At 72.2% G+C, this 56,896-nt stretch carries 57 protein-coding genes, 1 pseudogene and 1 riboswitch (2 of these 59 only partly in view); of the genes and pseudogenes, 26 read left to right on the forward strand and 32 right to left on the reverse strand.

Translation table 11 applies throughout. The features are described 5' to 3' along the window. The 4 genes from ACRAKI_RS01955 to ACRAKI_RS01970 all read right to left on the reverse strand — a co-directional run. Positions 1-60, reverse strand: partial view of a sensor histidine kinase gene (locus tag ACRAKI_RS01955; RefSeq protein ID WP_447005331.1) — the 5' portion only. 1,398 nt of this gene lie to the left of the window's left edge; 60 of the gene's 1,458 nt are visible here — the first part of the coding sequence; the start codon lies at positions 58-60; the stop codon falls past the left edge of the window. After that, a complete protein-coding gene (locus tag ACRAKI_RS01960) occupies positions 57-755 on the reverse strand; it encodes a response regulator transcription factor (RefSeq protein WP_447005332.1) in 699 nt (232 codons plus the stop codon). The genes ACRAKI_RS01955 and ACRAKI_RS01960 overlap by 4 nt, the downstream gene beginning before the upstream one ends. 59 nt (positions 756-814) lie before the next feature. Then, entirely contained in the window at positions 815-1,585 is a 771-nt protein-coding gene (locus ACRAKI_RS01965; RefSeq protein WP_447005333.1) for a hypothetical protein, read from the reverse strand. 237 nt (positions 1,586-1,822) lie between these two features. After that, positions 1,823-2,863 carry an ADP-ribosylglycohydrolase family protein gene (locus tag ACRAKI_RS01970; RefSeq protein WP_447005334.1) on the reverse strand — a complete coding sequence of 347 codons (1,041 nt, stop codon included), beginning with the start codon at positions 2,861-2,863 and terminating at the stop codon, positions 1,823-1,825. A gap of 178 nt (positions 2,864-3,041) precedes the next feature. Between ACRAKI_RS01970 and ACRAKI_RS01975 the strand changes: the two genes are divergently transcribed. Continuing rightward, a complete protein-coding gene (locus ACRAKI_RS01975; RefSeq protein ID WP_447005335.1) occupies positions 3,042-5,837 on the forward strand; it encodes a BTAD domain-containing putative transcriptional regulator in 2,796 nt (931 codons plus the stop codon). A gap of 243 nt (positions 5,838-6,080) precedes the next feature. On the opposite strand, the gene ACRAKI_RS01980 is transcribed toward ACRAKI_RS01975, so the two are convergent. From ACRAKI_RS01980 to ACRAKI_RS02010, 7 genes are all read right to left on the reverse strand, one after another. Next, positions 6,081-6,848: an SGNH/GDSL hydrolase family protein gene (locus tag ACRAKI_RS01980; RefSeq protein WP_447005336.1), complete on the reverse strand. Its 768-nt coding sequence runs from the start codon at positions 6,846-6,848 to the stop codon at positions 6,081-6,083. Between the two features lie 318 nt (positions 6,849-7,166). Then, entirely contained in the window at positions 7,167-8,180 is a 1,014-nt protein-coding gene (locus ACRAKI_RS01985) for an N-acetylglucosamine kinase (protein ID WP_447005337.1), read from the reverse strand. Further along, positions 8,177-9,451 carry a 6-phospho-beta-glucosidase gene (locus ACRAKI_RS01990; protein ID WP_447005338.1) on the reverse strand — a complete coding sequence of 425 codons (1,275 nt, stop codon included), beginning with the start codon at positions 9,449-9,451 and terminating at the stop codon, positions 8,177-8,179. The genes ACRAKI_RS01985 and ACRAKI_RS01990 overlap by 4 nt, the downstream gene beginning before the upstream one ends. Beyond that, positions 9,448-10,299 (reverse strand): carbohydrate ABC transporter permease, encoded by an 852-nt coding sequence (locus ACRAKI_RS01995; RefSeq protein WP_447005339.1) that lies wholly within the window; start codon positions 10,297-10,299, stop codon positions 9,448-9,450. The genes ACRAKI_RS01990 and ACRAKI_RS01995 overlap by 4 nt, the downstream gene beginning before the upstream one ends. Continuing rightward, on the reverse strand, positions 10,296-11,279 hold the full coding sequence (locus tag ACRAKI_RS02000) for a carbohydrate ABC transporter permease (protein ID WP_447005340.1): 984 nt from the start codon (positions 11,277-11,279) through the stop codon (positions 10,296-10,298). Before ACRAKI_RS02000 ends, ACRAKI_RS01995 begins: the two co-directional genes overlap by 4 nt. A 2-nt stretch (positions 11,280-11,281) precedes the next feature. Beyond that, entirely contained in the window at positions 11,282-12,607 is a 1,326-nt protein-coding gene (locus ACRAKI_RS02005) for an extracellular solute-binding protein (RefSeq protein WP_447005341.1), read from the reverse strand. 15 nt (positions 12,608-12,622) lie between these two features. Further along, a complete protein-coding gene (locus ACRAKI_RS02010; protein WP_447005342.1) occupies positions 12,623-13,834 on the reverse strand; it encodes an ROK family protein in 1,212 nt (403 codons plus the stop codon). Positions 13,835-13,962: 128 nt separating this feature from the next. On the opposite strand from ACRAKI_RS02010, the gene ACRAKI_RS02015 reads away from it, so the two are divergent. Continuing rightward, positions 13,963-14,610: a DUF3159 domain-containing protein gene (locus tag ACRAKI_RS02015; RefSeq protein WP_447005343.1), complete on the forward strand. Its 648-nt coding sequence runs from the start codon at positions 13,963-13,965 to the stop codon at positions 14,608-14,610. Between the two features lie 41 nt (positions 14,611-14,651). Here ACRAKI_RS02015 and ACRAKI_RS02020 read toward each other — a convergent pair whose 3' ends face one another. Continuing rightward, complete coding sequence (locus ACRAKI_RS02020; RefSeq protein ID WP_447005344.1) at positions 14,652-15,581, reverse strand: N-acetylglucosamine kinase; 930 nt, start codon at positions 15,579-15,581, stop codon at positions 14,652-14,654. A gap of 154 nt (positions 15,582-15,735) precedes the next feature. Further along, entirely contained in the window at positions 15,736-18,981 is a 3,246-nt protein-coding gene (locus tag ACRAKI_RS02025; RefSeq protein ID WP_447005345.1) for a S8 family serine peptidase, read from the reverse strand. A 115-nt stretch (positions 18,982-19,096) separates the two neighbouring features. Between ACRAKI_RS02025 and ACRAKI_RS02030 the strand changes: the two genes are divergently transcribed. From ACRAKI_RS02030 to ACRAKI_RS02040, 3 genes are read left to right on the forward strand one after another with little or no spacing between them, the layout of a single operon-like run. Next, a complete protein-coding gene (locus ACRAKI_RS02030) occupies positions 19,097-19,951 on the forward strand; it encodes a fumarylacetoacetate hydrolase family protein (RefSeq protein WP_447005346.1) in 855 nt (284 codons plus the stop codon). A gap of 32 nt (positions 19,952-19,983) precedes the next feature. After that, on the forward strand, positions 19,984-20,739 hold the full coding sequence (locus ACRAKI_RS02035; RefSeq protein WP_447005347.1) for an SDR family NAD(P)-dependent oxidoreductase: 756 nt from the start codon (positions 19,984-19,986) through the stop codon (positions 20,737-20,739). Between the two features lie 12 nt (positions 20,740-20,751). Next, positions 20,752-21,678, forward strand: a complete 927-nt coding sequence (locus ACRAKI_RS02040) for an aldo/keto reductase (protein WP_447008305.1) — start codon at positions 20,752-20,754, stop codon at positions 21,676-21,678. A gap of 13 nt (positions 21,679-21,691) precedes the next feature. On the opposite strand, the gene ACRAKI_RS02045 is transcribed toward ACRAKI_RS02040, so the two are convergent. Further along, a complete protein-coding gene (locus ACRAKI_RS02045) occupies positions 21,692-22,366 on the reverse strand; it encodes a FadR/GntR family transcriptional regulator (protein ID WP_447005348.1) in 675 nt (224 codons plus the stop codon). A gap of 192 nt (positions 22,367-22,558) precedes the next feature. Between ACRAKI_RS02045 and nagA the strand changes: the two genes are divergently transcribed. Next, positions 22,559-23,758, forward strand: a complete 1,200-nt coding sequence (gene nagA / locus ACRAKI_RS02050; RefSeq protein WP_447005349.1) for an N-acetylglucosamine-6-phosphate deacetylase — start codon at positions 22,559-22,561, stop codon at positions 23,756-23,758. A 74-nt stretch (positions 23,759-23,832) separates the two neighbouring features. Here the strand turns inward: nagA and ACRAKI_RS02055 are convergent, their stop codons facing one another. The 5 genes from ACRAKI_RS02055 to ACRAKI_RS02075 are packed head-to-tail and all read right to left on the reverse strand — an operon-like array spanning position 23,833 to position 29,422. After that, positions 23,833-24,876 carry an SIS domain-containing protein gene (locus ACRAKI_RS02055; RefSeq protein WP_447005350.1) on the reverse strand — a complete coding sequence of 348 codons (1,044 nt, stop codon included), beginning with the start codon at positions 24,874-24,876 and terminating at the stop codon, positions 23,833-23,835. A gap of 13 nt (positions 24,877-24,889) precedes the next feature. Continuing rightward, entirely contained in the window at positions 24,890-26,320 is a 1,431-nt protein-coding gene (locus ACRAKI_RS02060) for a glycoside hydrolase family 3 protein (protein WP_447005351.1), read from the reverse strand. A gap of 6 nt (positions 26,321-26,326) precedes the next feature. Continuing rightward, on the reverse strand, positions 26,327-27,148 hold the full coding sequence (locus ACRAKI_RS02065) for a carbohydrate ABC transporter permease (RefSeq protein ID WP_447005352.1): 822 nt from the start codon (positions 27,146-27,148) through the stop codon (positions 26,327-26,329). Beyond that, positions 27,145-28,131 (reverse strand): carbohydrate ABC transporter permease, encoded by a 987-nt coding sequence (locus ACRAKI_RS02070; protein WP_447005353.1) that lies wholly within the window; start codon positions 28,129-28,131, stop codon positions 27,145-27,147. Before ACRAKI_RS02070 ends, ACRAKI_RS02065 begins: the two co-directional genes overlap by 4 nt. 7 nt (positions 28,132-28,138) lie before the next feature. Continuing rightward, positions 28,139-29,422 (reverse strand): sugar ABC transporter substrate-binding protein, encoded by a 1,284-nt coding sequence (locus ACRAKI_RS02075; RefSeq protein WP_447005354.1) that lies wholly within the window; start codon positions 29,420-29,422, stop codon positions 28,139-28,141. Positions 29,423-29,660: 238 nt separating this feature from the next. On the opposite strand from ACRAKI_RS02075, the gene ACRAKI_RS02080 reads away from it, so the two are divergent. The 6 genes and pseudogenes from ACRAKI_RS02080 (at position 29,661) to ACRAKI_RS02105 (ending at position 31,987) form a co-directional block, all read left to right on the forward strand. Continuing rightward, the gene (locus ACRAKI_RS02080; protein WP_447005355.1) at positions 29,661-30,419 is read left to right on the forward strand and encodes a GntR family transcriptional regulator; all 759 of its coding nucleotides are present in this window, start codon (positions 29,661-29,663) and stop codon (positions 30,417-30,419) included. Positions 30,420-30,538: 119 nt separating this feature from the next. Continuing rightward, on the forward strand, positions 30,539-30,667 hold the full coding sequence (locus ACRAKI_RS02085) for a hypothetical protein (RefSeq protein ID WP_447005356.1): 129 nt from the start codon (positions 30,539-30,541) through the stop codon (positions 30,665-30,667). 63 nt (positions 30,668-30,730) lie between these two features. Continuing rightward, positions 30,731-31,123: pseudogene (locus ACRAKI_RS02090) on the forward strand (MFS transporter); the annotation flags it as partial. Continuing rightward, positions 31,036-31,266, forward strand: a complete 231-nt coding sequence (locus tag ACRAKI_RS02095; RefSeq protein ID WP_447005357.1) for a hypothetical protein — start codon at positions 31,036-31,038, stop codon at positions 31,264-31,266. The pseudogene ACRAKI_RS02090 and the gene ACRAKI_RS02095, both read left to right, overlap by 88 nt. A gap of 41 nt (positions 31,267-31,307) precedes the next feature. Further along, entirely contained in the window at positions 31,308-31,559 is a 252-nt protein-coding gene (locus ACRAKI_RS02100) for a hypothetical protein (protein ID WP_447005358.1), read from the forward strand. Between the two features lie 17 nt (positions 31,560-31,576). Beyond that, on the forward strand, positions 31,577-31,987 hold the full coding sequence (locus tag ACRAKI_RS02105) for a hypothetical protein (protein ID WP_447005359.1): 411 nt from the start codon (positions 31,577-31,579) through the stop codon (positions 31,985-31,987). 110 nt (positions 31,988-32,097) lie between these two features. On the opposite strand, the gene ACRAKI_RS02110 is transcribed toward ACRAKI_RS02105, so the two are convergent. Beyond that, complete coding sequence (locus ACRAKI_RS02110) at positions 32,098-33,027, reverse strand: threonine ammonia-lyase (protein ID WP_447005360.1); 930 nt, start codon at positions 33,025-33,027, stop codon at positions 32,098-32,100. A gap of 521 nt (positions 33,028-33,548) precedes the next feature. Between ACRAKI_RS02110 and ACRAKI_RS02115 the strand changes: the two genes are divergently transcribed. Beyond that, positions 33,549-34,718, forward strand: a complete 1,170-nt coding sequence (locus ACRAKI_RS02115; RefSeq protein WP_447005361.1) for a S1 family peptidase — start codon at positions 33,549-33,551, stop codon at positions 34,716-34,718. A 98-nt stretch (positions 34,719-34,816) separates the two neighbouring features. On the opposite strand, the gene ACRAKI_RS02120 is transcribed toward ACRAKI_RS02115, so the two are convergent. Beyond that, complete coding sequence (locus ACRAKI_RS02120; protein ID WP_447008306.1) at positions 34,817-35,572, reverse strand: dioxygenase family protein; 756 nt, start codon at positions 35,570-35,572, stop codon at positions 34,817-34,819. Continuing rightward, positions 35,572-36,231: a thiamine phosphate synthase gene (thiE, locus tag ACRAKI_RS02125; protein WP_447005362.1), complete on the reverse strand. Its 660-nt coding sequence runs from the start codon at positions 36,229-36,231 to the stop codon at positions 35,572-35,574. Before thiE ends, ACRAKI_RS02120 begins: the two co-directional genes overlap by 1 nt. Before the next feature lie 44 nt (positions 36,232-36,275). Next, a riboswitch (TPP riboswitch) is annotated at positions 36,276-36,387 on the forward strand. Here thiE and thiO point away from each other — a divergent pair. The 4 genes from thiO (at position 36,388) to ACRAKI_RS02145 (ending at position 38,828) form a co-directional block, all read left to right on the forward strand. Next, entirely contained in the window at positions 36,388-37,380 is a 993-nt protein-coding gene (gene thiO / locus ACRAKI_RS02130; protein ID WP_447008307.1) for a glycine oxidase ThiO, read from the forward strand. Continuing rightward, entirely contained in the window at positions 37,377-37,577 is a 201-nt protein-coding gene (gene thiS / locus ACRAKI_RS02135; protein WP_447005363.1) for a sulfur carrier protein ThiS, read from the forward strand. The genes thiO and thiS overlap by 4 nt, the downstream gene beginning before the upstream one ends. Position 37,578: 1 nt before the next feature. Continuing rightward, positions 37,579-38,334 carry a thiazole synthase gene (thiG, locus tag ACRAKI_RS02140; protein WP_447005364.1) on the forward strand — a complete coding sequence of 252 codons (756 nt, stop codon included), beginning with the start codon at positions 37,579-37,581 and terminating at the stop codon, positions 38,332-38,334. 62 nt (positions 38,335-38,396) lie between these two features. Beyond that, positions 38,397-38,828, forward strand: a complete 432-nt coding sequence (locus ACRAKI_RS02145) for a MarR family winged helix-turn-helix transcriptional regulator (RefSeq protein ID WP_447005365.1) — start codon at positions 38,397-38,399, stop codon at positions 38,826-38,828. Between the two features lie 191 nt (positions 38,829-39,019). On the opposite strand, the gene ACRAKI_RS02150 is transcribed toward ACRAKI_RS02145, so the two are convergent. Genes ACRAKI_RS02150 through thiC form a run of 3 tightly spaced genes read right to left on the reverse strand, consistent with a single transcriptional unit; the run spans position 39,020 to position 42,127 of the window. After that, positions 39,020-39,595, reverse strand: coding sequence for a VanZ family protein (locus tag ACRAKI_RS02150; RefSeq protein WP_447005366.1), 576 nt, complete (start codon positions 39,593-39,595; stop codon positions 39,020-39,022). A 53-nt stretch (positions 39,596-39,648) separates the two neighbouring features. Further along, the gene (gene thiD / locus ACRAKI_RS02155; RefSeq protein ID WP_447005367.1) at positions 39,649-40,464 is read right to left on the reverse strand and encodes a bifunctional hydroxymethylpyrimidine kinase/phosphomethylpyrimidine kinase; all 816 of its coding nucleotides are present in this window, start codon (positions 40,462-40,464) and stop codon (positions 39,649-39,651) included. Positions 40,465-40,477: 13 nt separating this feature from the next. Further along, positions 40,478-42,127, reverse strand: a complete 1,650-nt coding sequence (gene thiC, locus ACRAKI_RS02160; protein WP_447005368.1) for a phosphomethylpyrimidine synthase ThiC — start codon at positions 42,125-42,127, stop codon at positions 40,478-40,480. A gap of 201 nt (positions 42,128-42,328) precedes the next feature. Here thiC and ACRAKI_RS02165 point away from each other — a divergent pair, with 201 nt between their 5' ends. After that, positions 42,329-43,045, forward strand: a complete 717-nt coding sequence (locus ACRAKI_RS02165) for a hypothetical protein (RefSeq protein ID WP_447005369.1) — start codon at positions 42,329-42,331, stop codon at positions 43,043-43,045. A gap of 6 nt (positions 43,046-43,051) precedes the next feature. Here the strand turns inward: ACRAKI_RS02165 and ACRAKI_RS02170 are convergent, their stop codons facing one another. Continuing rightward, a complete protein-coding gene (locus ACRAKI_RS02170) occupies positions 43,052-43,636 on the reverse strand; it encodes a peptide deformylase (protein ID WP_447005370.1) in 585 nt (194 codons plus the stop codon). Between the two features lie 111 nt (positions 43,637-43,747). Here ACRAKI_RS02170 and ACRAKI_RS02175 point away from each other — a divergent pair, with 111 nt between their 5' ends. After that, positions 43,748-44,044, forward strand: coding sequence for a DUF3263 domain-containing protein (locus ACRAKI_RS02175; RefSeq protein ID WP_447005371.1), 297 nt, complete (start codon positions 43,748-43,750; stop codon positions 44,042-44,044). Then, the gene (locus tag ACRAKI_RS02180; RefSeq protein ID WP_447005372.1) at positions 44,041-44,712 is read left to right on the forward strand and encodes a LytR C-terminal domain-containing protein; all 672 of its coding nucleotides are present in this window, start codon (positions 44,041-44,043) and stop codon (positions 44,710-44,712) included. The genes ACRAKI_RS02175 and ACRAKI_RS02180 overlap by 4 nt, the downstream gene beginning before the upstream one ends. Before the next feature lie 148 nt (positions 44,713-44,860). Here the strand turns inward: ACRAKI_RS02180 and ACRAKI_RS02185 are convergent, their stop codons facing one another. From ACRAKI_RS02185 to moeA, 4 genes are all read right to left on the reverse strand, one after another. Further along, the gene (locus ACRAKI_RS02185; protein ID WP_447005373.1) at positions 44,861-47,254 is read right to left on the reverse strand and encodes an AAA family ATPase; all 2,394 of its coding nucleotides are present in this window, start codon (positions 47,252-47,254) and stop codon (positions 44,861-44,863) included. Positions 47,255-47,415: 161 nt separating this feature from the next. Beyond that, complete coding sequence (pssA, locus tag ACRAKI_RS02190; RefSeq protein ID WP_447005374.1) at positions 47,416-48,387, reverse strand: CDP-diacylglycerol--serine O-phosphatidyltransferase; 972 nt, start codon at positions 48,385-48,387, stop codon at positions 47,416-47,418. 4 nt (positions 48,388-48,391) lie between these two features. After that, the gene (locus tag ACRAKI_RS02195) at positions 48,392-49,105 is read right to left on the reverse strand and encodes a phosphatidylserine decarboxylase (RefSeq protein ID WP_447005375.1); all 714 of its coding nucleotides are present in this window, start codon (positions 49,103-49,105) and stop codon (positions 48,392-48,394) included. A 175-nt stretch (positions 49,106-49,280) separates the two neighbouring features. After that, positions 49,281-50,495, reverse strand: coding sequence for a molybdopterin molybdotransferase MoeA (gene moeA / locus ACRAKI_RS02200; RefSeq protein WP_447005376.1), 1,215 nt, complete (start codon positions 50,493-50,495; stop codon positions 49,281-49,283). A 54-nt stretch (positions 50,496-50,549) separates the two neighbouring features. Here moeA and ACRAKI_RS02205 point away from each other — a divergent pair, with 54 nt between their 5' ends. The 6 genes from ACRAKI_RS02205 (at position 50,550) to ACRAKI_RS02230 (ending at position 56,262) form a co-directional block, all read left to right on the forward strand. Then, positions 50,550-51,194 (forward strand): AIM24 family protein, encoded by a 645-nt coding sequence (locus ACRAKI_RS02205; protein ID WP_447008308.1) that lies wholly within the window; start codon positions 50,550-50,552, stop codon positions 51,192-51,194. Between the two features lie 91 nt (positions 51,195-51,285). Further along, entirely contained in the window at positions 51,286-51,492 is a 207-nt protein-coding gene (locus tag ACRAKI_RS02210) for a cold-shock protein (RefSeq protein ID WP_033432301.1), read from the forward strand. 195 nt (positions 51,493-51,687) lie between these two features. Then, complete coding sequence (locus ACRAKI_RS02215; protein WP_447005377.1) at positions 51,688-52,929, forward strand: serine/threonine-protein kinase; 1,242 nt, start codon at positions 51,688-51,690, stop codon at positions 52,927-52,929. A gap of 218 nt (positions 52,930-53,147) precedes the next feature. Further along, positions 53,148-54,770 carry a chaperonin GroEL gene (gene groL, locus ACRAKI_RS02220; protein WP_447005378.1) on the forward strand — a complete coding sequence of 541 codons (1,623 nt, stop codon included), beginning with the start codon at positions 53,148-53,150 and terminating at the stop codon, positions 54,768-54,770. 418 nt (positions 54,771-55,188) lie between these two features. After that, positions 55,189-55,968 (forward strand): phosphodiesterase, encoded by a 780-nt coding sequence (locus tag ACRAKI_RS02225; protein ID WP_447005379.1) that lies wholly within the window; start codon positions 55,189-55,191, stop codon positions 55,966-55,968. A gap of 60 nt (positions 55,969-56,028) precedes the next feature. Further along, positions 56,029-56,262, forward strand: a complete 234-nt coding sequence (locus ACRAKI_RS02230) for a hypothetical protein (RefSeq protein WP_447005380.1) — start codon at positions 56,029-56,031, stop codon at positions 56,260-56,262. On the opposite strand, the gene ACRAKI_RS02235 is transcribed toward ACRAKI_RS02230, so the two are convergent. Continuing rightward, positions 56,252-56,674, reverse strand: a complete 423-nt coding sequence (locus ACRAKI_RS02235) for a carboxypeptidase regulatory-like domain-containing protein (protein WP_447008309.1) — start codon at positions 56,672-56,674, stop codon at positions 56,252-56,254. The genes ACRAKI_RS02230 and ACRAKI_RS02235 overlap by 11 nt on opposite strands. Before the next feature lie 77 nt (positions 56,675-56,751). Further along, positions 56,752-56,896 carry the final stretch of an RNA polymerase sigma factor gene (locus ACRAKI_RS02240; protein ID WP_447005381.1) on the reverse strand. The gene runs 461 nt beyond the window's last position, so the window shows 145 of its 606 coding nt (coding positions 462-606); its start codon lies off the right edge, out of view; its stop codon occupies positions 56,752-56,754.

Genomic DNA, 56,896 nt, shown 5'->3' on the forward strand with positions numbered 1-56,896 from the left:
CGCCAGCGCGAGCGCGCCCAGTCCCAGCGCCAGGCGCGTGCCCAGGCGCAGCCGGCTCACCCCGCCACTCGCCGCAGCACGTACCCCACGCCGCGGACGGTGTGGATCAGCGGCTCGCCGCCGTCGTCCAGCTTGCGGCGCAGGTGCGACACGACCAGCTCCACCACGTTCGACCGGCCGCCGAAGTCGTACTCCCACACGTGGTCGAGGATCTGGGCCTTCGTCAGCACGGCGGGGGACCGGCGCATCAGGTAGCGCAGCAGCTCGTACTCGGTGGGCGTGAGGGTGACGAGCCGGCCGCCGCGCCGCACCTCGCGGGTGTCCTCGTCCAGCACGAGGTCGGACACCTTCAGCACCGACCGCTTCCACGCCGGCCCGCTGGACCGCCGCAGCACGGCTCGCAGCCGGGCCATCAGCTCCTCCACCGAGAACGGCTTCACCAGGTAGTCGTCGCCGCCTCGGGTGAGGCCCGCGACCCGGTCGGCGGTGCCGTCGCGGGCGGTCAGGAACACCACCGGCACCATCGCGCCCGCCGACCGCAACCGGTCCAGCACGGTGAAGCCGTCCACGTCGGGCAGCATCAGGTCGAGCACCACGATGTCGGGGTGGAAGTCGGCCGCCGCCCGCAGCGCGGCCTCACCGCTGCCCGCCGTCACCGCCTGCCAGCCCTCGTACCGCGCGACCGTCGCCACCAGGTCCGCGATGTGCGGCTCGTCGTCCACCACGAGCAGTCGAACGGAGGTGCCCTTGTCCACCCGCCCATGGTGCGGCACCGCCACCCGCCGGGCGACGCCATCCGCCGCCGGCGGCCGGATCAACAGCCAGTCGACAGGTCCACGACAGGAGGCGCACAGCCGACCCGCCGCAGGCGGTCCGCCGACCGGGCGGTCCGCTGGGCTCGCGGGCTGGTGAAGACGGGCGGCGGGCCGGTCCAGTCGCCGAGCGCCGCCAGCGTCCGGAAGCGCATGGCGCGCACCACTTCCCGGAACCTCGGGCCGGGTTCGTCGGGCAGGAGCGGGACGGCTTCGGCCAGGCGTCCCAGGTTGGCCAGCACCGCGCCGCGGTGGGCGACCAGTTCGGCCTCGTCGATCCACCAAGCCCACGGAGGGGCGGAGGGGTCGTCGTCGAGGGCGGCGCGGGACTGGTCCAACGCGCGCAGCGCCGGCGCCGCCAAGCGCATCCGCGAGTAGGCGCGGGCCCGGCGCAACGCGAACATGGCCCGCACCCGCGGCGAACGGGTGGTCGCCTCGCCGACCTCGGCCGAGGAGAGCGCTTCGGCGAACCGCCCGACATGGGTGCGCTGCATCGACATGGTCAACAGGGTCAGCGCCTCGAGATCGCGGTTGCCCGCCGCCCGCGCCAACGCCAGGGCTGCGACGTTGTGCCGGTGCGCCTCGACCTGCCGTTCCTCCTCGAACAGGATCCAGCCCGCCACCTCCAGCAGTTCGGCCAGCGCGTCGACCGCTTCCCGACCGACCGGCGCGTGGCGAACGGCCAGCACCGCCAGGTCGGCGACGTCACGCGCGCCGGGCTCGCCGTCGAGGTCGATCAACAGCCGGGTCACCGCCCGGATCCCGCTCGGCACCAGCCCACCCCCTCGAACGCACTGTTCCCGCACGTCATTGGGCCGAACAGGTGGGCCGCCTGTGACCACTCACACGCGCTCTGCTACGGTTCCGCCCACGGGTTTCCCGCTCCACGGCAGGTCAGCCTGGTTCCGCGCTCGGGGCGTGTCCCACCGCAGACCACGTGGAGAGCCGGCCTCGGTCGCACGCATTCGGGAACGTGCGTGCCGAGGCCGGCTTCCCCGTACTCACCCCGGTCACGAGTACCGGGCGAAGTCGAACTCCTGCCCGGTCACCGAGCGCCCCAGGTCCGCGCCCAGTTGCGTGAGCAGGTCCACCAGTTCCAGCCCGGCCAGCCAATCGCGCGGCAACGCGGCGGTGCCGTGCAGGGCGCCCAGCACGTTCCCGGTCAACGCCGCCGTCGCGTCACTGCCGCCGGAGTGGTTGGCCGCCGCGCGCAACGCGTCCACGAACTGCGCCCGCTTCGGGTACACCAGCACCGTGTGCACGGCGATCGCCAGCGCCTCCGGCCCGGTCCACCCGCTGCCCAGCCGGTCCACCCGCACCGAGTCGAACGCCTGCGCCTTGTGCTCGTCCGCGAACACCACGGCCCGGTTCAGCGTGTTCGCCGTGTACGGGTCGTCCCGCAGCACCCGTCCGATGACCTGGTCCACGGCTTCCCTCATCGGCCGCCCGCGCACCGCGAGCAGGTGGATGAGCAGCGCGAACGCCCCACCGGACACCCAACCGCCCGTGCCGCCGTGGGTGAGCGCGGCGAACCGGCAGCCGAGGTCGTAGGCGATCTCGGCACTCGGCGCGAACCCGGCGGGCGCGGTCCGCGTCACGCCGTTGCAGCCGGACGACTCGTTCTGCGGCTGCTCCGGCGTCGGCGGCGTCTCCGCGGCCAGGGCGCGCAAGCACGTCAGACCGGGCGACCGACTCGAGTACAGCCGCTCGTCGCCGACCAGCCCCACCGCGCCGGGCTCGGGGGCCGCGGCCTGCTGGGTGACCAGCCACCGCCGGTAGCTCCGCCAGACCACCTCGATCGGATCCCACTCGCCGGTCGTCCGCCCGCGCACCCACGCCCGCAGGTAACCGTCCGCGGTGAACAGCGTCAGCTGCGTGTCGTCGGTGACCAGGGCGGGGCGCGGCGGCTCCAGCACGCCTTCAGGCCCGTGGTCGCGCTGGATGTCGGCCCACCCGAGGTACTGGATGGGCGCGCCGAGGGCGTCGCCGAGAGCGCCGCCCAACAGGCAGGCCGCGCCACGGTCGACCACGTTCATCGGCTCGCGCGGCACTGGCCCTCCTGCACTCGCCCCAGGGACTGTCCCGGGGGCCAAAACCCTAGCCCTCGCGGGCCCGTCCGGTGCCGGCAGCACGACTAGTTGACCAAGCAACATCTACCCACAGGTATCCAACGGCGTTCCCGGCGCACCTGATCCAGTGACCGAGCCGCGCACGAGCCGGGGGAGGGGCATGGCTGACCGGAGCAGGAGTGGGCTGGAGTTCGGCGTGCTCGGACCGTTGCAGGTGCTCGCCGACGGCCGGCAGCTCCTCATCGGCCGCAAGGGGATGCGCGGACTGCTCGCGATGCTGGTGCTGGAGGCCAACCGGGTGGTCCCGATCGACGAGATCGTGGACAGCCTGTGGTCGGACGAGCCGCCGGCCACCGCCAGGACGATCGTGCACGGGTACGTGTCGCGCCTGCGCCGGATGCTGGAGGAGGCCGACCCGACCGGCTCGGCCCGGATCCTCACCACACCGCCCGGCTACCAGCTGTCGGTGGACCCGTGGCGGCTCGACTTCCACCGGGCCCGGCAGCTCGTGTCCAGCGCTCGCGGCAAGCCGGCGCCGATCCGGGCGCAGCTGCTGCGCGAATCCCTCGGCCTGTGGCGGGGCCAGGTGCTGGCGGACGTGCCGGGCGACCCGGTCACCACCGACCTGGAGGAGCTCCGCCTGGCAGCGGTCGAGGAGCGCATCGAGGCCGAGCTGGAACTGGGCCGGCACCTGGAGCTGGTGGGGGAGCTGCGCCAGCTGGTGACCGAGTACCCGTTCCGCGAACGCCTCGTCGGCCACATGATGCGCGCGCTCTACCGGTCGGGTCAGCGTGCCGACGCCCTCGACGCCTACCAGCGCTTCCACCGCCGCGTCGTGGACGAGCTGGGCATCGACCCGGGCCCTGGCCTGCGCGTGCTGCACGAGCAGGTGCTGCGCGACGACCCGGCGCTCAGTTCGCCGGGTCTGGTCGAGGCCGCCCCGGCGCCACCTCGCCCCGGCGTCGTCGTCCCCGCGCAGCTGCCCGCCGCCGCCAGCGGGTTCATCGGCCGGGACGAGGAACTGGCCTGGCTGGACCGGCTGTGCGACGTCCGGGACCTGACCGCCACCACGATCGCCGTGGTCAACGGCGCGCCGGGCATCGGCAAGAGCGAGCTGGCCGTCACGTGGGGGCACCGGCGGGCCGAGCAGTTCCCGGACGGGCTGCTGTTCGCGTCCCTGAACGGCTTCGCCCCGGACCGCGACCCGGTGGAACCCGCCGAGGTGCTGGCCCGCTTCCTGCTGGCGCTGGGCGTGCCCGCGGACGGTCTGCCGCACGGCCTGGACGACCGGGTGGGCCTGTACCGGTCGGTGCTGGCCAAGCGCCGGGTGCTGGTCGTGCTGGACGACGCCTGGGACCCCGAGCACGTGCGCCTGCTGCTGCCGCCGGGCGCCGGTTCGGTGGTCCTGGTGACCAGCCGCCGTCGCCTGGAGTCCCTGGTCGTCAGCAACGGCGCCCGGATGCTCACCCTGGACACGCTGTCCGAGGAGGAGTCCGTCCGCCTGGTGGACGAGGTCGTGGGCAAGCCCCTGTCCGAGCAGGAGCCGGTGGCGATCCGCATGCTGGTGGAGCTCTGCGGAAACCTGCCCCTGGCCCTGCGCATCGCCGCCGCCAAACTCGTGTTCAGTCCGGAGTGGACGGTCGCGGACCTGGTGGCGCGGCTCTCCGACGACGACGCCCGGCTGCGCGCCCTGGACCTGGCCGACAGCGGCGTGGGGGTGGGCCGCGCGCTGGCCGTCTCCTACCGCAACCTCCCACCGGAACTGGCCCGGACCTTTCGCGCCGCCGGCCTGGTGCCCGGCCGCTGGGTGAGCCCGCACGCGATCGCCGCCGTCTGCGAGATCGACCTCGGCACCGCGGCGGCCCGACTCGCCGACCTGGCCGACGCGCACCTGGTCGTGGAGCAGTGGCGCGGCGGCTTCGTCCTGCACGACCTGGTCCGCCTGTACGCCCGTGAAGTGGTCGAGGACCGCGAGCACCGCGCGCTGCGCCGCCTGATGTCCCACTACCTGGGCGCCTGCGACCGCGCGAGACGCCTCATCCGACCGGTCTCGGACGGCCTGGACTTCACCCACTCCACGACCGTCCCCAGACCGGCCACGTCGGCGCAGGCCCTGTCCTGGTTCGACAAGGAGTGGCCGAACGTCATCGCCCTGGTGCACGCCGGCGCCGAAGCCGGCCTCCACGAAGAGGTCTGGCGGCTGGTGCGGCTGGTGCACACGTACTGCGTGACCAGGCTCGTCTGCCGCGAGTGGCACGGCATAGCCGAGTCCGGCCTCGCCTCCGCCCGGCTGATCGACGACCGGCGCGGCGAACTCCTCCTGCTGCACGCGATGCACGACGTCAACAACCGCGCGGGCGCCCTGCGCGGCACCCTCGAACACGCCGAAGCGGCACACCGAATAGCCGTGGAGCTGGGCGATCCGCGCTACCTGGTGATGACGTTGGACCAGTTGGCGCTCGCGCTCATGGCCGACGGCAGGCCCGAGGAAGCCCTGGTGCACCACCGCGAAGCCGTCGACCTGGCCCGCCGGGACGGCGACGCGCTCCACGAGGCCACGGTGCTCAACAACCTCGCCCAGGTGGAGCAACGCCTCGGACAGCGCGAAGCCGCGGCCCGCCACCAGTTCCTCGCGATGGAGATCTACCACCGCAACGGCGACGAGCGCGCGTACGCGGTGGCGGTGAACAACCTGGCGGAGCTGTACGCCGAGCTGGGCCTGCTACCGGAAGCCGAGGAGCACGCCCGGCAGGGGGTGGAGCTGGCGCGCGGCGGGTCCATGCAGTTCGAGGAGGCGTTCGGGCGGCAGGTGCTCGGCACCGTGCTGGCTGAACGGGGTGAACGCGTTGCGGCGCAAGCGGAGCTCGCGGAATCGCTTCGGCTGTTCGAACGCCTGGGCTCCACCCGGTCGATGTTGGTCCGAACGGCGCTTGAAGCCTTGACCTCCGGGGTTTAGCCGCTGTTTAGCACCGCGGTGGGCGGTCATGGGACTTTGGACCTGCGCCGATCAGCAGTAGCGGTCAGCGCTGGGTGGCACTTGGCAGGGGGAGCCAGGGGGGAAGGCCACCCGAACCCGCTGGGCCGGCGTTCGGGGGAGAGCGCCGGCCCAGCGGGGTCGTAGGGGATCGCCGCCCCGGGGGCCGTGCTCGCCGCCGTCGGGCGCTGGGTTCGACGGCCACCGCCGATGCCGGTCAACGCCCTACTCGGCGCACACGGGGAGCAGTTCGGGCCGCTTGGGCACCACGCCGTCGCCCATCGACTCACCACGCAGCTGCCGGGCGACCCACGGCATCACGTGCTCCCGCGCCCACTTCAGGTCGTGCCGCCGCTGCGTCATCCAGTCCTCGTCCATCAGCGGGGGCCAGGGCGTGTTCCACTCCTCCTCCACCCGGAACCCCAGCACCTCGGCCGCCCGCAACGCCACCCGCCGGTGTCCCTCGGGCGACAGGTGCAGCCGGTCCGCGCTCCACGCCCGCCGGTCGTGCAGCACGGTCATCGACCACAGGTCGACCACCTTGCAGTGGTAGCGCTCGGCCACCGACCACAGGTGGCTGTTGTAGATGGCGATCTTGCCGCGCAGCGACCGCAGGAACGGCGTGTGCTTCGGGTCGAACCCGGTGAAGATCAGCACCTCCGCGCCCGCCGCCCGCAGGTCGGCCACCGCGATCTCGTACACCTCGGCCAGCGCGTCGGCGTCGCTGCCGGGCACGAGGATGTCGTTGCCGCCGCCGCACAGCGTCACGAGGCGCGGCTTCAGCGACACCGCCAGCGGGATCTGCTCGTCGACGATCTCCTGGAGCATCTTGCCCCGGATCGCCAGGTTCGCGTACCGGAAACCCTCTTGGCGGGCCGAGATCATCGCGGCCAGCCGGTCGGCCCAACCCAGGTAGGTGCCGTTCGGCGCCGGGTCGTCCATGCCTTCGGTGAAGCTGTCCCCCAGTGCTACGAAGCTGTCCAATCCGTCCACAGTCCCTCCCTGCGCGCACGCGGCACCCCCATGACCGCGCACGACAGCATGCAACGCGATGCCGGCCCTACGCCACCGTGGGTTGGCGAGGCTGTTACCAAGGTGTCACTCCACCGTGTGAACGCGCCCGGGAATCACCAGGTCCGCGACAACCGGGTGCGGCGCACATCACGTCGGTCGAGATCACCCGGGAAGGGTCGGGTGCGGGAGGGACCGCCGCCGCGGTCCACCTCCCGCGCACCGGCGTCCCGCGACCGGCCGCCTCCCGGTCGACCGCCGACCCGGAGCGGCCACCGGCCTCCGGACGGCCGACCGCGTTCAGCCGGCCGCGGCCTCGACCGGCATCCCGTAAGCAGCCCGCAGCCGGGCCTCCGCCCCCGCCGACGCCCCCACCGCGTCCAGCCCCAGCAACGCCGCCCCCACCACCGGCGGCACGTCCACCACCCGCACCCGGACCTGGGGCGCGACCGCCCGCAACCCCTCGTCCACGGCGTCCGCCACCAGCCCGCCGGCGCCGGTGACCACCCCGCCCCCGAGCACCACGTCCACCGCCTCCTCCAGCAGCCCCAGCCGCGCCAGCGACACCCGTGCGAGCGACACGACCTCCTCGACGAGCCGGTCCACCACCGCCCGCGCCACCGCGTCCCCGGCCGCCGCCACCTCGAACAGCACCCGGCACAGCGCGTGCGGATCGAAGGCGACCTCCCCGAAGTGCAGCCGCTCCACCACCTCGGCCAACGTCTCGTGGTGCGTCCCGGAGACCGCCGCGCAGTGCGCGATCACGGCGTCCAGCAGCGCCGTCGGCTCACCCCGCCCGTCCTCCGCCCGCACCGCCAGCCACAACGCCTCCGACCCGAGGTGCTCGCCGCCACCCCAGTCACCCGAGATCCGCCCCACCGCCGGGAACCGGTGCGTCCGCCCGTCCGGCGCCACCCCGACGCAGTTGATGCCCGCCCCGCACACCACCGCCACGCCGACCCCGTCCGCCGTCCCGGCGCGCAGCAACGCGACCGTGTCGTTCCCGACCACCGTCGTCCCGGACCACCCGCGCGCCGAGATGGCGTCCCGCAGCGCCTCCTCCTCCCGGGGGTAGTCCGCCCCCGCAAGGTAGGCGGCGGTGTGCACGGCGATCGGCTCGCCGGCAGGCAGCCCGGCCAGGCGCGCAGCCTCCCGCGCCATCCCCTCGAACACCTCCACGCTGCGCGCGAGCCCCACGCCCTGCGGTGACGCCCCCGGCCCGAGCACCCGCGCGAGCACCCGCCCCTCCACGTCGACCAACGCCATGGCCGTCTTGCTGTTGCCGCCGTCGATGGCGAGCACCCGGTCCGTCACACCATCCCCTTCGCCCACGGCAGGAAGTCCGCGTTGCGCGCCACGAGGTCGTCGGCCAACTCCTCGGCCACCGAGAACTGCCCGATCAACGGGTGGGCGAGCAACGCGTCCGCCACCCGGTCACGCCCACCGCGCACCGCCGCGTCCAGCGCCAGGTGCTCGTAGCTCGTCACGTGCGAGATCAGCCCGGAGATCGACGGCGGCACCGGCGGCACGGGCAGCGGCGACGCGCCCCGCGCCGTCACCGACGCGGGCACCTCGATCACCGCGTCGTCGGGCAGGAACGGCAGCGTGCCGTCGTTCCGCACGTTCACCACGTGCTGCTCCACGTCCGCACCCGAACCACCGGTCAACGAGTGCACCAGCTGCACCGCCGCTTCCGAGTAGTAGGCCCCGCCCCGCCGGTCCAACTGCGCGGGCTTCGTCACGACCGACACATCGCCGTACAGGTCGAGCAGCTCCTTCTCCACCCCCGCCACGACCTCCGCGCGCGGCGGCTCGGTCCGCTGTCGACGCACCACCTCGTCGTGCTCGTAGAAGTACTTCAGGTAGTACGACGGCACCATGCCCAGCCGCCGCACCAGCGACGCGGGCAGCCCGATGTGCCCGGCCACCGCGTCACCGTGCCGTTCCAGCAGCTCGGGCAGCCGGTCGACGCCGTCCACGAACACCCCGGTCTCCCAGGTCAGGTGGTTCAGCCCGACGTGCTCCAACCGCACGCGCTCCGGCGCGACCCCCAGCACCCCGGACGTCCAGCGCCGAAACCCGATCGCCACGTTGCACAACCCGACCGCGCGGTGCCCGGCCTGCGACAACGCCCGCGTGACGATCCCGACCGGATTGGTGAAGTTCACGATCCACGCGTCGCCGGCCACCGCGCGCACCCGTTCGGCGATGTCCAGCACCACGGGCACCGTCCGCAGCGCCTTGGCCAGCCCGCCCGCTCCGGTGGTCTCCTGCCCCACGCAGCCGCACGCCAGCGGGAACGTCTCGTCCGACGCGCGAGCCGTCTGCCCGCCCACCCTGAGCTGCAGCAACACCGCCGAAGCGCCGTCGACCCCCCGTTCCAGGTCGGACGTGGTGGTGACCCGCGCCGGGTGCCCGGCGTGCGCCAGCAGCCGCCGCGAGAACGCCCCCACCACCGCCAACCGGGACGCGTCCGGGTCGACCAGCACGATCTCGTCCACCGCGAGGCTCGTCCGCCGCCCGGCGATCCCGTCGATCAACTCCGGCGTGTACGTCGACCCGCCGCCGACAACGGTCAGCTTCACCCTTTGACCCCCGTGAAAGTGATGCCCCGGACGAACGAGCGCTGCGCGAGCACGAACAGCACCACCGCCGGGAGCATGATCAGCAACGTGACGGCCATCGCGAGGTTCCACTGCACGTGGTGCATGCCCTTGAACGACGCCAGGGCCAGCGACAACGTCCACTCGCCCGGCTTCTCGCTCGTGTAGAGCAGCGGGCCGAAGTAGTCGTTCCACGTGTAGAGGAAGCAGAACAGCGCGGTCGCCGCGATACCCGGCCGCGCCATCGGCACCACGATCCGCGCCAACGCCTGGAACTCCGTGCAGCCGTCCACCCGTGCCGCGTCCACATAGGACTGCGGGATGGTCAGGATGAACTGCCGCAGCAGGAAGATGCTGAACGCGTCGAACAGGAAGTACGGCACGATCAACGGCCACAGCGTCCCGGTGAGCCCCAGGCCGGCCCACGTGTCGTACAGCGGCACCGCGACCACCTGCGGCGGCAGCATCATCGCGCCGACCACGAGCAGGAACACCACGTTCCGCCCGCGCCACCGCAGCTTGGCCAACGCGTAGGCCGCGGGGATGGAGGACAGCAACATCCCCGCCGTGGCCAGCCCCGAGTACAGCAGGCTGTTGCCGAGGTACCGGACCAACGGCGCCTGCTCGAACACCTCCAGGAAGTTGTCCCAATGCCATTCCCGGGGCCAGAGGTCCTTGGTGAACGCCTGGCTGTCCGACATGACCGCCGTCAGGAGGACGAACACGATCGGCAGTGCGAACATCAACCCCAGTGCCAGCCCGAGGCTGTGCACCGCGACCCAGTCGAGCACTCCCCGCCAGTCGCGCGGACGCCGTGCCACGGTGGTCATCCGCCCTCCTCCTGGTGCGAAGCCCGGCGCATCCGCTGCACCAACAACGCCGTGGCGGCGAACGAGATCGCGAACAGCACGGTGGCCATGGCCGCCGCGTAACCCATGTCGAAGTACCGGAATCCCTGGGTGTAGAGCCACATGGGAAACGTCAGCGTGGAGTTCTCCGGAAAGCCCAGCACCTTGGTGGACCCGGTCACGTCAGCCGATCCGCTGGCGGCCGACCCGGCCACGACGGCCTGCGTGAACAGCTGCAACGCCAGGATGACGGAGTTCACCACCCCGAACGCCAGCACCGGCGAAATGGTCGGCAGCGTGACGTGCCACCACCGCCGGACCGCTCCCGCGCCGTCCAGCTCGGCCGCCTCGTACTGCTCCTGCGGCACGTCCAGGACCGCCGCCAGAATGATGATCATCAAATCGCCGGACACCCACAGCATCACCGCCGCGATACCCGGCTTCGCCCACACGGGATCGGCGAACCACAGCGGCCCCTCGATCCCGAACCACCCGAGCAACGCGTCCAACGGCCCTTCGTTCGGGCGCATCACCAGGAAGAACACCAATGTCGCGGCCACGGGCGGGGCCAACGACGGCAGGAAGCACAAGGTCCGGACCAGAGCCACGCCCGACTTCAACCGGGCGATCACCGAAGCCACGCCCAAGGCGAACACCACGCGGGCGACGGTCAGCACCACCACGAACCACAGCGTGTTCCGGACGGCGATGTGGAACAGCTCGTCGGAGAACATGTAGGCGTAGTTCTCCCAGCCGACCCACTCCGGCGGGTTGATCAGGTCGTACCGGGTGAACGAGAGCCAGATGGTGGCGATCAGCGGGTACCCGAAGAACAGCGCGAACCCGAGGATCGCCGGCGCCAGGAACGCCAGCACGGTCAGGCGGTGACGGGCGCGCGAGCGGGACCGCCCCTTCGCCGGGGCGGGCCGCACCACGTCCACGCGGTCCAGCGTGGCCGTCATCCCTACTTGCCGCTCTTCGCGACCTGGTCGTCGATCCGCCGGTCGACTTCCGCCAGCCCCGCCATCAGGTCGGGCACCTTGCCCGCCTGCCACGACGTGGCGAAGTCGCCGACGGCCTTGATGTGCGCGTCACCGATCGGCGTCACCGGGTTGCCCTGGAGCTTGCCCGACACCGCCAGGTCGATGAAGGTCCTGAAGTTCTCGTCCACCTCCAGCCGTGGGTCGGCCAGCGCCGCCTTCGTGCTCGGGATGTTCTTGATGCCGTTGGCCAGGTCGACGATCGTTCCGGTGTCGAACGACAGGTGCTTGATCAGCTCCCACGCCGCGCCGGGGTTCTCCGCGCCCTTCGGGATGCCCATGATCGTGCCGGTGGTGAAGCCGATGCCGTACAGGTCCGGCCTGCTCGTCGGGAACGGCGCGGTGCCGAAGCGGAGGTCCGGCGCCTGGTCCTCCAGGAACGCCGTGCGGTACTCGCCGTCCACCATCATGGCGATCTTCCGCTGGTGGAACGCGTGGTCGGTCGAGTACTCCTGGCCGAGCCCGGCGCGGAACCGCTCCAGGTCGTCGTACCCGTAGAAGTCCACGAGTTCCTTCTGGAACCTCAGCATCTCCGCCCACTCCGGCGACGCGAGACCCGACCTGCCGTCCGGCTTCTCCCACTTCGCGCCGAAGTTCGGCGCCCAGATCGGCGGGCGGTTCGCGTAGAAGAGCATGGTCGGCAGGAACCCGGCGACCTCGATCGTGCCGTCCGCCGCCTTCTTGGTGGTGCGCTTGGCGAAGTCGAGCAGTTCGCCCGTCGTCTTCGGCGGCGCGGTGATGCCCGCCTCGGCGAGCATGTCCTTGTTGTAGTACAGCCCGTACACGTCGCTGAGCAGCGGCATCGCGCAGCGGTTGCCCTTGTACTCGGTGTAGGACCGCACCGCGTCCGGGATCTGGCCGAGGTCCACGCCGTCGCGGTCGATGTAGGGCTGGAGCTGCTGGAACGAGCCGCTGGAGCAGAACTGGCCGATGTTGTCGGTGGTGAACGACAGGGCCACGTCCGGCGGGTTGCCGCTGCGGATGCCCGCGGTGATCTTGTCGTCGTCCTGGCTGCCCTCGTGCCTTATGTCCGCGTTGGGGAACTTCTTCGTGAAGCTCTCCAGGGCTTCGGTCACCTCGGCCTGCTCGCGGCCCGAGTAGTTGCTCCAGACGGTCAGGGTGAACGCGTCGTCCTGACCGGGAGCCGCCGCCGGCCCCGCCTGCCCGGCGCCCCCCGAACCCGCCGCGCAGGCGGTGAGGGGCATCGCCGCGGCCACCAACAGCAACGCTGCGCGATGGAGCTTGCGCATGTGCTCTCCTTCATCTCAGCGTGCGGACGCGGCCCCCTGGTGGGGACCGCGGAAGGGTTCGGTCGTGGCGGCGGGCAGACCGAACACCTCTTCCCTGACGACGGACAGCGCGGAGTGCAGCGCGCCGGAGCGCACCGGTTTCCCGGTCACCAGGGCGAGTCGGACGGGGGTGCGCGGCAGCACCAGCCGGCGCAGCTCGGCGGCGACGAGGTCGGCGAGCGTCGTGCCGCCCGCCTGCGCGATGTCGCCGGAGAGCAGCACCAGCCCGGGGTCGAGCACGGTGATCACGTTCGCGGCGCAGGTGGCGATGCGGCGGGCCAGGTCCACCAGGAACTCCCGGCCGGCCGGTCCTTCGCTCAACGCCTTCGCCACGGCGTCCTGACCGGTGCGCGCGGACACGCCGTGCACGCGGGCGAGTCGGGCGATGGCGGGGCTGTCCATCAGGTCGCCGTAACGGCTGCCGGCGCGTCGTGCGCCCGTGTCGGCGTGCGCGTGGTCGGGGACCTGCATGGCGTCGATCTCGCCGGCGCCGCCCGTCGCGCCCCGGATGAGGACGCCGTTGACGACGACGGCCGCGCCGACCGCGTCGGCGGGCCACAGCAGGACGAAGTCCTTCACCCCCTGGGCCCGGCCGGCGATCATCTCTTCGAGGGCGACCAGGTTGACGTCGTTCTCGATCGTGACGGGGGTGGTGAGGAGGGCTTGCAGCTCCTGCGGGATGTTCTTGTTCTCCCAGCCGGGCATGTGCGGCGCGTAGTTGAGGAGACCGGTCGCCGGGTCCACCGCACCCGGACTGCCCACGACCACGTGGTTCAGGGCGTCGGTGGTGAGACCGGCCTGGGTCACCGCCTTCGTGACGGCGCTGTGGAACGCCTCCAGCACGCCGGTCTTCGGCATCGGGGCGCGGTGCTCGGTGAGCGTCGCGCCGGAGACGTCGGCGATGGCGATGTCGACCGCGTCCGGGGTGAGGTCGACGGCGGCGACGTACGCCAGCGCGCCGTTGACCGTCCACAGCTGCGCCCGTGGGCCCCTTCCTCCGCCGCGCAGACCCGTGCGCAGGACCGTGCCCTCTTCTTCCAGGCGGGTGAGGAGCTGGGCGGTCGCCGGTTTGGAGAGGCCGATGAACCCCTCCAGCTCGGCCCTGGTCAGCGCGCCGTGGCGGAGCAGCGCCTCGATGGCGGCGCGGTCGTTGATCTCGCGCAGCAGCCTCGGGCTCCCGGCTCGCATCGCCCCTCCTGTCTGTTAACTTTCCAGACTATTTCCTGCGGTGACGTTAGTGACGGCGCTCACCACGCGTCAATGGCCCGAGACGGGTCTGTTACCTGGGTTAGGCAGGCCTAAGGCACCCTTGGGGTATGACCGACACGCGTCAGGAGTCGCTGGCCGCACTGCTGGGCGGGCGGGGTGGCGCGGTGGACGCCTCGCTGCCGCCGTTGGCCTTCGTGCTCGGGTGGCTGCTCGGCGGGCGATCGATCGAGGTCGGCGCGCTCGCGGCCGTGGCGGGCGGCGTGGTCGTGGGCGCGGTGCGGGTGGTGCGCGGCGGTCGCCCCCGCGCCCTGCTCCTGTCCGTCGCGCTGGTGGTCGTCGCCGCGTACATCGCGCTCCAGACCGGCCGCGCCGAGGACTTCTTCCTGGTGCAGATCTTCCTGAACGCGGCGTCGGCCCTGGTGTGGTCGGCGTCCATCGTCGTCCGCTGGCCGCTCCTGGGCGTGGTGGTCGGCTTCATCACCGGCCAGCGCTTCCGCTGGCGCCAGGACCCCGACCTGCTCCGCGCCTACCGGATCGCCTCCTGGCCGTGGGTGGGCCAGTACGTGCTGCGCGTCGTGGTCTTCGGCGCCCTCTGGCTGGCCGGCGAGGTGATCCTCCTGGGCATCATGCGCGCCGCCCTGACGTGGCCGCTCCAGGTCGCGTGCATCGCCGTGAGCTGGTGGGTCCTGCGCCGAACCCTCCCCGCCGACCACCCCGGCCTGCGCCACCCCCGCACCCGACCCCGTGAGCCGTAGGACTCACGCGGCCTGAACGCAGGACTCGCGCGGAGGGTGGGTCAGGTGGGGCGGGGGGCGGTGTCGCCCAGGACCTTGACGGCGGCGAGCCACGCCGCGCCGGCGGCGCCTTCGGTGGCCACGTGCACGGGCGCCGTGGTGCGGGCCGACAGCTCGCGCTTGAGGCGTGCGCCGAGGGGATGGGCGTTGACCAGGCTGCCGACCAGGACGATCGGGGTCCGGTCGTGGTCCGGTCGCGCGGCCATGGCCAGGTCGGCGAGGACGGTCACGGCCGCGCTGATGATCCGGTCCGCGGATGGGACGGTGGAGCGGGCCGTCACCAGGGGCGCGTAGGTCGCCAGGTGGATGGGCGGGGTGTCGTTGACCGCGGCGATCAGCCGACGCCACTGGTCGCGCCGGGGCATGGCGGGAATCCCGGCGTGGTCGAGCACGGCGGCGGACAGGGCGTCCAGCGCGTCCTGTTCCAGAGCGACCAGGGTCGCCCGCACGGCCTCACGTCCCAGCCAGAACGCCGAACCCTCGTCCCCCAGCAGCCACCCGTGACCCCCGACGGTGGACACCAGCCCGTGGTGCTCGATCCGGGCCGCGATCGACCCCGTCCCGGCCACTAGCACCGTGCCGTCCGGTGACGCGGAACCGGTCGCGAACGCCGCCTCGCAGTCCGTGATCACCCGCATCGGGCACCGCAGCCCGGCACCGGTCCAAGCGGCCTCGAACAGCGCCGCCACCGCCGGGTCGGTCAGCTTGCTCGACCCGGCCATGCCCAGCACGCCCGCCTCGACCTTCGCCGGGTCCAAACCGTCCAGCGCCGCCGTCAACGCCTGGCGGATGTGCGCCGCGGCCCGCTCCGGCGGGTGTGAGTTGGGGTTCGCGCCGCCCGCGACCCCGGCGCCCAGGCGCGCGCCGTCGAGGTCGAGCACCAACGCCCGGGTGCTCGTGCCGCCCGCGTCCAGACCGACCACCAAGCCCATTCGGCTGAGTATGCCCAGCGCCGACCAGGTCCGGCACACCCAACCGGGTAGTGCCGGACCTGGCTCTCCGTGATCAACGACTGGTCGGCGCTGGTCGGCGGTGGTCGACCGCTGAGCAACGGCTGGTCGGTGGTGGTCGACCGCGCGTCGACGGTCAGCGCGGCGCGAGGACCTGCGCCCGGTCACCGGACGCGTTGTGGTGGTGCAGCAGGAGCAGGCTGTCCGCCTTGCCGGAAGCCGACGACCCGGCGTCCCGCAGCACCTCCAGCACCGCCTCCGGCTCCGCCACGAACGTCACCCCACCGGCCAGGGCGAGACCGGGCCGGAGCGGGTCGAACGACATCGGCGCGCCGATCCGGTCCACGAACCCGTCCGTGTTCCCCGGCGCCGGGTACTGCCCCGTCATCCCCACCGTGTACGTGAAGCGCGCGCTGGCGGCCGTCGGATCGATGCCCAACGCCGTCAACGCCACCGGCAGCACCACCACGTCGCTGTCCATCACGTTCGTGTCCACGTCGCCGTACTGCCCGTTCAACGGCTGCTCGTCCACCACCGCGCCGTCCGCCGTGCGCACGGTCCGCGCCAGCCACACGTCCGCCGTCACGCCGCCGAGCTGGTTGGTCGGCTTCACCGCACGCACGATGTAGTCGTGCACGCCGTCACCACCGGTGTCGATGCCGATCCGCGGGCTGTTGGTGTGGCCCAACGTCACCCAGTCGTGCCAGGTGGCGATGCCGAACGCGACCATCCCGCCGGACGACGCCACACCCACGTACCGCAGGTCGCCGCCCTTCGCCGAACCGTTCACCGCGCAGTCCACCCGCACCCCGTCCGCGCAGTCCGGCATCTGCGGGCTGGTGCCCTGCAACTCGAACGCGCTCACCAACGACCGGTACGCCTGGTCGCCCTCACCCTGGTCCACCACCCGACCGCGCAGGACCACCGCGCCGTCACCGCGGTCGACCGCCTCGACGTCCCCGACCGGCTCGGGCGCCGCGTACACCGGCACCCTCAGCGTGAGGTCGTCGGACCGCACGAGCAGCCGCCCGGACGCCTCGGCCAGGAACTGCCGCGCCACGTCCGCCTGTTGCTTCACCACCGTCGGGTCGGCCACCTTGCGCAGCTCGTCCGGCGTGAGGTGGAGCGCCACCCGCACCGTCCTCGACCCGCCGGGCGGCAACACGACCGTCGGCGGCCACACCTCGAACCGCGCGCCGGGCACGGTCGTCGCGGCCTCGTACGAGACCATCGCCGAACGCGCACGGGACGACTTGTTCACCACGTTCACCGTCTTCGCCACCGACATCGGCGCGGCGGCCTGGACCGGCCCGAACGTCACGCCGACCGTCCCCGGGTCGTCCTGCACCATGGCCAGCAGGTCTGCCCCCACGGCGCCGAGCGCGTCCACCCGGCCGGCGCCGACCCGCATCGGGGCCTCGGGCGTGCCGGTGGTGTGGTCGTCGCCATCGGTCACCCGGCCGGCCGCCGTGTTCACGACCGCGGCCTTGACCTCCTCGACCGTCCACTCGGGACGGACCTCGCGGACCAGCGCGGCGATGCCCGCCACGTGCGGCGCGGCCATCGACGTGCCACCCATGCTGACCGCCTCGGCGCCCGCGCCCACCTCGGCGGACAGGATCGTGTCGCCCGGTGCGGCGACGTCCGGCTTGGCGGCCGAGGCACCGCGCGCACCACGTGACGACGACGGCGTCATCGTGTCCGCCAGGGTCGGCGTGACCGTCGGCACGGCGTTGCGCAGCGAACCCAGCATGCGCAGCCGGAGCGTGCCGTCGGCCATCGCGGGCCGCAGGGCAGCGGTCGCGGCGGTGGTGAACTGGAACACCGGGATGCCCGCGTTGCCCGCGATGCCCGCCTTGAAGGTGTTGCTCGTGGCGGTCAGCAGCACGCCTTCAGCGCCCGCAGCCTCCGCGTTGTCGGTCAGCGCGCCCGAGCCGCACTCGCGGGTCGTGTCGTCCTCGTCCCACTCCAGCCACACGAACTTGCCACCGAGGTCCTCGGTGATGGGTGCGCAGCCATCGGTGTTCGCCGGTTCGGACACCGGCACCACGGGCAGCGTCCGGTCCAAGGAGGTGTAGTCGTTGTAGAACTTGCTGTACTGGCCGGAGTGCCGCACGCCGGCCACCTCCACACCGTCCAGCATCGCGGACGCGTCCCGCGTGTTCGCCACGGCCAGCGCCTCGGGCGTGTTCCCGGGGGAGCCGCCGACGTCGTAGAAGTCGCCGCCGTTGCCCGCCGCCGCGACGACCAGCACGCCGTGCTCCACGACCTTGCGCACGAACAGGCTGTCCGGGTCGTCCTGGCCGCCGAAGTCGCTGCCCAGGGACAGGTTCACCACGTCGAGGCGGTCCGCGAAGTCACCGTCGCCGTTCGGGTCGAGGGACCAGTCGAGGGCCGGGCCGACGAGGTCGGTGGACCCGGTGCAGCCGAACACCTTCAACGCGTACAGCGACGCTTTCGGCGCCGTGCCGGGGCCGATCCTCATGCCCGCCACCGCCTCGGGCGTCAACGACCTGTGGTCACCGGTGAACGTCGTGCCGTCGGCGTTCACGCCGTACCCGGCGGCCGAGCCCGCGACGTGCGTGCCGTGTCCGTGGCAGTCCAGCGGGTTGGGGTCGGGGGTGGGGACGGTCCGCTCGGGCACGTCGCCGTCGTAGGCGTCGCCCGCGAAGTCGTGGCCCCCGACGACCTTCGCGGTCGGGGTCCAGGGCGCGGTGCGGTCGACGGCGTCGTAGGCGGCGGTGGTGCCGGGGCCGCCGAAGTCGGCGTGCGTGTAGTCGATGCCGGTGTCCACGATGCCGATGCGCACGCCGTCGCCGTACCGGCCGGTGTCCCGCCAGACCTGCGCGGCACCGGTCAACTCCACCGAACCGGAGTTCTGCACCCGTTTCGGCACGGTCCGCCGCACGGTCTTGACCTCGGGCAACGCCATCAGGTCGCGCAGCTTCGCGGCATCGGCGGTGACCACCACGCCGGGCACCGCGTTGCGCGTCCCGGCGACCCTCCGGGCGCCGGCGTCCTTGTCCCGCAACGCCTGGAGCACCCGGTCGGCCTGCTGGTCGACGTGCCGCCGGGCAGCCCGCGCCGCGGCCACCGGATCCCCCGCGCCGCGAGCCATCTCGTCGCCGTACGCCTTGGCCGCCGGCGTGCCGGTCAGCTCGACGAACGCGGTGACCGGCCCGGTGGCCGCGGCCGGCGTCCCGCCCCGGCCGGGCGCGCCGTGCCCGGCCCGGTTCGGTGGCAGCGGTTGGGCGGTGCGACCGGAAGCGCCGGCGGGGTCGGCGGCGGCCGGGAGAGTCGCAGCCGGTGCCCCGATGGGTAGCGTGACGAGCAGCGCGGCGATCGTGGCGGCGGACGTCCACACCGCACGGTGGAGTTTCATCGCGACCTTTCGTAGCCGGGATTCATCGGAGCGATTACCGGACAACCTCTAGACGGAGCTGCCTGATGGCGCTATACATCCGATCTGTCGACCGGTTTGTGGAGGGGGACCTGCTGTGCAGCTGATGCGTCTGGGACCGTCGGGGTCCGAGCGCCCCGCCGTCCGCGCCGACGACGGCCTCACGTACGACCTGACGCCGCTGACCGACGACGTGACCGGCGCGTTCCTCGCCGACGACGGCATCGCCCGCACCCGGGCCGCGCTCGCCGCGCGAGAACTCCACCCGATCGTGGTCGACGGAGTCCGCGTCGGACCCCCGATCGCGGCTGTCGGCAAGCTCGTCTGCATCGGCCTCAACTACCGCGACCACGCCGAGGAGACCGGCGCACCGGCCCCGTCCGAGCCGGTGGTGTTCCTCAAGACCCCGGACACGATCGTCGGCCCGGACGACGAGGTGCTGGTGCCGCGCCGCTCGGTGAAGACCGACTGGGAGGTCGAGCTGGGCGTGGTGATCGGCCGCACCGCCCGGTACCTGGAGTCCACCGAGGACGCCCTGACCTGCGTCGCCGGGTACGTGCTGTCCCACGACGTGAGCGAGCGGGAGTTCCAGCTCGAACGCGGCGGGCAGTGGGACAAGGGCAAGAACTGCGAGACGTTCAACCCGCTCGGCCCCTTCCTCGTGCCCGCCGACGAGGTTGCCGACCCGCAGGCGCTGGGCCTGCGGCTGTGGGTCAACGGCGTGCCGCGGCAGGACTCGTCCACCAGGAACATGATCTTCCCGGTGGTCGAGCTGGTCCGCTACCTGAGCTGGTTCCTCGTCCTCCGACCGGGGGACGTCATCAACACCGGCACCCCGGCGGGCGTCGCGCTCGGCCAACCGGAGCCGAAGCCGTACCTGCGCGCGGGCGACGTGGCGGAGTTGGAGATCGACGGGCTGGGCCGGCAGCGGCAGACGTTCGGACAGGCGTGACAGCAGTCGGTGCGGACCCATGTGGAGGAGCGGTGAGCGAGTTCGAAGGACTGGTCGCGGTGGTGACCGGCGGGGCGTCGGGCATCGGCCTGGCGACGGCCCGGCTGCTGGCCGCACGGGGCGCGACGGCGGTGGCGCTGGACCTCGACCCCGACATCGCACCACCGGTGCACGGCATCAGGGCGGACGTCACGGACGACGCGTCGGTGCGCGCCGCGATCGCCGAGGTGGTCGAGCGGTTCGGCCGGCTCGACGTGCTGGTCAACAACGCGGGGGTCGGCGCGCAGGGCGGCGTGACCGCGAACCCGGACGACGAGTGGCACCGGGTGCTGGACGTGAACGTGGTCGGCATGGCGCGCGTCGCCCGTGCCGCGTTGCCCCACCTGCGCGAGTCGCCCTCGGCGGCGATCGTGAACACCGGTTCCATCGCGGCGTGGGCCGGCCTGCCGCAGCGCGCGCTGTACTCGGCGAGCAAGGGCGCGGTGCACGCGTTGACGCTCGCGATGGCCGCCGACTACGTGCGCGAGGGCATCCGCGTGAACGCCGTGGCGCCCGGCACCGCCGACACCCCGTGGGTGGGCCGCCTGCTCGACTCCGCGCCGGACCCGGCCGCCGAACGGGCCGCCCTGGAGGCCAGGCAGCCGCACGGCCGGCTGGTCTCGGCGGACGAGGTCGCCGGCGCCATCGCCTACCTCGCCGGCCCGTTGGCCGGTTCCACGACCGGCACCGTCCTCGCGGTGGACGGCGGGATGCACGGGCTGCGGTTGCGCGCCCCTGGCAGCGAGTAGGACGTGATGGGCATGATTCCGTTGTCGAGGTTGGGATTCGGTGGCGGGCCGATCGGCAACCTGTACACCGAGGTGTCCGATGCGGACGCTTTCGGCGCGCTGGAAGCCGCGTGGGACGCAGGGGTCCGGTACTTCGACACCGCGCCGCACTACGGGCTCGGCCTGTCCGAACGGCGCATCGGCGAGTTCCTGGCCGGCAAGCCCCGCGACTCGTTCGTCGTGTCCACGAAGGTCGGTCGGGTGCTGGAGCCCCGCGCCGGCGGCGGTGACGACCGGGCGAACGGGTTCGCCGTGCCCGCCACGCACCGGCGGCGGTGGGACTTCGGCGCCGACGGGGTGCGGCGGTCGTTGGAGTCCTCATTGGACCGTCTGGGCCTGGACCGGGTCGACGTGGTGTACGTGCACGACCCGGACGACCACGCGGACCAGGCCATCGCGGAGGCGGTGCCGGCGTTGGCGGCGCTGCGGTCCGAGGGCGTCGTCCGGGCGATCGGCGTCGGCATGAACCAGTGGGAACTGCCCGCGCGGTTCGTCCGCGAGACCGACGTGGACGTGGTGCTGCTCGCCGGCCGGTACACCGTGCTGGAGCAGACGGGTGCCGAGCTGCCGGCGTTGTGCGCGTCGCGCGGGGTGTCGGTGGTGGCGGCGGGGGTGTTCAACTCGGGGCTGTCGGCGCGGCCCGAGGTGGGCGACACCTACGACTACCGGGCCGCGCCCGCGTCGCTGGTGGAGAAGGCCCGGCGGATCGCCGCGGTGTGCTCGCGGCACGGCGTGACGCTGCCCCACGCGGCCATCGCGTTCCCGTTCCGGCACCCCGCGGTCGTGTCGGTGCTGCTGGGCGTGCGGACGGCGGCCGAGATGCGGGCCAACGCGGAGGTCGCGTCGCAGCCCGTGCCGGACGCGGTGTGGGACGACCTGGGGTCGGCCGGGCTGCTGTGATCGCGGCGGTCGCTCAGGCCAGGTCGGACAGCCACTGCTCCACGCCCGCCACGTGCACCGTGGACCACGAGCGGGCCAGGTCGGGCTGGTGGGCGGCCAGGGCGTCGACGATGGCGCGGTGCTCGGCGACGGTCCGGTCGACCGCGCCGCCCTGCGTGATGCCGCGCCAGATGCGCACCCGGACGGTCGGCCCGGCGAGCGTGTCGAGCAGCTGCGCCAGGTAGGTGTTGCCCGAGCACTGCGCGATGGCGCGGTGGAACTCCAGGTCGTGGTCGACCAGCTCCTCCACCGACCGGGCCGACTCGGCGGAGTCGCACAAGGCGCGCAGCGCGGCGATCTCCTCGGGGGCGACCCGCTGCGCCGCCATCGCCGCGGCGGCCGGTTCGAGGATGCGGCGGACCTGCAGGACCTCCAGCACCGAGTCGTCACCGCGGTGCAGGTCGAGCACGAACGACAGCGCGCCGAGCAGGTCGTCGGCGCGCAGGCTGGACACGTACGTGCCGTCACCCTGCCGCACGTCCAGGACCCGGACCAGCGACAGAGCCTTGACCGCCTCACGCAGGGAGTTCCGCGACAGGCCGAGCCGCTCGGCGAGGTCCGCCTCCCGGGGCAGCCGGTCGCCCGGCTTCAGCTCACCCGAGACGATCATGTCCTTGACGCGCAGGATGGCGTCGTCGGTAACGGCCACGGCGGTCCTCGACTCGTGAGCTAGACCTCGGATGTCTGCCGCCAAGTATGGGTCATGCCGAAACGCCGCGCGGCGGGGCCACCGCTCGGCTAGACATTAACCATACTCCACTCTATTCGGTTATCTTGTAACCACACGTGACGGCTTCCACCGCTTCCGGTCATAATGGTCTGGACCATTTGAGGAGGGACCTTGGACACGGTTGTCGCAGCTCCGCGAGCACTGCTCGGTCGCACCATCACCGGTCCCGTCAGCCTGCGGTTCAGGGCAGGCCGGATCGTGGACGTCGTCGCGGGCTCACCGCCCGACGGCGCCGAGGTGCTGACCGAGGGCCTGCTCACCCCGGGCCTGGTGGACGTGCAGGTCAACGGGGCGGTCGGGGTCGACTTCGCCGAGGTGGACCGCGAGGGGATGGCGGCGGTGGCGCGCGCGCTCCCGCAGACGGGGGTGACCCGCTTCCTGCCGACCCTGATCACCGCGCCGGTGCTGGTCGCGATCCGGCAGGCGCACGCCGTGCTGGCCGCGTCGGCGACCCTGCCGCCCCACCCCGGCGCCAAACCGCTCGGCGTGCACCTGGAAGGGCCGTTCCTGTCGCCCAAGCGGGCCGGCGTGCACGACCCGGCGCTGATGGTGGCCCCCGGACCGGCCGAGATAGACCTGCTCCTCGACGACGAGGTGCTCCGCCGCGCGTTGCGCATGGTGACGTTGGCGCCCGAGCAGCCGGGCGGCCTGGAAGCCGTGCGCAGGCTGGCGGCGGCGGGCGTGCTGGTGGCGGTCGGGCACAGCGACGCCACGGGCGAGCAGACCCGCGCCGCCGCCGACGCGGGCGCCCGCATGGTGACGCACCTGTTCAACGCCCAACGCCCGCTCGGCCACCGCGAACCGGGCGTGCCGGGCGTCGCACTGGTGGACGACCGGTTCACGCTGGGCCTGATCGCCGACCTGGCGCACGTCGGCCCGGACGTCTGCCGGCTCGTGTTCAACGCCGCCGGTCACCGGGTCGCGCTGGTCACGGACGCGGTCGCCGCCGCGGGCATGCCGCCCGGCCGCTACCAGCTCGGCGGCGCGGACGTCCTGCTCACCGAGGACGGCGTGCCGAGGTCGCCGGAGGGCACGATCGCGGGCAGCGCGCTCACGCTGGACCGGGCCGTGCGCAACATCGTGTCGGTGGGCGTGGGCCTGGCGGACGCGCTGGCGTCGGCGACCGTCGTCCCGGCCGACGCGATCGGCGAGCCCACGCTGGGCCGCCTGGAGCCCGGTGCGGTGGCCGACCTGGTCTGGTGGGACGACGACCTCCGGCCGCGCAAGGTGTGGGTCGACGGCGAGGTCGTGTTCGACAGCGCGGCGATGTACGACAACGCGCCCGTCGGCATGGCCGCCGCCGGTCAGTAGCCCGGCGACCCCGGACACGCGAAGAGGCCCGAGCCGGAACGCTCGGGCCTCTTCGCGCAGCTGTGATCTCGGGATCAGCGGGTCCGGGTGATCTTGTTCAGGCCGCGGGGGTTGTCGGGGTCGCCGCCGCGGGCCAGGGCCAGGCCGTGGGCCAGGCGCTGGACCGGGAGGATCTCGAGGATCGGGGCGACCTCCTCCGCGGTCTCGGCGACCGGGATGCGCAGCGCCGCCGGCACCTTGTCCGAAGCCGAGCCGACCGCCAGGACATCGGCCCCACGACCGTGCACGACGTCCAGCACGTCGTGCAGGGCGTCCCCGCCCTTGCCGGAGCTCGTCACGGCCAGCACCGCCGTCTCCGCGTCCACCGCCGCCACCGGCCCGTGCAGCAGGTCCGCCCCGCTGTACGCGCGCGCCGCCAGGTAGGACGTCTCGGCCAGCTTCAGAGCCGCCTCCAGCGCGGTCGGCAGCGAGTACCCGCGCCCGGTCGTCAGCACCCGGTCCACGAACCGGTACCGCCGCACCGCCTCCGCCACCGCGTCCACCGACGAGTCCAGCGTCGACCGCGCCAGGTCGCCCAAGCCCGAGGCGGCCGAGCCGTTCCCGCCGCGGATCGCGTCCACCAGCAGGTACAGGGCCAGCAGCGTCGCCGAGTACGTCTTCGTCGCCGCCACCGCCTGCTCCACGCCCGCCCCGACATCCACCGACAGCTCCGCCGCCGCGTTCAACGGCGACGACGCCGTGTTCGTCACCGCCACCGTCAACGCGCCGCGCGCCCGCGCCGACTCGGTGACCTCCAGCAGGTCCGGCGACCCGCCCGACTGCGACACCGACACCAGGAGCACGTCGCGCAGGTCCGGCTCGGCCCCGTACAGCGTGGTCGTGGACGGCGACACCAGCCCGGCCGGCAGCTCCAGCAGCACCTCGGTCAGGTACTTCGCGTACAGCGCCGCGTGGTCGCTCGACCCGCGCGCCGCCAGCAGCACGAACCGGGGTCTGCGCGCCGCGATCGCCGAGGCGACCGACGCGATCCCGTCCCGCCGCGCCAGCAGCCCGTCGAAGATCCCGGGCTGCTGGTCGATCTCGGCCGCCATGTGCCTGCCGGGCTGGTGGTCGCTCATCGGAATCTCCTGATCAGGTGCTGGCGGCGATGCGCTCGGCCGCGGCGAGCAGGCTCACCCGCGAACCGCCGTGGGTGTCGACGCGGGCGGCAGCGCCCAGGTCGGGTCCCGGCACGCCCGTCTCGACGTGCACTAGGTCTAGACCAATAGTAACCAGCGAGGTCACCAACGAGGTAGCCCACGCATGGCGGTGTGCCTCACGTGTCACCACCACCACGGGCCGGCCGGCGGCCAGCGACGCGATCCCGGCGGCCGACATCTCCGAAGCCGACGTCGACGACACCACCGAAGTGCCCGGCAGCAGCTCCACCAGGTACGGCCCGAGCCCCCACGGCACGTCGCCGACCGCGATGGACGGCTCCACCGCCAGGTCCACCACCACCGGCGGCCCGGACAGCCGCAGCGACCCCCGGACCTCCACCGCGCGACGCGCCGCGACCAGCCCCAGCTCCGGGTCGTGCCCGTCCACCGACGTCGGAGGCGTGCCCAGGGCCGCCGTGCGCCGCGCCGCCTCCTCCAGCCGCGCCAACGGCAGCGCGCCGGACTCCACCGCCGCCACGATGCTGTCGACCAGCCACTGCATCCCGTCGTCGTCCAACGGCTCGCCACCCAGGCACAGCGCGTCCACACCGGCGGCCAGCGCCCGCACGGACCCCTCCGCGAGGTCGCCGCCGACGGCCTTCATGTCCAGCCCGTCGGTGATCACCGCCCCGGTGAACCCCAACTCCTCGCGCAGGACGCGCACGGCCAGCGGGTTCAGCGTCGCGGGCTCCGGACCCCACTCCGGCACCACCAGGTGCCCGGTCATGACCGACCGCACCCCCGCCCGCACCGCATCCCGGAACGGCACGAACTCCACCGCCGTCAACTCCGCCACCGACCGCGGCAGCACCGGCAACGCCGCGTGGGAGTCCACAGTGGACGCGCCATGCCCCGGGAAGTGCTTGGCGCACGCGGCGACCCCGACGGCCTGCATCCCCTCCACGAACGCCGCCACGTGCGCGCCCGCCACCACCGGGTCCGACCCGAACGACCGCACCCCGATCACCGGGTCGTCCAGCGTCAGCACCAGGTCCGCCGACGGCGCCAGGTTCAGGCTCACCCCGCACGCCGCCAGCCGCGACCCGATCGACGCCGCCACCGCCCGGGTCAACCCCAGGTCACCGGCCGCGCCGAGCGCGTGGTTGCCCGGCACCTCCGACCCGTGCCCGGCGTCGAGCCGGGTGACGTCGCCACCCTCCTCGTCGATCCCGATCACGACGTCCGCCCGCGCGTCGCGCAACCGCGCGTTCAGCGCCGTCACCTGCACGTCATCGGTGACGTTGCGCCCGAACAGCACCACGCCGGCGAGCCCGTCCGCCACCCGCTTCAACAGCCAGTCCGGCGCCGTGGTCCCGTGGAACCCCGGCAGCAGGACACCCGACGCGAGCCGGTGCAACGACATGCGGTTCTACCCCTTCACCGCACCGGCGGTGACACCGGTGACCATCTTGCGCTGCACGATCAGGAAGAACACCAGCACCGGCAGCGTGAACAGCGCCGACGCGGCCATCGCGCCACCCCAGTCCGTGCCGAAGTTGGTCTGGAACCCCGACAGCCACACCGGCAGGGTCTCCTTGGACTGGTCGTTGATCAGCGACAGCGCGAACAGGAACTCGTTCCACGCCGTCACGAACGCGAACACCGACGTGGCCACCAGGCCAGGGCCGAGCAGCGGCAACGTCACCCGCCGGAACGCGCCCCACCGGCCACAGCCGTCCACCATCGCCGCTTCCTCCAGCTCCAGCGGGATGCCGTTGACGAACCCGCGCAGCGTCCACGCGCAGAACGGCAGCGTCACCGCGAAGTAGATCAGCGCCAACGACGGCAGCCGGTCCAGCAGGTCCAGGTCCCGCATCATCAGGAACATCGGGATCAGCAGCGCCTCGAACGGCGCCATCTGCGCGACCAGCATCAGCATCACGAAGCCCTTGCGGCCCCGGAACCGCATCCGGGACATCGCCAACGCCGCCAGCAGACCCACCAGGATCGCCGCCAGCACCGCCGCCAGCGACACCATCAGGCTGTTGCCCAGCGCGCTCAGGAACCCGGGCTTGGACCACGCGGTGGCGAAGTTCGAGCCCGTCACCGAGAACGGCACCAGGTCGTAGTCGCTCGACAGCAGGTCCTTGCGCGGCTTCAACGCGGTCGAGACCATCCAGTAGGTCGGGAACGCGAAGAACACCGCCACGACCACCGCGACGACGTTGACAGTCACTTTCTTCGCGGTCACAGCGCACCCTCCTGCGATCGGACCAGCCTGCGCAGGTACTGGAACGTGAGCAGCGCCAGCAGCACCACCATCACCACGGACACCGCGGCGGCCACCCCGAAGTGGCTCTTCGAGATGCCCTCCAGGTACTGGTAGACGGCCAGCGTGGTGCTGCCGCCGTCCGGGCCGCCCTTCTTCATCGCCCAGATCTGGGCGAACACCTTGAAGTCCCACAGCATCGACAGGAACGTCACCATCAGCAGCAGCGGCTTCAGCTCGGGCCACGTCACCGAGCGGAACGTCTGCCACGCCGACGCGCCGTCGATGCCCGCCGCCTCGTACTGGTCCTTCGGGATGCCGATCGCGCCCGCGTAGAGCGAGAACGCCAGGAACGGGATCGCCTGCCACACGATCAGCAGCCCGATCACGGCCAGCGTGGACGTGCCGGTGGAGAACCACGAGTACCCGCCGAACGACTCGAACCCGAGCTTGACCAGCGTCTTGTTCAGGATCCCGTACTGCTGGTCGAAGATCCACTGGTAGACCGTGGTGGCCGCCAGCAGCGGCATCGCCCACGCCAGCAGCATCGCGACCTGGAGCACGATCCGGACGACCGGGCTGATCTGCCGCATCAGCAGCGCGATCAGCAGGCCGGCGACCACCGACGCGGCCACCACGATCGCGGTGAACACCACCGTGCGGATCGCGATCGTCCAGAACCCGGGATCGCCCAGGATCTCCTTGTAGTTGTCGAGACCGGTCCACACGACCTCGCCGCGGGTCAGCTCACGCAGGTTCAGCTTGCGGAAGCTGGTCACCACTACCGAGAGGACGGGCCAACCGATGAGCCAGAGGATGGCCACCACGGCGGGGGCCAGCAGCAGGTAGGGCAGCGTCCGGTCGAAGGCGCTGCCCCGACGGCGCGGCGCGCCGTCCGGTGCGGCACGCCGCGGTGCCGACGGGTTCGTCGGCACCGCGGCGTCGGTCGTGTGCACGGCCGTCATCCGATCGTCATCCGCCCAGGGTCTTCGACAGGGCGGCGTTCGCGTCCGCTGTGGCCGCGTCCAGCGACTTCGCGCCGGTCAGGTACGCGGTCAGCATGTCCTTCAGCGGGTTCTGGCCAGCCTCGACCGCGGCCCACGCCGGCGTGGTCGGGGTGACCTTGCCGTTCGGGGCGGACGCGGCCAGCGCCTTGCCCAGCGGGTTGCTCTCCAGCTTCGACGTGTCGGTCGACGTGCCCGGCACCGAACCGCCCTCGGCCAGCATGTCCTGGTACTTCTTGGAGCTGAGGAGCTTCAGGTACTCCTTGGCCAGGTCGGCGTTCTTGCTGCCGACCGGGATGGCCAGGTTCGAGCCGCCGAGGAACACCGGGGCGGTCTTGCCCGCGGTCTTCGACGGGATCGGGAACGCCGCGGTCTTCTCCTCCAGGTCCGGGTTGGCCTTGACCGCGCCACCCAGCTCCCACGGCAGACCGATCATCATGCCGACCTTGCCGGTGCCGAACACCTCCATCTGCTGCGGCGTGGCCTCGTCCGCGTCCTTCGGGGCCTTGGTGCCGGAGGCGTCCACCAGCGTCTTGTAGAACTCCAGGCCGGCCTTGGCCTGCGGGGTGTCGAGCGCGCCCGCCCAGGCGGAACCCTGCGGCTTGGCCACGTCGCCGCCCTCGTCCCAGATGAACGACAGCAGCACGTACCAGGACTGGCCCGGCAGGTACAGGGGCTGGAACTCGGGGTCGGCCGCGTTGGCCGCCTTGAGCTTCTCGATCGCGGCGATCCACTCGTCACGCGAGGTGGGCGGCGCGGTGATCCCGGCGGCCTCGAACAGGTCCGTCCGGTAGATGACCGTGCGGTTGGCCGCGTAGAACGGCAGGCCGTACTGCTTGTCGTCCCAGGTCAGCGAGTCCTTCAGACCGCTCAGCCACTGGTCGCCGTTGAGGTCGGAGACGTCCGCGCTCAGGTCGAGCAGGGTCTCCTCGGCCGCGAACTTCGCCGTCTGGGTGTTGCCCAGCTCAATGACGTCCGGCGGGTTGTTGCTGGTCAGGGCGGTGGTCAGCTTCTCCTGGATGCCGCCCCACTTCTGGACCTCGTACTTGACGGTGACGCCGGCGTGCGAGTCCTGGAACTCCTTGTTCAGCGCGTCGGTCAGGGTGGCCGGTGCGGAACCGTCCATCAACCACACCGTCAGCGTCTTCGGTTCACCGGAGTTGCTGCTGCCGCTGTCGGTGCTCGTGCCACATCCGGCCACGGCCACCGCGAGTGCGGCGGCACTTACGGCCAGTCCTCTCCAGCCCTTCACGTGTGCGCCCTTTCCCCATGCCCCGATCCCTCGACCGGAACGCTTAAGTGGTGTAGACCAATGCGGCCTAGAGTGTGCCTCGCCACAGGGCATGTCAAGGCCGTTGCTGGACCGTTGCAAAGTCATCGGATCAATTTCCCGGGGCTTGTAGGGGGTTCGGCAGCGCGATCCGACGTGGACAGGGCATCCTGTGTCTGGGAGCGGTGGCAGGTTGGCGGCAAGGGGCGAGGAGGAAGGCATGCTCGAAACGAGCCCTGCGACTGGCGTGGACGCCAGGGCTCGCGCGCAGCGCGAGCCGAAGTACTGGGGACTCAAGCGGCATCTGCTCGACCTCCTGCGCGCGTTGCCGCCAGGATCGCCGATCCCGACGGAGCGTTCGCTGGCGGCGGAGTTCGACGTCTCGCGCACGACGGTGAGGCAAGCGCTTGCCGAACTGACCGTCGAGGGCCGGTTGCTGCGCGTGCAGGGGAAGGGCACGTTCGCCGCGGAACCCAAGGTGGCGCAACGGCTCCAGCTGTCCTCGTACACAGAGGACATGAAGGCGCAGGGGCGGCAGCCGTCGTCGCGGTTGATCGAGGCGTCGGAGATGCCGGCGGAGGCCGAGCTGGCCAGGCTGCTCGGTGTGCGGGCGGGCGCCAAGGTGCTCCGGCTGCACCGGCTGCGGTTGGCCGACGGCGAGCCCATGGCGATCGAGACCACGCACCTGGCACTGGGCCGGTTCCGGGGCCTGCGCCGGTACCTCGCGCCGGGGGCGTCGCTGTACCAGGTGCTGCGCGAGCGGTTCGGGGTCGAGATGGGGCACGCCGAGGAGACTATTGAGACGGCGCTCGCCTCACCCGAGGAAGCCGAGCTGCTCGGCGCCGACATCGGCCTGCCGATGCTGCTGCTGTCGCGGCACTCGTTCGACACGGAGGGCAACCCGGTCGAGTGGGTCCGCTCGGTGTACCGGGGCGACCGCTACAAGTTCGTGGCCACCCTCAACCGCCCCATCGACTGACCCGCCCCATCGACTGACCCGCCGCACCACCAGCCGGACCCACCGACCGGCCCGCCACGACACCGCGCCCGGTGGGCGGCCGGACGACCCGCGGACAGGTCCGCGGGCAGAATGGTGCGGTGGCGGAGACCGTGGAGTGGGGGACGGGGCGCGCGAAAGCCGTCCTGGCCACGACGATCCTCGGCTCCGGCATGGCGATGCTCGACAGCACGATCGTCAACGTCGCCCTGCCCCGCATCGGCGCCTAACTCGGGGCCTCCGTCGCCGGCCTCCAGGGGATCCTCGACGGCTACCTGTTCGCCCTCGCCTCGCTGATCCTGATCGCCGGCTCGCTCGGCGACCGCTACGGCCGCCGTCGCGTCTTCGTCTTCGGCGTCATCCGGTTCGGCTCCGCCTCCCTCCCCTGCGGCCTGGCCCCGACCACGGAACTCCTGGTCGCCGCCCGCGTCCTGCAAGGCATCGGCGGCGCGCTGCTCACCCCCGGCTCGCTGGCCATCCTCCAGTCCGTCTTCGCCAGAGCCGACCGAGGCCGGGCCATCGGCGCCTGGTCCGGGCTGGCCGGCGTCGCCACCGCGATCGGCCCGCTGCTCGGCGGCGTGCTGGTCCAGGCGTGGTCGTGGCGGCTCGCGTTCCTGATCAACCTGCCGTTCGCGGTGGTCTGCGTCCGGCTGGCCCGCCGCTACGTGCCGGAGTCCGCGACGAGTCGCCCACCGGCCACCCCGACGTCCTCGGCTCGGTCGTCGGAGCGCTCGGCCTGGCCGGCGTCACCGGAGCACTGGTCGAGGCGCCGGTCCGGGGCGCCGACGCCCTGGTCGTCACGGCGGCGGTCGTCGGGGTGGCGGGCTGACCTCGTTCGTCCTGCTCCAGGTCCGCGGCCGGGAACCGCTGGTGCCGCCACGGCTGTTCGCCGGCCGGACGTTCGTCCTGTCCAACGCCCTGACGTTCCTCGTCTACGCGGCCCTGGGCGGCGTCATGGTGCTCATGGTCCTGCAACTGCAGGTGTCGCTGCACTACCCGCCGATGGTCGCCGGCCTGGCCGGCATCCCCATCACGCTGCTCCTGCTGGCGCTGTCCGCGAAGTCCGGGAGCCTGGCCCAGAAGTTCGGGCCTCGCACCCACCTCGTCGGAGGCCGATCCTGATCGGGGTCGGCATGGTCATGCTGCGGTCGGTGGTGCCGGGCGTCGGCTACTGGACCGGTGTCCTGCCCGGCCTGCTGGTGTTCGGGTTCGGCCTCGCCGCGGTGGTGGCGCCGGTGACGGCGACCGTGCCGGCCGCCGCCCCGGACCGGTACGCGGGGATCGCCTCCGGGGGCAACAACGCGGTCGCCCGCACCGGCGGCCTGGTCGCGGTGGCCGTCCTCCCCGCGGCAGCGGGCCTGACCGGCGCCCAGTACGCCGATCCGACGGCGATGACCCGGGGCCGGCAGACGGCGCTGCTGGTGTGCGCGGTGGCGTCGGTCGTCGGCGGCCTGCTGGCCCTCGGCGTCGACAACCGCGTCCTCGAAGCCGCCCAGGAGCACCACGACCCCCACAGCTGCCCGGTCGACGGACCACCGGTGCGCACCTGACCCGCACCGGCCCCGAGGCACCCACCCGGAGCACCGGCCCGGAGCACCGGTTCGGAGGCATCGGCTCCCCGGACACCGGCCCGAGGTGCCCGGCACCGGAGGTACCCGAGCTAGAGGTACCGGGCGAACACCTCGGGGTCGACGTTCCCGCCCGACAGCACCGCGACGGTCCGGCCGGAGAAGTGCGACGGCCGGGCCAGGTAGGCGGCGGCGGTCACCGCGCCGCTGGGCTCCACCACCAGCCGCGCCTGCCGGGCCAACCGGCCGACCGCCGCCCCGATCTCCTCGTCCGACACGGTCACGACGTCGTCCACGTACGCCCGCATGTGCGCGAACGTCAGCTCGGACGGCTCCGCCCGCAGCCCGTCCGCGATGGTCCGCGCCCGGTCGTCGGCGGACCACCGGACGAGCGTCCCGGCCCGCAGCGACTCGGCCGCGTCACCCGCCAGCGCGGGCTCCACCCCGACCACCCGGGTCGACGGGCGCAGCGCCTTCACCGCCGTCGCCACCCCGGCGATCAGCCCGCCGCCGCTCACCGGCACCAGCACCGTGTCGACGTCCGGCAGGTCGGCCACCACCTCCAACCCGATGGTGCCCTGACCCGCGATGACGTCGGGGTGGTCGAACGGGGGGATCAGCGTCGCGCCGCGTTCCGCCACCAGCTCGGCGGCCAGCGACTCGCGCCGCGCCATCGGCACCTCGATCACCTCGGCCCCGTGCGACCGGGTCGCGTCGACCTTGACCCGCGGCGTCGTGTCGGGCACGACGACCACGGCGGGCACGCCGAACAGCTTCGCCGCGTACGCGACGGCCTGCGCGTGGTTGCCGCTGGAGTAGGCGACGACACCGCGCGCCCGCACGTCCTCCGGCAGCCGCGCCACCGCGTGGTATGCGCCGCGGATCTTGAACGCGCCGACCGGCTGCAGGCTCTCCGGCTTGAGCCACAGCCCGTCGTCGAACCTCAGCAGCGGCGTGCGGACGGCGGCGGCCCCGATGACGTCGGCGGCGGACCGGATGTCGGCGATGGTGACGAGTTCCATGTCGACGATCCTCACCCCTGCGGCGGCCTGCGCACTACACGGGCGGCAACCGGAATTCCTCCGGCGTCACCCGCACGGGGCAAGAACATTCACACGTACGGGGCGTTGCAAGCCCATTCCCTTACTTCTGGCAAAACCGCCCGAATCGGTGATCGACTCACTACCTTGAGTGAGAGTTAACTGTCAAACGCTACAGAGCGCAGTCAATCCGGCGTGGGCTGTGACACACTTCGCCCTCAGATGGCCTGAACCGTAATAGGTAACAGGGTCATAAAGTCGCTCGAACGGGCGAGTACTGGTCGGTAGAAGACCGGGGAGGAGGGCACATGCGGAAGCCGCGAGCCCTGTCCTTGCCGTGCGTGACCACGCCACCGGAGACCCGGGCGACGATCCGGACGAGGAGTTGTGGGGTGGGGCGACCCCTGCCGCCGCCCCACCACCCGTCCCCCTAGAGCCCCCGAGAGCGGTCCCTGCAACCAGGCTCTCGGGTTCCCTGCACCCGAAGATGAGGGAGACGCCTAATGAACCGCACGAGTGCGGCCCGCCTTGCCACGGCCGTCCTGCTGGCCGCCGGCACGGCTACAGCTCTCAGCGTACCGGCCCAAGCGGAACCCGCCGCCCCCTATGCGGGAACCGCGGCGGACACGGAGAGCTACCCGGCCGAGTTGCTCCAGGCGGTGGAACGCGACCTGGGCCTGAACGCCGATCAGGCCCGCGTCCGTCTGGCGAACGACGCCAGGTCGGGTGACGTCGAGAACAAGGCGCGCGGCGTCCTCGGCGATGCCTTCGCCGGCGCGTGGATCGACTCGGCGACCGGGAAGATGACCGTCGGTGTCACCGACGCGGCGAAGGCCGACGCGGCGCGCGCCGCCGGGGCCGACGTCAAGGTCTTCCCCCACTCGCACCGCAAGCTCACCGCCACGAAGGCCGCGCTGGACACCCTGTCCGCGCCGGCGTCCATCACCGGCTGGCGGGTCGACGACGCGTCCAACACGGTCGTGGTCGAGGTCAACCGCAACACCCGCGACGCGGCGGCCGACAGCTTCCTGGCCACCGCCTCGGCGCTGAGCCCGGCGGTCCGCGTGGTGGAGGTCGCGGAGTCCCCGACGACCCTGTACGACACCCGCGGCGGTGACGCGTACTACATGGGCGGCGGACGCTGCTCGGTCGGCTTCTCGGTCACCGCGGGCGGCTACGTGACGGCGGGCCACTGCGGCCGCGTCGGCACCGCCACCCAGGGCTACAACCGGGTCACCTCCGGCTCGTTCGCGGGCTCGTCGTTCCCCGGCAACGACTACGCCTGGGTGCGCACGAACTCCAGCTGGACCTCGCGTCCGTGGGTCAACCGCTACAACGGCACCAACGTCGTGGTGAAGGGCTCCTCGGAGGCCGCCGTCGGCGCGTCGATCTGCCGCTCCGGCTCCACCACGGGCTGGCGCTGCGGCACGGTCCAGGCCAAGAACCAGACGGTCAACTACGGCTCGTCCGGCATCGTGTACGGCCTGACGCGGACCACCGCGTGCGCCGAGCCCGGTGACTCGGGCGGCTCGTGGGTGGCGGGCACCGGCTTCGGCCAGGCCCAGGGCGTGACCTCCGGCGGTTCCGGCAACTGCTCGTCCGGCGGCACGACCTTCTTCCAGCCCGTCAACGAGATCCTGAGCGCGTACGGCCTGCGCCTCGTGACCGGCTGACGACCGGAGTGGGACGCGCGGCCGTCCTCAGCGGACCGCGCACCGCGTGAAGAACACCCCCTGGGCACCCAGCCCGGGGGGTGTTCCTCCGCACGGGGTCAGGCGAACTGCACGGACCGCTTGGACAGCCCGTACCAGAAGCCCTCGACGGTGGTCGTCGCCTCCTGCGCCCCGCTCGCGCCCAGCGACACGAACAGCGGCGCGAAGTGCTCGGTGCGCGGGTGCGCGATCCCGGCGGCGGGCGCCTTGCGCTGGAAGTCGAGCAGCGCGTCCACGTCGCCGGCGGCCAGCGCCCGACCCGCCCAGTCGTCGAACTCGGCGGACCACGACGGCGGCTGGTAGCCCGGCCCGACCGACATGTCCACGCAGCTCAGGTTGTGCGTCATGAACCCGCTGCCGACGATCAGCACGCCCTGGTCGCGCAGCGGGGCGAGCTTCCGCCCGACGTCGAACAGGTCACGCGGGTCGAGGCTGGGCATGGACATCTGGAGCACAGGGACGTCCGCCTCGGGGAACATCTCCTTCAGCGGCACGTAAGCGCCGTGGTCCAGGCCGCGCCGCTCGTCGTGCGCCACCGGCCGGTCGAGCAGCCGGGTGACGTCCGCCGCCAGCTCCGGCGCGCCCGGCGCCTCGTAGGTGACCTCGTAGTACCGCTGGGGGAAGCCCCGGAAGTCGTACGTCAGCGGCACGGTGGTGGTCGCGCCGAGGGTCAGCGGGTCGTTCTCCCAGTGCGCGGAGACGACCAGGATCGACTCCGGGCGCGGCAGCGTCGCGGACCAGGACGCCAGCTCGCCGGTCCACCGTTCGTCGTCGGCCAGCGGGGGCGCCCCGTGGCCCAGGTACAGCACAGGCATCACACGGACGACTGTACGCCTTCTAGTTGAACTTTCAACCATGCTGCGGCGGCGCGGGGGTCCGCCGCCTCCGTGACGGCGCGCACCACGACCACCCGGTCCGCGCCCGCCGCCAGCACCTCCGGCAGCCGCTCCCGGTCGATGCCGCCGATCGCGAACCACGGCCGGTCCGTCGTGCCGGCGGTCGCCCGCACCAGGTCCAGCCCCGGCGCCGGACGTCCCGGCTTCGTCGGCGTCGGCCAGCACGGACCCGTGCAGAAGTAGTCCACGCCCGGCTCCACCGCCGCCGCCCGCGCCTGGTCCACGTCGTGCGTCGACCGGCCGATCACCACGCCGTCACCGACGATCCGGCGGGCGACCGACACCGGCAGGTCGTCCTGCCCCAGGTGCAGCACGTCGGCGTCCACGGCGAGCGCCACGTCCGCCCGGTCGTTCACCGCGAGCAGCGCACCGTGCCGCGCGCACGCCTCGGCGAGCACCTCCAGCGCGGCGATCTCCTGCTTCGCTTCAAGGCCCTTGTCGCGCAACTGCACGATGTCCACACCGCCCGCGAGCGCCGCGTCCGCGAACTCCGCGAGGTCCGGGCGGGCGGGCGTGCAGAGGTAGAGCCGCGCGTCGGCGAGCCGCCGCCTGATCTGCGTTCCGTCGAGTCCTGGCACGGGCCGCACGGTAACCGCCCGGCCGATTCGTGCGCTACGGTGGAGACGGTCCGCACGGGAGCCTGGAACACACCGGGCTGAGAGGGAGCGTGGTTCGCTCCGACCGTCGAACCTGATCCGGGTCATGCCGGCGCAGGGAGCGTGAGTGCCTTGGCAATGCGAGTGACCGTCCTCGGCGGTGGCGTCATCGGCCTGTCCACGGCCTGGTACGCGGCGCGCGCCGGGTTCCGCGTCGAGGTCGTCGACCGTGAATCGCCGCACGGCGGCTCGTGGGTCGCGGGCGGGATGCTCGCCCCCGTCACCGAAGCCTGGCCCGGTGACGAGCACGTGCTGGCGCTCGGCGTCGAATCCCTGGGGCTGTGGCCCGAGTACGCCCGCGAGCTGGGCGTGGAGCTGAGCCCGGTCGGGACGCTCGCGGTGGCCGTCGACCGGGCCGACGCCGAGGTGCTGGACCAGCTGTGCGCCTACCTGGCCCGGATGGGGCGGTCCGCGACCCGGCTCACCGGACGAGAGCTGCGCGCGCTGGAACCCGGCCTCGGGCCGGTCCGAAGTGGACTGTCCGTGCCGGGGGACCTGGCCGTGGACAACCGCGTCCTGCTGCGCGCGCTGCGCGAGGCGTGCGCCGCGAGCGGCGTGGCGTTCGTCGCGGAGCCCGCCGCGGAGACCGGTGTGACGGTCATCGCGGCCGGCGCGTGGAGCCGTGACCTGCACCCGTCGCTGCGCGACGTGATCCGGCCCGTGAAGGGCGAGATCCTGCGACTCGCGGCCAGACCCGGCGCCCTCCCGCCACCCCGCCACACCATCCGCGCCCACGTGTCCGGCCGACCCGTCTACCTCGTGCCGCGCGAAGGCGGGTTCGTGCTCGGCGCCACCCAGTACGAAGCCGGGTTCGACGGCGACGTCACCGTGGGCGGCGTGCGGGACCTGCTGCGCGACGCCGAGGTCGTGTGGCCCGGGATCGCCGAGTACGCCCTGGTCGAGGCCGTCGCCGGGTTCCGCGCCGGCAGCCCCGACAACGCGCCGGTCATCGACTGGCTCGAACCCGGTGTGCTGGCCGCCACCGGCCACCACCGCAACGGTCTGCTGCTCGCACCCGTCACCGCGCGACGGGTGCTCGCCCTGCTCCGCGAAGGAGGAAACAACCGGTGAAGGCGAAGGTCAACGGGCTGGAACGGGAACTGGCCGACGGGTCGACCGTCGCCGCCGTCCTCGTGCTGCTCGACGCGCCGCCCAACGGGGTCGCGGTCGCGGTCGACGGCGAAGTCGTGCCCCGCACGGCCTGGAAGACGACCGTGGTGCCGGACGGCGCCGCGATCGAGGTGCTGACCGCTGTGCAAGGAGGCTGACGTGGACGACCCCCTGGTGATCGCCGGACGCGAGTTCGGCTCACGCCTCGTGATGGGCACCGGCGGCGCCGCCAACCTGTCCGTGCTGGAACGCGCGCTCATCGCGTCCGGCACGGAACTGACCACCGTCGCGATGCGCAGGCTCGACGCGTCCGGCGGCGGCGTGCTCGACCTCCTCGGCCGGCTGGGCATCGCCGCGCTGCCCAACACCGCCGGCTGCCGCACCGCCGCCGAAGCCGTCCTCACCGCCCGGCTCGCCCAGGAAGCCCTGGAGACGAACTGGGTGAAGCTGGAGGTCATCGCCGACGACCAGACCCTGCTGCCCGACCCCGTGGAGCTGTTGGACGCGGCCGGGAAACTGGTCGACGACGGGTTCGTCGTGCTGCCCTACACGTCCGACGACCCCGTTCTCGCGCTGCGCCTGGAACAGCTCGGCTGCGCCGCCGTGATGCCCCTCGGCTCGCCCATCGGCACCGGCCTCGGCATCCGCAACCCCCACAACATCGAGCTCATCGTGTCCCGCGCGTCCGTGCCGGTGATCCTCGACGCGGGCGTCGGCACGGCCTCGGACGCGGCGCTGGCGATGGAACTGGGCTGCTCGGCCGTGCTGCTGGCGACCGCCGTGACGCGGGCGCAGGACCCGGAGCGGATGGCGGCGGCCATGCGCGCGGGCGTGGAAGCCGGCCGGCTCGCGCGGTTGGCGGGGCGCATCCCCAAGAGGTTCTGGGCCCACGCGTCGAGTCCGGCAGTGGAGTGATTGCCAGGCACGGCATGATGGACGCTTCGTCAGCTGTGTCCGTCTGCCCGAGGAGGAGTGCCGTGACGGCCGACCAGGTCGAGGACGCCACCGCCCGGCTGTACCTCGCGATCGGCAGGCTATCCCGGCTGCTGCGCCGCACCGGATCACCCGGGCTGGGTCCCGGGGCGGTGTCCGCGCTGGCCACTCTGGCGCGGTGCGGGCCGATGCGGCTGGGTGACCTCGCCGCCAAGGAAGGCGTCGCACCGCCGACCCTGTCCCGCATCGTGGCCGCCCTGGTCGAATCCGGTTACGTGCGCCGCGAACCCGACCCGCAAGACGGCCGCGCCTGGTTGGCCACACCCACCCCGGAGGGCGTGACCATGGTGTCCGGCGTCAGGTCGGCACGGGTCCGCGAGTTGCAGCGCCGCATCCAGGAACTCTCACCCGACCACCGCGATGCCCTGGTCAACGCGTTGCCGGCGTTGGAGGAACTGGTCGGCGAGGTCAGCTGACCTGCCCCACCCTGCCGCCCCACCCGTCCTGCCCACCCGGCCGTCTCTCCCGCCCCTGCCCTGCCTGCTGCGCTGCCTGCCCGGCTCGCCGACCGCCGACCATCGACCGCCGGGAATTGTCGGACCCCTCTGGGAGAATGAAGATCAGGGGTCCCTTGGGCGGGGACGCCTGCGAAGCACTCGCCGGGTGGTCAGGCCCGGCGTGACAGGTCCGGCGCGCGGCCACCCCGACCGGCCGGCCGGGCAACGGCCGTGACCAGCCACGCCACCAGCGCCGCGACCAGCCACGCCACCAGCGCCGCGACCAGCGCGCCGATCGTGTTGTTGGAGAAGTCCTGCGCCTCGCACACCCCGATCCCGGTCGCCGCCTGCGTCAGCTCCACCGCGCCGCTGACCAGCCCCGACACCGAGAGCACCGCGAACGGCCGCCGGCACGCCACCGTGGCGAAGAACGCGAAGGGCACCAGCATCACCACGTTCAGCCGCTCCCACGACCCGGCGAGCGAGAACCCGACGTTCCCGACGCACCTCCCGACCGGGTCGGTGGTGACGAGCGTGAACGACCCGCCCGTCCGGGCCAGCGTGACCGCCAACGCCAACGCCAGCCCGCACCCCGCCAGCACGGCCGGGATCGCGGGCCACCGGCGCCACCGCGCGACCGCGAACCCGGCCGCGCCCAGCACCAGCGAGCCCGCGACCAGCGTCACGACGGCCACCGGTTGACCCAACACCGCCTCGGCGACGTCCGCGTCCTGTCCTGCGCCCATGACCGACCCTGCGCTCATGACCGACAGGACGCGCCAGCCGCACCCCGGTGCGCCTAGGGCCGGTGTTCTCCTTCCAACCTCCACAACGGCGACACAGGACCCACACCACTGCCCAACGGGTACGCGGCGGCCACCGAGCGGACGATGAAGTCCTTGCCGAACCGCACGGCCGCCGGCACGTCCACACCCCGCGCCAGCTGCGACGTGATCGCCGAAGCCAACGTGTCACCGCTGCCGTGCGTGTGCTTCACGTCGTACCGCGGCCCCAGCAGCTCGATGAACTCCGAACCGTCGTACAGCACGTCCAGGCACTCCGGGTCGCCCCACAGGTGCCCGCCCTTCACCAGCACCCACCGCGGCCCCATGGCGTGCAACGCCTCCGCGGCCTTCCGCTGGTCGGCCCGGCTCCGCACGTCCAGACCCGTGAGCAGCCGCACCTCGTCCAGGTTCGGCGTCACCAACGTCGCACGCGGGAACAGCAGCGACCGCAACGCGTCCAGCGCGTCGTCCGCCAACAGCTGGTTGCCGTGCATCGACGCCGCCACCGGGTCTACCACGAACGGCCCGACGCGGACCCGGTCCAGCGCCCCCGCGACCGCCTCGATGATCGCCGCCGACGCCAGCATCCCCGTCTTCGCCGCGTCCACCCCGATGTCCGCGGCCACCGACTCGATCTGCGCCGCGACCACCTCCGGCGGGATCTCGGTGTACCCGGTGACGCCCAGCGAGTTCTGCACGGTCACCGCCGTGACGGCCGTCATCCCGTGCACACCGCACGCGAACAACGTCCGCAAGTCAGCCTGGAGGCCCGCACCACCGCCGGAATCAGACCCGGCGATGGTGAGGACCTTCGGTGGAGCGACAGCCATCAGCCGACCCCGCTCAATCCACTACCGGCAGGTAGACCTTGTTGCCGTGGTCGGCGAACTCGTGCGACTTCTCCGACATGCCCGCCTCGATCGCCTCCACAGTGGACAGACCGTGCTCCTCCGCGTACCGCCGCACGTCCTGGGTGATCTTCATCGAGCAGAACTTCGGCCCGCACATCGAGCAGAAGTGCGCCGTCTTCGCCGGCGACGCGGGCAGCGTCTCGTCGTGGAACGACCGCGCCGTGTCCGGGTCCAGCGACAGGTTGAACTGGTCCTCCCACCGGAACTCGAACCGCGCCTTCGACAGCGCGTCGTCCCACTCCTGCACCCCCGGGTGGCCCTTGGCCAGGTCCGCGCTGTGCGCCGCGATCTTGTACGTGATCACGCCGGTCTTCACGTCGTCCCGGTTCGGCAGCCCCAGGTGCTCCTTCGGCGTCACGTAGCACAGCATCGCCGTGCCCAGCCAGCCGATCTGCGCCGCACCGATCGCCGACGTGATGTGGTCGTAGCCCGGCGCGATGTCCGTCGCCAGCGGCCCGAGGGTGTAGAACGGCGCCTCGCCGCACCACTCCTCCTCCAACCGCACGTTCTCCGCGATCTTGTGCATCGGCACGTGACCCGGACCCTCGATCATCACCTGCACGTCGTGCGCCCGCGCGATGTGCGTCAACTCGCCCAGCGTCCGCAACTCGGCGAACTGCGCCTCGTCGTTGGCGTCCGCGATCGACCCCGGCCGCAGCCCGTCACCCAGCGAGAACGTCACGTCGTACTCGCGCAGGATCCCGCACAGCTCCTCGAAGTGCGTGTACAGGAAGCTCTCCTTGTGGTGCGCCAGGCACCACGCCGCCATGATCGACCCGCCGCGCGACACGATCCCCGTCACCCGGCGCGCCGTCAGCGGCACGTACCGCAGCAACACGCCCGCGTGCACCGTCATGTAGTCGACGCCCTGCTCGGCCTGCTCGATCACCGTGTCGCGGTACACCTCCCACGACAGCTTCGCCGGATCGCCGTCCACCTTCTCCAGCGCCTGGTAGATCGGCACCGTCCCGATCGGCACCGGCGAGTTCCGCATGATCCACTCACGCGTCTCGTGGATCCGCTTCCCGGTGGACAGGTCCATGATCGTGTCGGCGCCCCACCGGGCCGCCCACACCATCTTCTCCACCTCCTCCTCGATCGAGGAGGTCACGGCCGAGTTGCCGATGTTGGCGTTGATCTTCACCAGGAACTTCTTGCCGATGATCATCGGCTCGGCCTCGGGGTGGTTCCGGTTGAGCGGGATGACCGCCCGACCGATCGCCACCTCGTCCCGCACGACCTCGGGGCTCATGCCCTCGCGCGCCGCGATGAACCGCATCTCCGGCGTGATGACCCCGGCCTTCGCGTACGCCAGCTGGGTCACCGCCCCGTTGACCGGCTCCCTCTCCGCGACCCACCCCGCGCGCAACGCGGGAAGTCCACTGTGGACGTCGATGGTGACGTCGTCGTCGGTATACGGACCGGAAGTGTCGTACAGATCGACATGATCACCATTGGTCAGCTCCACCCTCCGGAAGGGCACCCGCACGTCCTCGTCCACCACTCGGTGAACCTTGTGCGAGCCGGAGATCGGCCCGGTGGTGACACTGGGCTTGACCGAACGGTCGTCAAGTGCCGTCACGACATTCCTCCCTACGCCGGCATTACCCGGTCAGGTTCAGGCGGTCGGCGGCACCGGAGCCCCTGGCTCCAGCCACCCTCTCAGCCCGCTGTGGCGCGAGCTCCCGCGTGTGTTGAGTTATCGGCCTGACCATGCCACGGCTCGGTCCCGATGCCAAGCCGCGGATGCCAACGCCGCCCGAATACGCGTACCTTTCACCGCGTGGCTGATCACCAGCCGTTCCCGCCCGGCGCGCGGCGCGTGGCCCGCCCCGCCGCCGTCTCGCCATGCCCGTCGTGCGGCGACCTCGCCGGCCGCGGCTACCCCGGATGCCGGTTCTGCGCCGAACTCGTGGACCAGTACTGGCTGCTCGACTGGCAGGAGCTGCTCGCCGCCGAACAGCTCGCCGAAGGCGGCTCGGGGGAGCGCGAACTGGCCGAACTCGTGCTCGCCGACGAGGTCGGCCGGCACCCGTGGACGTGCACCGACTGGGCCATGACCCTCGTCGTCTGCTCCCAGTGCGGCGGCGAACTCGGCACCGGACCCGTCGACTGCGTCCGGTGCGCCATGGCCGAAGGCCTGCGCTGGTCCTGGGACCACGCCGCTTACCCGAGGTCCATCACCGCCGGCGAGCACGCGTTGCGCGCCGCCCGCGCCGCCCTGCGCGCACCGCACCGGGCACGGGCCGCGACCGTCGGCGCGTGGCGGCTGCTCCTGCCGTTCCTGCTGGTGGGGTACCTGCCGACGGTCGGCCAGGTGCAGCGCATCCGGGCCGCCGTCCTCGCCGGGGCGTACGCCGACCTCGCCGGCTGCACCACGCACGTCGACCTGGCGTCGTTCCCCGAACTGCCGTGGCGGCGACCCGAAGCCCCGACCCGGGTCGACCACCAGCCGGACGCCGCCGCGTTCCGGCACCCCGAACCCGCCGACCAGGCCTAGCCGCCGCTACTCGTCCTCGTCGTCCGCGAACGGGTCGGGCGACGTCGCCGGGTCCCAGGACAGGCCGGGCACACCCCAGCCGTTCGCCTTGACCATCTTCCGGGCGGCCCGCTTGTGCCGCCCCACCAGCCGGTCCAGGTAGAGGAACCCGTCCAGGTGATCCGTCTCGTGCTGAAGGCACCGCGCCAGGAACCCCGTGCCCTCGACCTCGACGGGCTTGCCGTCACCGTCGAACCCCGTCACCTTCGCCCACTGCGCCCGACCCGTCGGGTACGTCTCGCCCGGCGCCGACAGGCACCCCTCGAAATCGTCGTCCGGATCCGGCATCCCCAACGGCACGTCCGACGTCTCCAACACCGGGTTCACCACCACACCCCGGTGTCGCACACCCTCGTCGTCCGGGCAGTCGTAGACGAACAACCGCAGGTCGACCCCGATCTGGTTGGCCGCCAGGCCCACGCCGTGCGCCGCCGCCATCGTCTCGAACATGTCGTCGACCAAGGAGCGCAACGCCTCGTCGAACGCCTCGACCGGGCGGGTCGGGTGGTGGAGCACGGGATCTCCGGCGATCCGGATCGGGTGAACTGCCATGACGCCCAGCCTATCGGCGCGCCTCATCGGACGCGCCGACCGATGAGCCGACCCTCGCGAAGATCACGTGATGTAATGGCACCCACGCACGGGACACGGCTGAGGAGCCAGATGGACGCCGCAGAGGCACTGGCGCCGGCGGAGGGGCCGGCCGACGGTTTGAACGACCGGGAGCGCGAGATCCTGGCCTTCGAACGCCAGTGGTGGAAGTACGCGGGTGCGAAGGAACAGGCCGTCAAGGAGCTGTTCGACATGTCCCCCACGCGGTACTACCAGCTGCTCAACGCGTTGATCGAGAAGGAAGAGGCGTTGGCCGCCGATCCGATGTTGATCAAGAGACTGCGCAGGTCCCGTTCCGGCAGGCAACGCGCCCGCGCGGCCAAGCGGCTGGGCGTCGAGCGCCGATGACCAAACCCGAACAGTCGACAGGGCCCGCCCACCCGGCGCGCGCCGCGGGCTACGCACTGCTCGGCGTCGCCGCCATCGCCCTGGTGATCGGCGTGGCCAGCCTGTTCGTCGGCGGCCCTGACGACGACACCCCCGCCGCCCAGCCCACCCCACCGTCCGCCACCTCCGGCACGCCCGGCACGCCCGGCACCTCGGACACGCCCGGCACCTCCGAGACCCCGGGGACATCCGACACGCCCGGCGCCTCCGACACGGCGTCCCCGACCAGCGAGCCGACGACGCCCGCGCCCTCGGACGAGCCCCCGACCGTCGACCCCACCACCGGAGCCGCGGACACCCCGCCGCCACCGCCCGTCGCCACGATCCCCAAGCCCCCGGTGCGCGTGTACAACAACAGCACCACCCAGGGCCTGGCCGCCCGCGCGACCGGCGACGTGGAACGAGCCGGCTGGCAGGTCGCCGAAAAGGGCAACTACTCGTCCGGGAACATCCCCACCACCACGGTCTACTACCGCCCCGGCACCAACGAGGAATCGTCGGCCCGTGAACTGGCCACCCTCCTCAAGGCCGAGGTCAAACCCCGCTTCGACGGCATCCAAGCCGCCCAGCCCGGCATCATCGTGATCGTGACCAACGACTACAAGGGCCCAGGCTCCAAGGTCTCCTAACCCCAGCCCGCCCACGCACCGCGAGCCCTCCACTCGCGCACCGCGAGTCGTCCACTCGCGCACCGCGAGCCGTCCGCTCCGGCACCCCGAACCTGCCGTGCGCCGACGCCTGCCCGCCGACGCCCGTCCACCCTCACCCGTCCGCGACTTACCGTTCGCGTGACTTGGCGTAGGCGGCCAGTTCGGCGAGCTGCGCCGGGTCCAACGAGGGCCGAACCGCCGCACGCGCCGAAGCGAGGTGAGCACCCGTCACCTCCGCCGCCGCCAACGACTCCCGCATCGCGGTCAACGCGGCCTCCCGGATCAACCCCGCGCAGTCCGCCGCCGAGTAGCCGTCCAACTCCTCCGCCAACGCGTCGAGGTCCACGTCCGACGCCAACGGCGTGTTCCGGGCCGAAGCACGCAGGATCTCGGCCCGCGCCTCGGCGTCCGGCGGCGGCACGTACACCAGCCGCTCCAACCGGCCGGGCCGCAGCAGCGCCGGGTCCACCAGGTCCGGCCGGTTCGTCGCGCCCAGCACGATGACGTCCCGCAGCGGTTCCACCCCGTCCAGCTCGGTCAGCAGCGCGGCCACCACCCGATCGGACACACCGGAGTCGGACGACTGGCCGCGCCGGGGCGCCAACGCGTCCACCTCGTCCAGGAACACCAACGCCGGCGCCGCCTCGGCAGCCCGCCGGAACAACTCGCGAACCGCCCGCTCCGACTCGCCGACGAACTTGTCCATCAGCTCGGCGCCCTTCACCGACAGCACGTTCAGCCGTCCGGTCCCGGCCAGCGCCCGCACCAGGAACGTCTTGCCGCATCCCGGCGGCCCGTACAGCAAGAGGCCGCGCGGCGGCGCGACACCGAGGCGGGCGAAGGAATCGGGGTACTGCAACGGCCACAGCGCGGCTTCCGTCAACGCCTGCTTGACCTCGACCATGTCGCCGACGTCGTCCAGCGTCAACCCACCGGTCCGCAACGTGTCGGAAGTCGACATAGAGATAGGTCGAACCGTCTCCAACGCCCCCAACAGGTCCGACTGCGCGACCCGCGGCTCGTCCACGTCCCGCTGCCGCATGGCCGCCCGCACCGCGGCCTCCCGCCGCAACGCCACCAGGTCCGCCGCAACGAACCCAGGAGTCCGATCCGCCACCACACCCAGGTCCACATCGGACTCGACGGGCACGTCGCGCAGCAGCATCCGCAGCAACTCGGTCCGAACGGACCCGTCCGGCAACGGCAGGACCAGCTCGCGGTCCACCAGCTCGGGCACCCGGAGCCGGGGGTCGATGGCCTCCGGGTGGGCGCTGGTGACGACGAGCGCGACCCCGTCGGGACGCCGGTGCAGGGCGTCCAGCACCACCGTCGCCACCGGCGGAGGCGTGGACGCGGGCAACAACGCCTCCACGTCCGTCAGCAGCAACACCGCCGGCGACTGCGCCGAAGCCAGCGCGTCCGCCACCCGCTGAGCTGCTGCGTTGGCCTCCAGCACGGCGACGCTGGGCGCCGCGACCTCCACGACGGTCGCCCCGGCTCCGTGCGCGACAGCCCGCACGAACGTCGCCTTGCCGACCCCTTCGGGTCCACTCACCAACGCCGCCAACCGGGGCGTGGCCCCGAGCCGCGCCAGGAGTTCGGGGTGGCTGAACGTCAGATCGAGCCACTCGGCGAGCCGCTTGGCCGCCTCCTGCTGCCCGACAAGATCGGCAACCGGCACAGTCGGCACAACAGGCGCCGCAGCCTCAACCGCCGCAGCCCCGCCCACGCCGGCCGCCCCGAACCCGGATCCCGCCGAAGAACCCGCCGACCCGGAACCCATCGCCGACCCGACCCCCACCGAGCCCGCGCCCACCGAGCCCGCGCCCACCGAGCCCGCGCCCACCGGGCCCGCGCCGGCCAGACCAGAACCAGAACCCACACCCGAACCAGCCGCAGCGCCCGAGCCGGCCCCCGCACCCGAACCGGCCCCGGCCACGACAGCAGGCACGTCACCGGTCCGCGCACCATCCCGCCAGCCGACAACCGTCGACGGCTGCACGGCCACCGGCCCACCAGCGGGGTCGGCGGACGTGATGGTCAGCAGCTCGTTGGTCCACGTCATGCCGATGGCATTCGACAGCTTGCGCCGCGTGGCGCTCACGTCCGCACCAGGCGGCGGGGCCAGGTCCTGCGGCAGTAGGGAGACCGCGTCGCCGACCGTCAGCACCTTGCCGGTCAACGCCATGCGCAGCGTCTCGGGCGTGAGCGACGTGCTCGCCAACCGAGACCCGGCCACCGTCACGGTCCGGGCGGCGGCGACGTCCACCGGCGCGACCACGATCTCCGCGCCTTCGACCACGCCCAGGTTCGACAGGGTCACGTCGTCCACGAACACCACCCCTGGCGGGCCGTCGCCGGTGGTCGCGGCGGCGAGGGCGGCGCTCACCCGCGCTCCGGTCAGGCGCACCGCGTCCCACGCGCGCAGCCCGAGGGCGTCCAGTACCTCCGGGTGGAGGCGGACCACGCCCCGGCGGGTGTCGATGGCCGAGGGGGAGAGGCGGGCCGTCAGGGTGATCACGGGGTCGAGCGTAGTTGGGTCTGCGGTTGGTCGCGGCCTCGTTGTTTCAACCGACGTTCGAGAGCGAGAATAACGACGTTTCCGTTGAAGGTGCCGTGATGATCACCCGTCAGTGTTCGTCAACAGGACAGGAAACAGCAGGTCAGGCACAGTTCAAGCGGTCACGGGCGATCGTGCCGGCGGAGGCCGATCTGGCGCCATCCGCGACGCTTGCCCGGGCTCGACTGGCCGTTCGTCTCCGCCGCCACCTGAGTGGGATCGGCCACCCGGCGAGGCCGCCGCACGGCACGGATCGCCGCACCGGCCACCCGACCCCGCAACGGCTGCCGCAACCCCAACCGCCGCGCCGCCACCCCGTGCGCCCGCTTGATCGCCCGCCGGTCCGCCGCCGCCACCGACCACGCCTCCGGGTGCTTCGCCAGCCACCGGTACCGCCGCACCGAGTACGGCAGGTGCCCCAGGTACACCAGCATCGCCGCGATCAACGCCACCAGCGGGAACGTGATCACCGCCGCTGCCAGCAACCCGACCAGCACCAGCAACGGCGCCGCGTACCTCGGCGGCACCTTGATGGTCTTCACGGACAGCGTCGGGATCCGGCTCACCAGCAGCAGCGCGATCGCGACCGTCCACACCGCCACCGCGACCGGCTCCGACCACCACCCGGCCCGGTCCACCTGCTCGTCCACGATCAGCGGCAGCAGCAGCAGCAGCCCGCCCGCCGGCGCCGGCACGCCCACGAAGAACTCCTTCGCGAACGGCGGCTGCTCGACCTCCAGCAACGTGTTGAACCGCGCCAACCGCAGCACCATGCACACCGCGAAGATCAACGCGACGACCCAGCCCTCGCGGCCCGGGTCGTACTTCCACACGTAGATCACCAGCGCGGGCGCGACCCCGAACGAGATCGCGTCCGCCAGCGAGTCCAGCTCCGCGCCCATCTTGCTGGTCGCGTCGAGCATCCGGGCGATCCGCCCGTCCAACCCGTCGAACACCGCCGCCGCCGCGATCGAACCGATCGCCGCCCCGTACATCCCGCTGATCGCGAAGTGCACGGACGACAACCCGGCGCACATCGCCAGCACCGTGATGGCGTTCGGCAGCAGCCTGATACCCGGCCCGCTCGGAGCCATCCGCTCAGCCCTCCGAAGGAAGCTCGGCGAGCACGGTCTCGCCACCGATGGTGCGCTGCCCGGCCTCGACCAGCACCCTGCTGCCTGCCGGCACGTACAGGTCGACCCGCGAGCCGAACCTGATCAGGCCGTACGTCTGCCCGACCGCCACCTTGTCGCCCTCGGCGACCTCGCACACGATCCGCCGCGCCACCAGACCGGCGATCTGCACGACCACCACGTCCTGTCCGGACGGCGTGCTCAGCCACACCGTGTTGCGCTCGTTGTCCTCGCTCGCCTTGTCCAGGTCCGCGGACAGGAACTTGCCCGGTCGGTACGACACCTGCCGGATCAGGCCGGGCACGGGCACGCGCTGCACGTGCACGTCGAACACCGACAGGAACACGCTGATCCTGGTCATCGGCGCGGAACCCAGGCCAAGCTCGGCGGGCGGCGCGGCCTCGACCACGTGCGACACCGTGCCGTCGGCGGGCGCCACGGCGACACCCGGTCGGGTGGGCGTGGTGCGTTGGGGTTCGCGGAAGAACCACGCGACCCAGGCGGTCAGCAACGCCCCCGCGACACCGAAGCGCCGGGAGAACCGGCGCAGCAGCAGTGTCGCGACGGCTGCGCCCGCCACGAAGGGACGGCCCGCGGGGTGCATCGGGGGAACGATGCCCCGGGCGAGCTCTACGAAGTGGGAGACGGCACCACTGTTCTTGTCGCGATCGGAGGTCATGGCTCTTCCGTGTCAGGGCGGTGCTTCCGGCCCGCCACACGCTACGCGGCTCCGCCGGCCCCCGGCCCGCCCGCCCGTGCGTCCCCCGACGAACGCACGGACCGACCGGACCGGGGAACACCACGAGTGTAATCCGGGTCACATCAATGATCAACGTCGGACGGTCAACCCGAAACTACTCTCCGTGCAGGAGGCGCACCGCGACCTCGGTGCCCGCGGTCAGCTCCGTGACGTCCTCCGGCACCTCGATCAGGCAGTTGCTGATCGCCAACGCCGACAGCAGGTGCGACCCCGGCCCGCCGACCGGCGTCACCACCTGTCCCGACTCCGAATCGTAAGCGCCGCGCCGGAACTGCGTGCGCCCCGCAGGCGACGTGACCGGCGCGCTCAACCGCGCGACCGCGGTCGGCCGTTCCGCCCGGGAGAACCCCATCGCGGCGCGCAGCGCCGGCCGGATGAACACCTCGAACGACACCTGCGCGCTCACCGGGTTCCCGGGCAGCGTCGCCACCGCCACACCCTCGTAGCGCCCCGCGCCCTGCGGCCCGCCCGGCTGCATCGCGACCCTCGTGAACTCCACGCCCCGCCCGGTGAACGCGTCCTTCACCACCTCGTACGCCCCCGCGCTCACCCCGCCGGACGTGAGGAGCAGGTCCACCGACGCCAGCCGCGGCCCGATCGCCGCGTGGAACTCGTCCACGTCGTCCGGCACGAACCGCAGCAGCTCCGCCTCACCGCCCGCCTCGCGCACCGCCGCCGCCAGCATCACGCCGTTCGACTCGTAGATCTGCCCCGGCGCCAACGGCACACCCGGCCCCACCAGCTCCGACCCGGTCGACAGCACCAGCACCCGAGGCCGGCGGCGGACCGCCAGCGCGCCGAACCCCAGTGCCGCCGCCAACCCCAGCTGCGCCGGACCCAGCATCGTGCCCGCGCGCAGCACCGTCGTGCCCACCGCGACGTCGTCCGCCATCCGCCGCACGTTCGCCCCGACCGCCACCCCGCGGTCGACCCGCACCACCGACGTGCCGCCGTCCGTCCACTCCACCTGCACCACGGCGTCCGCACCGGCCGGCATCGGCGCGCCCGTCATGATCCGGTGCGCGGCGCCCGGCTCCAGCGGCGCCGACGACGTCCGCCCGGCCGGGATGTCGTCCGTCACCGGCAGCTCCACCGGTGGTGACGCCACGTCCGCCGCGCGCACCGCGTACCCGTCCATCGCCGAGTTGTCGAACGGCGGCAGCGGCACCGACGCCACCACGTCGGCGGCCAGCACCAGGCCGAGGCAGTCCCCGACCGGCCGCTCCACCACCGGCATCGGTCCCAGCAGCCCGGCGACGCGGGCCTTGTGATCAGCGACTCGGGTCAGCGTGTTGGACACGTGCACCATCCTGCCCGCCCCGTGGCAGACTGCTCGAACCGGCTGATCACGACAGGGGGAGAGTTGCAGGTCAGGACCCGCCACACCCCTGTGTTCGGGGTGGCAAGGCTCGTGCTCGCGCCCGCCGAGCCGGTGCTCGTCGAGCGGTCGTCCGTGCTGGCGACCAGCTACGGCGTCGGCATCGAGGTCAAGGCCAAGGCTCCCGGTCTCACCGCCGCCCTGTGCACCGCGAGCGCCGAAGGCGGCTGGGTGGACGTCGCGCCGCCCCTGCCCGGCGACCTGCACGTGCTGGAACTCGACGGCACCACCGGCTGGTGCGTCTCCCGCAACGGCTGGCTCGCGTCCGGCGCGACCGTCCGCCTGGACCCGTCCGCACCGCCCGTGCGGGCGCTGCACGGCGGCGACAACGGCTTCCTCACCTACGCGTTCGGCACCGGGACCGTCGTCCTCAGCTGCTACGGCACCCTCGACGTGGTCACGCTCGAACCCGGTGAACTGGTCACGCTCGACAGCGGCCACGTCGTCGCTTTCGCCGATACCGTCCAGTGTCGGCTTCGCGCGGTTTCTCCCGGCGCGCCCCAATCCGTGCGGAACGGTGAAGGACTCGTTCTCGACTTCGCCGGCCCCGGTCTCGTGCTCACCCGGACCCGCAGCCCGCGCGGACTCGTCAGTTGGTTGCGGGACAACGGATTCAGCGCCCGCCCGTAAAGCCGTCATGACTCCATAAGGAGGTATCGGCGAACCCCCTCGTGCCTCTAGCGTGGCGGTTTGCTCAGGGTATTTCTCAAAGGAGGACGTCTTGGCTGTCGGCACGGTCAAGTGGTTCAACTCGGAGAAGGGGTACGGCTTCATCGCGGCCGACGGCGGGCCGGATGTCTTCGTGCACTACTCGGCGATCCAGATGGAAGGCTTCCGCACGCTGGCCGAGGGCGACCGGGTGGAGTTCGAGATCCAGGCGGGCCGCGACGGCCGCAGTCAGGCATCGGACGTCCGGAAGGCATCGTGATCCCCGCCCGGCCCGCCACCCGGCGGGTCGGGCGCCTTCCCTGAGCCTCCGCCTCCGGAGCGTCCGCTCCCCCGGACCTCCCGGAGCCCTGGGAGCCCACGACGGTCGGGTGACGGTCGGGCGGCGGTTGCCGGCGGGCAACGATTGCCCGCAACCCGGCGCGAACCCCTGTGCAGGGACGTTAGGCTGCCCCGCGTGTCAGAGGACCTGAGCGGGCGACGGTTGGGCCATTACCGGATCGACGGCGTGCTCGGCCGCGGTGGCATGAGCGTCACCTACAAGGCCACGGACGTCAGGCTCGGTCGCAAGGTCGCCCTGAAGGTCATCGGCGAACACCTCACCGCGGACGCCGAGTTCCGGGAGCGGTTCGTCGACGAGGCCCGCAACACGTCGGCCATCGACCACGCCAACATCGTGCCGCTCTACGACTTCGACGAGGTCGACGGGCTGCTCTACATCGCGATGCGGCTCGTCGACGGCCAGGACCTCGCGTCGCACATCAAGGACGGCCCCCTCTCGCCCGCGCGCACCCTGGCGCTGCTCGGCCAGGTCGCCGAAGCGCTCGACATGCTGCACGGCAAGGGCCTCGTCCACCTCGACGTGAAACCGGCGAACGTGCTGGTCACCACCAAGGAAGCGGCGGGCGAGCACGTCTACCTCGCGGACTTCGGCCTGACCAGGCGCGGCGCCACCGGGCACCGCACCCGCACCGGCGACTTCCTCGGCTCGCCCACCTACGCCGCGCCCGAGCACCTGCGCGGCGAACCGCTCGACGGCCGCACCGACCAGTACGCGCTCGCGTGCATGGTCTACGCGTGCCTGTCCGGGCGCCCGCCGTTCCAGGGCAGCGTGCAGGACGTCATCCAGGGGCACCTCGGCGCGGAGATCCCGCCGCTGACCGCCATCGTGTCGCTGCCGCCGGCCATCGACGACGTGCTGCGCAAGGGCACGTCCAAGGACCCGTCCCAGCGGTACGGGTCGTGCGCCGAGCTGGTCGCGGCGGCCCGCGTCGCGCTGTCCGCCGCGCCCCAGGGCACCCCGCCGCCCCGCCGCGCCGATGTCGGCGGGCCGCCGATGGGTCCGCCGGCGGGTCCGCAGACCGGCGGCGTGCCCGCCCAGCCCTACCGGCCGGCCTACCCGCAGCAGCAGCCGCCGCAGCCGGGTTTCCTGCAGGACCCGGTGCGGCTGCGCCCGCCCGCCCAGGTCGGCGCGAGCGCGTTCACCGGCACCGGCAAGTCCCGGCCCCAGTGGCTCGCGCCCGTCGGCGCGGGCGCGGTGGCGATCGTGCTGATCGTCATCCTCGTGGTGATCCTCACCCCGAAGGACGAACCGCCACGACCGGGCGGCTCGCCGGGCGCCAGCCAGTCCATCGAGGTGGGAGGCACGACGAGCGGCAAACCGCTGCCCACGAGCGTGCCCGTTCGGACGTCCCCCTGACCAGCTTTTCTTGCACTCTCCTCCGTCGAGTGCTAAACACGGTATTGGCACTCGGACCACCTGAGTGCCAACACGCAGGCTGGGACTGGTGAGGCCGGTCCCCTCCCAGGGGGCAGGTCGTCCGTCGCGGGCACCGAGCCTGGCCGAAGCACCGTGTTCCGCTGTGGGCGCGAGTCCGCAGTGGCCCCATTCGTAATCAGGCGGAGGAACACACCGCAATGGCCAAGATGATCGCGTTCGACGAGGATGCCCGCCGCGGTCTCGAGCGTGGCATGAACATTCTCGCCGACGCCGTCAAGGTGACGCTCGGCCCCAAGGGCCGCAACGTCGTGCTCGAGAAGAAGTGGGGCGCGCCGACGATCACCAACGACGGCGTCTCCATCGCCAAGGAGATCGAGCTCGAGGACCCCTGGGAGAAGATCGGGGCCGAGCTCGTCAAGGAAGTGGCGAAGAAGACCGACGACGTCGCCGGTGACGGCACGACGACCGCCACCGTGCTCGCCCAGGCTCTGGTCCGCGAGGGCCTGCGCAACGTGGCCGCGGGTGCGAACCCGCTCGGCCTCAAGCGCGGCATCGAGCAGGCTGTGGAAGCCGTGATCGAGCAGCTGCACAAGACCGCCAAGGAGGTCGAGACCAAGGAGCAGATCGCCGCCACGGCGTCCATCTCCGCGGGCGACACCACCATCGGCGCGCTCATCGCCGAGGCGATGGACAAGGTCGGCAAGGAAGGTGTCATCACTGTCGAGGAGAGCAACGCGCTCGGGCTTGAGCTGGAGCTCACCGAGGGCATGCGCTTCGACAAGGGTTACATCTCCGGTTACTTCGTGACCGACCCGGAGCGGCAGGAAGCGGTCCTCGAGGACCCGTACATCCTGCTCTACGGTTCGAAGATCTCGACGGTCAAGGACCTGCTCCCGTTGCTGGAGAAGGTCATGCAGGGCGGCAAGCCGCTGCTGATCATCTCCGAGGACGTCGAGGGCGAGGCCCTGGCCACGCTGGTCGTCAACAAGATCCGCGGCACGTTCAAGTCCGTCGCCGTCAAGGCCCCGGGCTTCGGCGACCGCCGCAAGGCGATCCTGCAGGACATCGCGATCCTCACCGGTGGCCAGGTCATCACCGAGGACGTCGGCCTCAAGCTGGAGAACGCCGACCTGTCGCTGCTGGGCAAGGCGCGCAAGGTCGTCGTGACCAAGGACGAGACCACGGTCGTCGAGGGTGCGGGTGACGCCGAGCAGATCCAGGGCCGCGTCAACCAGATCCGGGCGGAGATCGAGAAGTCGGACTCCGACTACGACCGCGAGAAGCTGCAGGAGCGCCTGGCGAAGCTCGCCGGTGGTGTCGCGGTCATCAAGGCCGGCGCCGCCACCGAGGTGGAGCTGAAGGAGCGCAAGCACCGCATCGAGGACGCGGTGCGCAACGCCAAGGCCGCCGTCGAGGAGGGCATCGTCGCCGGTGGTGGCGTGGCGCTGCTCCAGGCCGCCGAGATCGCGTTCGCGGGCCTGAAGCTCGAGGGCGACGAGGCGACCGGTGCGAACATCGTCAAGGTCGCCGTCGAGGCGCCGTTGAAGCAGATCGCCATCAACGCCGGCCTCGAAGGCGGCGTCGTGGTGGAGAAGGTCAAGGGCCTCCCCGTGGGTCACGGCCTCAACGCCGCAACCGGCGTGTACGAGGACCTGCTCGCGGCCGGCGTGCCGGACCCGACGAAGGTCACCCGTTCGGCGCTGCAGAACGCCGCGTCGATCGCCGCGCTGTTCCTGACCACCGAAGCTGTGGTGGCGGACAAGCCGGAGAAGGCGGGTTCCGCGCCGGCCATGCCCGAGGGCGGTGGCATGGACTTCTGATCGGCCGGCTCCGCTGACCGATCTACCTGATCGGCCGGTCTACCGACCGGCCCGATCGGCTGAAGTCGACGAAGGGCCCGGTTCGCCTCTGGTGAACCGGGCCCTTCGCCATGTCCGGCATACGGTGGAATAGGAGCTGTGGACCTGGGAACCCGGCCAGCGCGCTACACGATCGGATGAGATTGGCCGCACAGTGTACGGAAACACTGTTACAGCCCCTCGGTTGAACCAGACCGAACCCCGAACCACCCCGCCACCCTGATCCACCCCGCCGACGCTTCCCACCGCTCACCGCCGCCGACTTGCCACCGTCACCGCACCGCCGCCGACTCACAGCCGTCACCGCACCGCCGACTGACCGTCAACGCCCTGTCGTCACCGCCCCGCCCGCTCGCCCACGAGGACTGGAGCCGATCACGTGCTCATCGCGCACCTGAGCGACCCGCACCTGCGGACCGACGCCTTGGCCGCCGAACCCGCCGCCTCCCTGCGCCTCGCGCTCGGCCGGGTGCTGGCACTGGACCCCCGGCCCGACTGCGTGGTGATCACCGGCGACCTGACTGAGCACGGGCACGTCGACGCCTACGCGCAACTCCGCGAAGTCATCGGCGCCTTCCCCCTGCCGCTGCACCTGACCACCGGCAACCACGACAACCCCGCCGCGATGCTGGACGTGTTCGGCGGCACGTCGTTCCTCGGCGGCGGGACGTCGGCGCACTACGCCGTCGCCCACCCCGGCTTCACGGTGGTCGCCCTGGACTCGTGGCGGCCGGACGGGCCGGCGGGGCTCCTCGGTGATGATCAGCTGTCGTGGCTGGACGACGTCCTCGGCCAGCGCCCGGACGTGCCCGCCTTCGTGTGCCTGCACCACCCGCCGGTCGCGGTGGGGATTCCGTTCCTCGACGGGATGCGGCTGGAGAACGGGCCGGCCCTGGGGGCTGTGCTCGGCCGTCATGGCAACGTGGCGCGCGTCTTGGCCGGTCACGTGCATCGCGTGATCAGCGTGCCGTTCGCCGGGACCCTGGTGTCCGTCGCGCCGAGCACCTACCGCCAGACGTCGCTGACGCTGCGCGCGGACCGGGAGGTCGGGTACCTCACCGAGCCGACCGGGTTCCTGCTGCACGTGGCGACCGAGTCCGGTTTCGCCACGCACACAGTGCCGGTGAGCAACGCGGGTGCGTTGATCGGCGGGTTCTGAGGCCGGTCACAGCCCGTCGCAAGCCCGTCGCAAGTCGATCGCGGGCTGATCGAGGGCCGATTGCGGGTTCGTCGCGAGTCGCACGGCCCGTCGTGGCGCGTCGCGGGCGAGTTGCCGGCCGTACTCGCACTGGTGGTCGGCAATGGCCTGTGGCGCCTGCCGGCGGAGGGGTTCACACCGGGGGAGGCGGCCAAGGGCAAGGCGGTGAAGAGGGGTGAGTGGACTGCGGTCGGTTCCTGCCGCGACTGCGACTGCGACCACGACCGCGACACCACGCCCGCCCCTACAACATGATCGTCGGCGTCACGACCGTCCGCCCCCGCTCACCCCGGGCGTTCACGAGGTGCACCACGATCTGCGTGGTCCCGGCGGGCACGTCCGACAGGACGAAACGGCCACCGTCATCAGCCGTCGTGGTGCTCGACGAGTGTTCCGCCACCCTCACCTCGACGGTGTGCTCACCCGCCGGCACCAGCCAGCCGTCGATGCGGTGCCTGGCCCCCGTCGACGTGAAGTTGACCATCAACGTCAGGTTGTCCACCGTGAACGTGATGGTGCCGGGGCTGCCACCACGCACCCCGGCGAACGAACCCGCGCGTTCCCAGCGGGCCACCTCGACGTCCAGGTTCTCCAGCGCCACCGCGAACCGGATCCGTTCGACCAGCCCCGGCGGGGGCGCGTCCAGCTCGTACACCAGGCGGTTCAGTTCAGTGAGGACAGCGGTGTCCTCTTGGCCTCGGCGGTCATCTTCGCCTCTGCGGTCATCGCGCGGGTCGATGTCGTTCACCGCGATCCTCCTTCCGCGTCGAGATGTGTGCGCAACGTGGTCAGGCACCGACCCCTGGTGGGGCCGATGCTGCCGCGTGGCATGGACAGTGCTTCAGCCACCGCGCGGTACTCCGCGCGGCCGGCCAGCACGGTGAGCCGC

This window comes from Saccharothrix isguenensis (assembly GCF_052936305.1).

Bases quoted from the DNA above. Each gene is read 5' to 3' on its own strand.
- pssA (WP_447005374.1), bottom strand. From the start codon at position 48,387: ATGGCTCCGAGCGGGCCGGGTATCAGGCTGCTGCCGAACGCCATCACG.
- ACRAKI_RS02120 (WP_447008306.1), bottom strand. From the start codon at position 35,572: ATGCCTGTGCTGTACCTGGGCCACGGGGCGCCCCCGCTGGCCGACGAC.
- ACRAKI_RS02015 (WP_447005343.1), top strand. From the start codon at position 13,963: ATGACCGACACGCGTCAGGAGTCGCTGGCCGCACTGCTGGGCGGGCGG.
- moeA (WP_447005376.1), bottom strand. From the start codon at position 50,495: ATGGTGCACGTGTCCAACACGCTGACCCGAGTCGCTGATCACAAGGCC.
- ACRAKI_RS02040 (WP_447008305.1), top strand. From the start codon at position 20,752: ATGATTCCGTTGTCGAGGTTGGGATTCGGTGGCGGGCCGATCGGCAAC.
- ACRAKI_RS02020 (WP_447005344.1), bottom strand. From the start codon at position 15,581: ATGGGCTTGGTGGTCGGTCTGGACGCGGGCGGCACGAGCACCCGGGCG.
- ACRAKI_RS02060 (WP_447005351.1), bottom strand. From the start codon at position 26,320: ATGTCGTTGCACCGGCTCGCGTCGGGTGTCCTGCTGCCGGGGTTCCAC.
- ACRAKI_RS02180 (WP_447005372.1), top strand. From the start codon at position 44,041: ATGACCAAACCCGAACAGTCGACAGGGCCCGCCCACCCGGCGCGCGCC.
- ACRAKI_RS02105 (WP_447005359.1), top strand. From the start codon at position 31,577: ATGCTGCGGTCGGTGGTGCCGGGCGTCGGCTACTGGACCGGTGTCCTG.
- ACRAKI_RS02025 (WP_447005345.1), bottom strand. From the start codon at position 18,981: ATGAAACTCCACCGTGCGGTGTGGACGTCCGCCGCCACGATCGCCGCG.
- ACRAKI_RS02080 (WP_447005355.1), top strand. From the start codon at position 29,661: ATGCTCGAAACGAGCCCTGCGACTGGCGTGGACGCCAGGGCTCGCGCG.
- ACRAKI_RS02195 (WP_447005375.1), bottom strand. From the start codon at position 49,105: ATGACCTCCGATCGCGACAAGAACAGTGGTGCCGTCTCCCACTTCGTA.
- groL (WP_447005378.1), top strand. From the start codon at position 53,148: ATGGCCAAGATGATCGCGTTCGACGAGGATGCCCGCCGCGGTCTCGAG.
- ACRAKI_RS01975 (WP_447005335.1), top strand. From the start codon at position 3,042: ATGGCTGACCGGAGCAGGAGTGGGCTGGAGTTCGGCGTGCTCGGACCG.
- ACRAKI_RS02110 (WP_447005360.1), bottom strand. From the start codon at position 33,027: ATGGAACTCGTCACCATCGCCGACATCCGGTCCGCCGCCGACGTCATC.
- ACRAKI_RS02115 (WP_447005361.1), top strand. From the start codon at position 33,549: ATGAACCGCACGAGTGCGGCCCGCCTTGCCACGGCCGTCCTGCTGGCC.
- ACRAKI_RS02005 (WP_447005341.1), bottom strand. From the start codon at position 12,607: ATGCGCAAGCTCCATCGCGCAGCGTTGCTGTTGGTGGCCGCGGCGATG.
- ACRAKI_RS02010 (WP_447005342.1), bottom strand. From the start codon at position 13,834: ATGCGAGCCGGGAGCCCGAGGCTGCTGCGCGAGATCAACGACCGCGCC.
- ACRAKI_RS02000 (WP_447005340.1), bottom strand. From the start codon at position 11,279: ATGACGGCCACGCTGGACCGCGTGGACGTGGTGCGGCCCGCCCCGGCG.
- thiD (WP_447005367.1), bottom strand. From the start codon at position 40,464: ATGGCTGTCGCTCCACCGAAGGTCCTCACCATCGCCGGGTCTGATTCC.
- thiO (WP_447008307.1), top strand. From the start codon at position 36,388: ATGCGAGTGACCGTCCTCGGCGGTGGCGTCATCGGCCTGTCCACGGCC.
- ACRAKI_RS01995 (WP_447005339.1), bottom strand. From the start codon at position 10,299: ATGACCACCGTGGCACGGCGTCCGCGCGACTGGCGGGGAGTGCTCGAC.
- ACRAKI_RS02175 (WP_447005371.1), top strand. From the start codon at position 43,748: ATGGACGCCGCAGAGGCACTGGCGCCGGCGGAGGGGCCGGCCGACGGT.
- ACRAKI_RS02070 (WP_447005353.1), bottom strand. From the start codon at position 28,131: ATGACGGCCGTGCACACGACCGACGCCGCGGTGCCGACGAACCCGTCG.
- ACRAKI_RS02055 (WP_447005350.1), bottom strand. From the start codon at position 24,876: ATGAGCGACCACCAGCCCGGCAGGCACATGGCGGCCGAGATCGACCAG.
- ACRAKI_RS02150 (WP_447005366.1), bottom strand. From the start codon at position 39,595: ATGGGCGCAGGACAGGACGCGGACGTCGCCGAGGCGGTGTTGGGTCAA.
- ACRAKI_RS02170 (WP_447005370.1), bottom strand. From the start codon at position 43,636: ATGGCAGTTCACCCGATCCGGATCGCCGGAGATCCCGTGCTCCACCAC.